This is a genomic window from Streptomyces sp. SGAir0957 (assembly GCF_043523415.1).
Window position 1 is genome coordinate 1 of sequence record NZ_CP027290.1, and the last position, 54,160, is coordinate 54,160.

Annotated in this window: 56 protein-coding genes, 7 pseudogenes and 1 other annotated feature (1 of these 64 cut by a window edge); of the genes and pseudogenes, 33 read left to right on the forward strand and 30 right to left on the reverse strand. The window is 69.1% G+C overall.

What is annotated here, in order from left to right; translation table 11 throughout:
- Positions 1–622: 622 nt before the first annotated feature.
- The 3 genes and pseudogenes from C1N81_RS00470 (at position 623) to C1N81_RS00480 (ending at position 4,918) form a co-directional block, all read left to right on the forward strand.
- A pseudogene (locus C1N81_RS00470) lies at positions 623–1,136 on the forward strand (HD domain-containing protein).
- Between the two features lie 435 nt (positions 1,137–1,571).
- A complete protein-coding gene (locus C1N81_RS00475; protein WP_394425569.1) occupies positions 1,572–2,297 on the forward strand; it encodes a hypothetical protein in 726 nt (241 codons plus the stop codon).
- Entirely contained in the window at positions 2,294–4,918 is a 2,625-nt protein-coding gene (locus tag C1N81_RS00480; protein ID WP_394425571.1) for a DEAD/DEAH box helicase, read from the forward strand. Before C1N81_RS00475 ends, C1N81_RS00480 begins: the two co-directional genes overlap by 4 nt.
- A 254-nt stretch (positions 4,919–5,172) precedes the next feature.
- Here the strand turns inward: C1N81_RS00480 and C1N81_RS00485 are convergent, their stop codons facing one another.
- On the reverse strand, positions 5,173–5,565 hold the full coding sequence (locus C1N81_RS00485) for a winged helix-turn-helix transcriptional regulator (protein WP_394425573.1): 393 nt from the start codon (positions 5,563–5,565) through the stop codon (positions 5,173–5,175).
- Positions 5,566–5,664: 99 nt separating this feature from the next.
- Between C1N81_RS00485 and C1N81_RS00490 the strand changes: the two genes are divergently transcribed.
- Both C1N81_RS00490 and C1N81_RS00495 read left to right on the forward strand, forming a co-directional pair.
- Positions 5,665–6,594 (forward strand): NADP-dependent oxidoreductase, encoded by a 930-nt coding sequence (locus C1N81_RS00490; RefSeq protein WP_394425574.1) that lies wholly within the window; start codon positions 5,665–5,667, stop codon positions 6,592–6,594.
- A 365-nt stretch (positions 6,595–6,959) separates the two neighbouring features.
- Positions 6,960–7,301, forward strand: coding sequence for a transposase family protein (locus C1N81_RS00495; RefSeq protein WP_394425577.1), 342 nt, complete (start codon positions 6,960–6,962; stop codon positions 7,299–7,301).
- 128 nt (positions 7,302–7,429) lie between these two features.
- Here the strand turns inward: C1N81_RS00495 and C1N81_RS00500 are convergent, their stop codons facing one another.
- A complete protein-coding gene (locus tag C1N81_RS00500; RefSeq protein WP_394425579.1) occupies positions 7,430–7,657 on the reverse strand; it encodes a hypothetical protein in 228 nt (75 codons plus the stop codon).
- Positions 7,654–8,109: a colicin E3/pyocin S6 family cytotoxin gene (locus C1N81_RS00505; RefSeq protein ID WP_394425580.1), complete on the reverse strand. Its 456-nt coding sequence runs from the start codon at positions 8,107–8,109 to the stop codon at positions 7,654–7,656. The genes C1N81_RS00500 and C1N81_RS00505 overlap by 4 nt, the downstream gene beginning before the upstream one ends.
- Before the next feature lie 172 nt (positions 8,110–8,281).
- Here C1N81_RS00505 and C1N81_RS00510 point away from each other — a divergent pair, with 172 nt between their 5' ends.
- The 3 genes and pseudogenes from C1N81_RS00510 to C1N81_RS00520 form a co-directional block, all read left to right on the forward strand.
- The gene (locus tag C1N81_RS00510) at positions 8,282–9,319 is read left to right on the forward strand and encodes an RNA-guided endonuclease InsQ/TnpB family protein (protein WP_394425582.1); all 1,038 of its coding nucleotides are present in this window, start codon (positions 8,282–8,284) and stop codon (positions 9,317–9,319) included.
- Between the two features lie 734 nt (positions 9,320–10,053).
- Positions 10,054–10,464 (forward strand): hypothetical protein, encoded by a 411-nt coding sequence (locus C1N81_RS00515; RefSeq protein ID WP_394425584.1) that lies wholly within the window; start codon positions 10,054–10,056, stop codon positions 10,462–10,464.
- A 309-nt stretch (positions 10,465–10,773) separates the two neighbouring features.
- A pseudogene (locus C1N81_RS00520) lies at positions 10,774–10,947 on the forward strand (sulfite exporter TauE/SafE family protein); the annotation flags it as partial.
- Between the two features lie 1,721 nt (positions 10,948–12,668).
- Here C1N81_RS00520 and C1N81_RS00525 read toward each other — a convergent pair.
- The 6 genes from C1N81_RS00525 to C1N81_RS00550 all read right to left on the reverse strand — a co-directional run bounded on the left by C1N81_RS00525 (position 12,669) and on the right by C1N81_RS00550 (position 17,310).
- Complete coding sequence (locus tag C1N81_RS00525; RefSeq protein ID WP_394425586.1) at positions 12,669–12,833, reverse strand: hypothetical protein; 165 nt, start codon at positions 12,831–12,833, stop codon at positions 12,669–12,671.
- 349 nt (positions 12,834–13,182) lie between these two features.
- Positions 13,183–13,548, reverse strand: a complete 366-nt coding sequence (locus C1N81_RS00530) for an STAS domain-containing protein (RefSeq protein WP_394425588.1) — start codon at positions 13,546–13,548, stop codon at positions 13,183–13,185.
- Between the two features lie 46 nt (positions 13,549–13,594).
- A complete protein-coding gene (locus C1N81_RS00535) occupies positions 13,595–13,942 on the reverse strand; it encodes an ANTAR domain-containing protein (protein WP_394425590.1) in 348 nt (115 codons plus the stop codon).
- 957 nt (positions 13,943–14,899) lie between these two features.
- Positions 14,900–15,763, reverse strand: coding sequence for a SigB/SigF/SigG family RNA polymerase sigma factor (locus C1N81_RS00540; RefSeq protein WP_394425591.1), 864 nt, complete (start codon positions 15,761–15,763; stop codon positions 14,900–14,902).
- 382 nt (positions 15,764–16,145) lie between these two features.
- Complete coding sequence (locus C1N81_RS00545; protein WP_394425593.1) at positions 16,146–16,628, reverse strand: ANTAR domain-containing protein; 483 nt, start codon at positions 16,626–16,628, stop codon at positions 16,146–16,148.
- A gap of 304 nt (positions 16,629–16,932) precedes the next feature.
- A complete protein-coding gene (locus tag C1N81_RS00550; RefSeq protein WP_394425596.1) occupies positions 16,933–17,310 on the reverse strand; it encodes an STAS domain-containing protein in 378 nt (125 codons plus the stop codon).
- 158 nt (positions 17,311–17,468) lie between these two features.
- Between C1N81_RS00550 and C1N81_RS00555 the strand changes: the two genes are divergently transcribed.
- Complete coding sequence (locus C1N81_RS00555) at positions 17,469–17,930, forward strand: ATP-binding protein (protein ID WP_394425598.1); 462 nt, start codon at positions 17,469–17,471, stop codon at positions 17,928–17,930.
- 300 nt (positions 17,931–18,230) lie between these two features.
- On the forward strand, positions 18,231–19,442 hold the full coding sequence (locus C1N81_RS00560) for a PP2C family protein-serine/threonine phosphatase (RefSeq protein ID WP_394425600.1): 1,212 nt from the start codon (positions 18,231–18,233) through the stop codon (positions 19,440–19,442).
- A gap of 406 nt (positions 19,443–19,848) precedes the next feature.
- Positions 19,849–19,977 (reverse strand) — a sequence feature (AL1L pseudoknot).
- On the opposite strand, the gene C1N81_RS00565 is transcribed toward C1N81_RS00560, so the two are convergent.
- The 4 genes from C1N81_RS00565 to C1N81_RS00580 all read right to left on the reverse strand — a co-directional run bounded on the left by C1N81_RS00565 (position 19,938) and on the right by C1N81_RS00580 (position 22,951).
- Entirely contained in the window at positions 19,938–20,255 is a 318-nt protein-coding gene (locus tag C1N81_RS00565) for a transposase (RefSeq protein WP_394425602.1), read from the reverse strand. (Overlaps the previous feature by 40 nt.)
- Positions 20,256–20,489: 234 nt before the next feature.
- Positions 20,490–20,948, reverse strand: coding sequence for a MarR family winged helix-turn-helix transcriptional regulator (locus C1N81_RS00570; RefSeq protein ID WP_394425604.1), 459 nt, complete (start codon positions 20,946–20,948; stop codon positions 20,490–20,492).
- A gap of 177 nt (positions 20,949–21,125) precedes the next feature.
- Positions 21,126–21,668, reverse strand: a complete 543-nt coding sequence (locus C1N81_RS00575; protein WP_394425606.1) for a nuclear transport factor 2 family protein — start codon at positions 21,666–21,668, stop codon at positions 21,126–21,128.
- A gap of 83 nt (positions 21,669–21,751) precedes the next feature.
- Positions 21,752–22,951, reverse strand: coding sequence for a GDSL-type esterase/lipase family protein (locus tag C1N81_RS00580; RefSeq protein ID WP_394425607.1), 1,200 nt, complete (start codon positions 22,949–22,951; stop codon positions 21,752–21,754).
- Between the two features lie 136 nt (positions 22,952–23,087).
- Between C1N81_RS00580 and C1N81_RS00585 the strand changes: the two are divergent.
- The 5 genes and pseudogenes from C1N81_RS00585 to C1N81_RS00605 all read left to right on the forward strand — a co-directional run.
- Positions 23,088–23,204, forward strand: a pseudogene (locus tag C1N81_RS00585) (SAM-dependent methyltransferase); the annotation flags it as partial.
- Between the two features lie 97 nt (positions 23,205–23,301).
- The gene (locus tag C1N81_RS00590; protein ID WP_394425608.1) at positions 23,302–23,562 is read left to right on the forward strand and encodes a hypothetical protein; all 261 of its coding nucleotides are present in this window, start codon (positions 23,302–23,304) and stop codon (positions 23,560–23,562) included.
- On the forward strand, positions 23,559–23,981 hold the full coding sequence (locus C1N81_RS00595) for a hypothetical protein (protein WP_394425610.1): 423 nt from the start codon (positions 23,559–23,561) through the stop codon (positions 23,979–23,981). Before C1N81_RS00590 ends, C1N81_RS00595 begins: the two co-directional genes overlap by 4 nt.
- Entirely contained in the window at positions 23,978–24,358 is a 381-nt protein-coding gene (locus tag C1N81_RS00600) for a MarR family transcriptional regulator (RefSeq protein WP_394425612.1), read from the forward strand. The genes C1N81_RS00595 and C1N81_RS00600 overlap by 4 nt, the downstream gene beginning before the upstream one ends.
- A 554-nt stretch (positions 24,359–24,912) precedes the next feature.
- On the forward strand, positions 24,913–25,431 hold the full coding sequence (locus C1N81_RS00605) for a hypothetical protein (protein WP_394425614.1): 519 nt from the start codon (positions 24,913–24,915) through the stop codon (positions 25,429–25,431).
- A 346-nt stretch (positions 25,432–25,777) separates the two neighbouring features.
- Here C1N81_RS00605 and C1N81_RS00610 read toward each other — a convergent pair whose 3' ends face one another.
- From C1N81_RS00610 to C1N81_RS00625, 4 genes are all read right to left on the reverse strand, one after another.
- On the reverse strand, positions 25,778–26,341 hold the full coding sequence (locus tag C1N81_RS00610; protein ID WP_394425616.1) for a hypothetical protein: 564 nt from the start codon (positions 26,339–26,341) through the stop codon (positions 25,778–25,780).
- Positions 26,342–26,743: 402 nt separating this feature from the next.
- The gene (locus tag C1N81_RS00615) at positions 26,744–26,962 is read right to left on the reverse strand and encodes a cold-shock protein (protein WP_394425617.1); all 219 of its coding nucleotides are present in this window, start codon (positions 26,960–26,962) and stop codon (positions 26,744–26,746) included.
- Between the two features lie 165 nt (positions 26,963–27,127).
- Complete coding sequence (locus C1N81_RS00620; protein WP_394425619.1) at positions 27,128–28,069, reverse strand: hypothetical protein; 942 nt, start codon at positions 28,067–28,069, stop codon at positions 27,128–27,130.
- Positions 28,062–28,319, reverse strand: coding sequence for a hypothetical protein (locus C1N81_RS00625; protein ID WP_394425621.1), 258 nt, complete (start codon positions 28,317–28,319; stop codon positions 28,062–28,064). Before C1N81_RS00625 ends, C1N81_RS00620 begins: the two co-directional genes overlap by 8 nt.
- Before the next feature lie 373 nt (positions 28,320–28,692).
- On the opposite strand from C1N81_RS00625, the gene C1N81_RS00630 reads away from it, so the two are divergent.
- From C1N81_RS00630 to C1N81_RS00640, 3 genes are all read left to right on the forward strand, one after another.
- A complete protein-coding gene (locus C1N81_RS00630; RefSeq protein ID WP_394425623.1) occupies positions 28,693–29,856 on the forward strand; it encodes a ThiF family adenylyltransferase in 1,164 nt (387 codons plus the stop codon).
- Positions 29,853–30,458, forward strand: a complete 606-nt coding sequence (locus C1N81_RS00635; RefSeq protein WP_394425625.1) for a GNAT family N-acetyltransferase — start codon at positions 29,853–29,855, stop codon at positions 30,456–30,458. Before C1N81_RS00630 ends, C1N81_RS00635 begins: the two co-directional genes overlap by 4 nt.
- 306 nt (positions 30,459–30,764) lie before the next feature.
- Complete coding sequence (locus C1N81_RS00640) at positions 30,765–31,442, forward strand: GAF and ANTAR domain-containing protein (protein ID WP_394425627.1); 678 nt, start codon at positions 30,765–30,767, stop codon at positions 31,440–31,442.
- Here C1N81_RS00640 and C1N81_RS00645 read toward each other — a convergent pair.
- From C1N81_RS00645 to C1N81_RS00670, 6 genes and pseudogenes are all read right to left on the reverse strand, one after another.
- Positions 31,346–33,031 (reverse strand): annotated as a pseudogene (locus C1N81_RS00645) (SpoIIE family protein phosphatase); the annotation flags it as partial. The gene C1N81_RS00640 and the pseudogene C1N81_RS00645 sit on opposite strands and share 97 nt — an antisense overlap.
- 232 nt (positions 33,032–33,263) lie before the next feature.
- On the reverse strand, positions 33,264–34,031 hold the full coding sequence (locus C1N81_RS00650; protein ID WP_394425628.1) for a response regulator: 768 nt from the start codon (positions 34,029–34,031) through the stop codon (positions 33,264–33,266).
- 267 nt (positions 34,032–34,298) lie between these two features.
- Positions 34,299–34,508, reverse strand: coding sequence for an SbtR family transcriptional regulator (locus C1N81_RS00655; protein ID WP_394425630.1), 210 nt, complete (start codon positions 34,506–34,508; stop codon positions 34,299–34,301).
- A gap of 61 nt (positions 34,509–34,569) precedes the next feature.
- Complete coding sequence (locus tag C1N81_RS00660) at positions 34,570–35,103, reverse strand: hypothetical protein (protein WP_394425632.1); 534 nt, start codon at positions 35,101–35,103, stop codon at positions 34,570–34,572.
- Between the two features lie 733 nt (positions 35,104–35,836).
- On the reverse strand, positions 35,837–36,055 hold the full coding sequence (locus C1N81_RS00665) for a cold-shock protein (protein WP_394425634.1): 219 nt from the start codon (positions 36,053–36,055) through the stop codon (positions 35,837–35,839).
- An 11-nt stretch (positions 36,056–36,066) separates the two neighbouring features.
- On the reverse strand, positions 36,067–36,963 hold the full coding sequence (locus tag C1N81_RS00670) for a DUF2637 domain-containing protein (protein ID WP_394425636.1): 897 nt from the start codon (positions 36,961–36,963) through the stop codon (positions 36,067–36,069).
- 567 nt (positions 36,964–37,530) lie between these two features.
- Here C1N81_RS00670 and C1N81_RS00675 point away from each other — a divergent pair.
- Positions 37,531–37,767, forward strand: coding sequence for a hypothetical protein (locus C1N81_RS00675; protein WP_394425638.1), 237 nt, complete (start codon positions 37,531–37,533; stop codon positions 37,765–37,767).
- A complete protein-coding gene (locus C1N81_RS00680; protein ID WP_394425639.1) occupies positions 37,731–38,039 on the forward strand; it encodes a hypothetical protein in 309 nt (102 codons plus the stop codon). Before C1N81_RS00675 ends, C1N81_RS00680 begins: the two co-directional genes overlap by 37 nt.
- 115 nt (positions 38,040–38,154) lie before the next feature.
- On the opposite strand, the gene C1N81_RS00685 is transcribed toward C1N81_RS00680, so the two are convergent.
- The gene (locus tag C1N81_RS00685) at positions 38,155–38,379 is read right to left on the reverse strand and encodes a hypothetical protein (RefSeq protein ID WP_394425641.1); all 225 of its coding nucleotides are present in this window, start codon (positions 38,377–38,379) and stop codon (positions 38,155–38,157) included.
- Positions 38,380–38,465: 86 nt separating this feature from the next.
- A pseudogene (locus tag C1N81_RS00690) lies at positions 38,466–38,618 on the reverse strand (ANTAR domain-containing protein); the annotation flags it as partial.
- 75 nt (positions 38,619–38,693) lie between these two features.
- On the opposite strand from C1N81_RS00690, the pseudogene C1N81_RS00695 reads away from it, so the two are divergent.
- From C1N81_RS00695 to C1N81_RS00705, 3 genes and pseudogenes are all read left to right on the forward strand, one after another.
- Positions 38,694–38,798 (forward strand): annotated as a pseudogene (locus C1N81_RS00695) (IS5/IS1182 family transposase); the annotation flags it as partial.
- A 227-nt stretch (positions 38,799–39,025) separates the two neighbouring features.
- Positions 39,026–39,322, forward strand: a complete 297-nt coding sequence (locus C1N81_RS00700) for a type II toxin -antitoxin system TacA 1-like antitoxin (RefSeq protein ID WP_394425643.1) — start codon at positions 39,026–39,028, stop codon at positions 39,320–39,322.
- Entirely contained in the window at positions 39,319–39,702 is a 384-nt protein-coding gene (locus C1N81_RS00705) for a fic family toxin-antitoxin system, toxin component (RefSeq protein ID WP_394425644.1), read from the forward strand. Before C1N81_RS00700 ends, C1N81_RS00705 begins: the two co-directional genes overlap by 4 nt.
- A gap of 305 nt (positions 39,703–40,007) precedes the next feature.
- Here the strand turns inward: C1N81_RS00705 and C1N81_RS00710 are convergent, their stop codons facing one another.
- Positions 40,008–40,691 (reverse strand): hypothetical protein, encoded by a 684-nt coding sequence (locus C1N81_RS00710; RefSeq protein WP_394425646.1) that lies wholly within the window; start codon positions 40,689–40,691, stop codon positions 40,008–40,010.
- 34 nt (positions 40,692–40,725) lie between these two features.
- Between C1N81_RS00710 and C1N81_RS00715 the strand changes: the two genes are divergently transcribed.
- The 6 genes and pseudogenes from C1N81_RS00715 to C1N81_RS00740 all read left to right on the forward strand — a co-directional run bounded on the left by C1N81_RS00715 (position 40,726) and on the right by C1N81_RS00740 (position 45,873).
- Positions 40,726–41,037, forward strand: coding sequence for a hypothetical protein (locus C1N81_RS00715; protein WP_394425648.1), 312 nt, complete (start codon positions 40,726–40,728; stop codon positions 41,035–41,037).
- Positions 41,038–41,302: 265 nt separating this feature from the next.
- Positions 41,303–42,487 carry a sensor histidine kinase gene (locus tag C1N81_RS00720; protein WP_394426211.1) on the forward strand — a complete coding sequence of 395 codons (1,185 nt, stop codon included), beginning with the start codon at positions 41,303–41,305 and terminating at the stop codon, positions 42,485–42,487.
- Complete coding sequence (locus C1N81_RS00725) at positions 42,480–43,145, forward strand: response regulator (protein ID WP_394425650.1); 666 nt, start codon at positions 42,480–42,482, stop codon at positions 43,143–43,145. The genes C1N81_RS00720 and C1N81_RS00725 overlap by 8 nt, the downstream gene beginning before the upstream one ends.
- Before the next feature lie 304 nt (positions 43,146–43,449).
- Positions 43,450–44,691 carry a serine hydrolase domain-containing protein gene (locus tag C1N81_RS00730; protein ID WP_394425651.1) on the forward strand — a complete coding sequence of 414 codons (1,242 nt, stop codon included), beginning with the start codon at positions 43,450–43,452 and terminating at the stop codon, positions 44,689–44,691.
- A 273-nt stretch (positions 44,692–44,964) separates the two neighbouring features.
- Positions 44,965–45,405, forward strand: a pseudogene (locus C1N81_RS00735) (MMPL family transporter); the annotation flags it as partial.
- Positions 45,406–45,525: 120 nt separating this feature from the next.
- Positions 45,526–45,873 carry a hypothetical protein gene (locus tag C1N81_RS00740; RefSeq protein ID WP_394425652.1) on the forward strand — a complete coding sequence of 116 codons (348 nt, stop codon included), beginning with the start codon at positions 45,526–45,528 and terminating at the stop codon, positions 45,871–45,873.
- A 337-nt stretch (positions 45,874–46,210) separates the two neighbouring features.
- Here the strand turns inward: C1N81_RS00740 and C1N81_RS00745 are convergent, their stop codons facing one another.
- Together C1N81_RS00745 and C1N81_RS00750 are read right to left on the reverse strand one after the other, a co-directional pair.
- Positions 46,211–46,591, reverse strand: coding sequence for a hypothetical protein (locus tag C1N81_RS00745; protein WP_394425653.1), 381 nt, complete (start codon positions 46,589–46,591; stop codon positions 46,211–46,213).
- 385 nt (positions 46,592–46,976) lie between these two features.
- Complete coding sequence (locus C1N81_RS00750) at positions 46,977–48,173, reverse strand: phage baseplate protein (RefSeq protein ID WP_394425654.1); 1,197 nt, start codon at positions 48,171–48,173, stop codon at positions 46,977–46,979.
- Positions 48,174–48,248: 75 nt separating this feature from the next.
- Here C1N81_RS00750 and C1N81_RS00755 point away from each other — a divergent pair, with 75 nt between their 5' ends.
- Entirely contained in the window at positions 48,249–49,274 is a 1,026-nt protein-coding gene (locus C1N81_RS00755) for a hypothetical protein (RefSeq protein ID WP_394425656.1), read from the forward strand.
- Between the two features lie 193 nt (positions 49,275–49,467).
- Positions 49,468–49,851, forward strand: coding sequence for a VOC family protein (locus C1N81_RS00760; RefSeq protein ID WP_394425657.1), 384 nt, complete (start codon positions 49,468–49,470; stop codon positions 49,849–49,851).
- Positions 49,852–50,292: 441 nt separating this feature from the next.
- Here the strand turns inward: C1N81_RS00760 and C1N81_RS00765 are convergent, their stop codons facing one another.
- Positions 50,293–51,111 (reverse strand): GntR family transcriptional regulator, encoded by an 819-nt coding sequence (locus C1N81_RS00765; RefSeq protein ID WP_394425659.1) that lies wholly within the window; start codon positions 51,109–51,111, stop codon positions 50,293–50,295.
- Between the two features lie 153 nt (positions 51,112–51,264).
- Positions 51,265–52,005 (reverse strand): Type 1 glutamine amidotransferase-like domain-containing protein, encoded by a 741-nt coding sequence (locus C1N81_RS00770; RefSeq protein ID WP_394425661.1) that lies wholly within the window; start codon positions 52,003–52,005, stop codon positions 51,265–51,267.
- Between the two features lie 157 nt (positions 52,006–52,162).
- On the opposite strand from C1N81_RS00770, the gene C1N81_RS00775 reads away from it, so the two are divergent.
- Complete coding sequence (locus tag C1N81_RS00775; RefSeq protein WP_394425663.1) at positions 52,163–52,777, forward strand: helix-turn-helix domain-containing protein; 615 nt, start codon at positions 52,163–52,165, stop codon at positions 52,775–52,777.
- Between the two features lie 4 nt (positions 52,778–52,781).
- A protein-coding gene (locus tag C1N81_RS00780) for an MFS transporter (RefSeq protein WP_394425664.1) crosses the window boundary here: on the forward strand, positions 52,782–54,160 show its 5' portion. It continues 31 nt past the right edge of the window; the window shows 1,379 of its 1,410 coding nt (coding positions 1–1,379); it begins with the start codon at positions 52,782–52,784; the stop codon falls past the right edge of the window.

Sequence of the window (54,160 nt, forward strand, 5' to 3'; positions counted from 1 at the left end):
GACGCGCCGCCGCTACGCGGCGGTTCCGGCTTCGCCGGAAAAGAGACTCCCGACTTCGTCGGGAGTGGCATCACTCCGTGATGCCTGCCGGACCCGCTCCGCGGTTCCGGCGGCGCGGGGCGCTAACGCGCCCCGGCCTGGCAGGTCCACGCTCCGCGCGGCCCTACAAAAGCGGCTGGCTGGGTGGGGTGACTCGTTCGGCTGGGCGTCGTTACGGGTGTGGGCTGGCGTGCGGGCATGGTGTCGCAGGAGAACTGCGGACGGTGCTGGGGGTGCATCTGTGAAACACCCGTTCGCCAGTGCCATCGTGGGCTCCATGCTCGACGAGGGGCCTCCCGTCGCGTTCCTCCGGTCGAGTATCGTCGACTTCCAGCCCCGAAGGTCCCTGACCGTGCGGGTTCGAGACAATTAATCTCAACCCAGTGTGTCATGAAGGGTGGCCCGCTAGGTTCTGCACTCAGGATGTCTGTCCGATCGAGCCTGCACTTTTGGCTATGACACGCGAGTGAAGGGCGGAAGATGGTGTGTCATTTCCGACCCCAGCTGAATCCTGAACTCAGCCTCTACCCTAGGAGAGAGAATGCAGAAAGCTGCTGAGGAAGCCAGTTCAGAAAACCGCACGATGATTTCTGTCGCTGAGGTGGATGCTTTGGCCGCTGCCGCGCATGCGGGCCAGGTCGACAAGATCGGCGTGCCCTATATCGAGCATGTGCGTGCGGTCGCGGCCGGCCTCGTCCCCTTCGGTGACGAGTTGGTGATGGCGGGGCTACTGCACGACGTCCTGGAGGACACCGACGTGACCGGTGATGACCTGCTTGAGCGCGGGGTGCCTGCCCGGGTCGTGGGCATAGTGAGGGCGGTGACGAACCAGGCGGACGTCACGTATGACGAGAAGATCCGCCGGATCACCGGCGACCCGCAGGCGACGCTGGTGAAGATCGCCGACAACGCGCACAACAGTCACCCCGACCGTTACGTCCGGTTGCCCGCTGACGAGAAGGAACGGCTGGCGGCGAAGTACTGGGGCTGCGCGGGCTGATTTGTGGCCGGCGGCCGGACGGGCGGATATCGAGGCGGTCGTGTCCATCGTCAACCCGGCCCTGCTCGCCGAGCTCGAGCTGCCGGCCCAGCGGTGACCGGGCAGGTTGCTGAGCGGGTTCTGCGGCTCCAGCGAGTCGATGGCGTCAGGACTGTTGCTCGCGGGTGCTTCAGCGGCCCGCACAAGTGGCCCTGCTGAGGGAGGGGGTGGGCCGGGTGTGGCTGCGGTTCTCCGGTCCACCCGGCTCACAGCTTTTCCCCGAGAGGTATGGGCGCCTGCGCGGGGTTCTGACCTGTCCCCCGGCACCGTGCAATCTCCGGATTCGCATGGGGCCGACTCGGTTGTTCGCCTACTCAAGGAGTCTGATGTGACCGCTTTTTTCGGACCAGGTGCGTGCCGCTGCTGAGGAGCGGGTGCGTGGGTATCTGGCGATCGGGACGGATGCCCGCGTGCGGATTCTTGCTGTCCTGGCCGCTGCGGGGTTATCGCCGAGCATGCCGACGAGCTCTTCGCTGCGGTGGAGGTGGGCGCGATGGCGGACATGCACACGGTCGTGGCCACCGAGCTCTACAACGCGCCGAGGGAACGCGGAGAGCAGTACGGGTGGGCGTGGGATGACGGTGTGACTGCGTCTTTGGAGGCTGTGGTGCGGGCAGGCGACCACCATTACTTCCGTCAGCGTGGACTACCGGTGGACAGCGACGTGGTGGGGAGCTTCAGCGCCGCGCTCGCCTGCGGGCGTGACAGGCGAGCGGAGCGGTGGAAAGGCAGCGAGGCCGGGCTGCCTGCGCCTGCGCCCGGTCCAGCGTCCGCAGGTCCTGCTGCGGGTTCGGTGGCGGCTGCTGGCAGTGAGGTTGCGCAGCAGGGCGCGGACGATGGTGTCCGGTTGCTGGCGGTGGCTGAGGCGGTATTCGGCAGGTTCACCGATCACGTTGGCGACCGGAGTGTTTCCGAGGAGGTCGTGGAGGTTTTGGCGCCGGTGGTCGGTGACGTCGACAGTTTTGGTGTGCGGCTGAACGCGTTCGCCGAGCAGTACCACCAGCGGCTGGCCCAGAACTATGCCGACTATGGGCCGGGCAGTGCCCATCATGTGAGGCAAGGCAGGTATGTGCTGGTCAGACAGCCTGAGAGCCTGATCGTGTGGAAGCTGTTGTCGACATTCCACGGCCGGTTCCGGCTGCGCAATGCCTGGGAGCACAGTGACCTGCCGGAGACGATGCTGACGGATCTGGCAGCTGTCTGGGGTGTCGCCCTGTGACCCGCCCTCGTGGTGCGGTGCTGCGGCCCCACCAGGTCGAGGCGGTCGACGCCGTTGTCCGGGCACTGCAGGCGCCCGCGGACGGGCGGGGGCCAAAGGAGGGACTGCGGTGCCAGTGCATCGCCGCGACCGGCTCCGGCAAAACCCTCATCGCCGCCGCCACCGCCCAGCGCCTGGGCGCGGGGCGGGTGCTCGTCCTGGTGCCGACACTGGATCTGCTGGTGCAGACGGCGACCGCGTGGCGGTGTGAAGGTGGCCGGTCGGGAGCGATGGCCGGGGTGTGTTCGCTGCCGGTGAAGGATTCCGGTGGTCTGCCGTGTACGACGGATGCCTACAAGCTGGTCTCCTGGGTGCGAGGCCTGGAGCGGGTGACGCTGTTTGGTACGTATGCGTCCGTGGATGTACTGCGTACCGCTCACTTGCTCGGTCTGGACGCGTTCGACCTGGTGGTGGTCGACGAAGCCCACCGCACCAGCGGGGACGGGCTGAAGCCGTGGGCGGCCGTGCACGACCAGGACAAGGTGCGGGCGGTGCGGCGGCTGTATATGACGGCGACCCCGCGCGTGTGGGCCCCTCCTGGTGATGGTGGCCAGGGTGGGGAGGCGCGGTTGGTGGCGAGCATGAGTGAGGACTCCCCGATCTTCGGGCCCGTCGCCTACAAGCTCACCCTCTCCGAAGCGATCGAGCGCGGGCTCATCGCTCCCTACCAGGTCGTCTGTGTCGACATCCGTGATCCCGAGTACGGGCACCGGGCGCAGCTGGGGTCGGGGACGGAGCGGGTGCGGGGTGCGCGGCTGGCCGCCTTGCAGGCCGGGGTGCTCACGGCGGCCGCGCGGGAGAACCTGCGCAAGCTGCTCACCTTCCACTCCCGCGTCGCCGAAGCCGAAGCCATGGCCGCCGGGATCGGCGACGTCGCCGCCCGGTTGTGGGAGGAAGACCCGCGCACGTATCCGGACCCGAAGCGGGTGTGGGCGTCATGGCTGCACGGCGAGCATCCGCCGGCCCACCGGCGTTCCGTGCTCGCGCAGTTCGCCTCCGATGTCATCGAGCACCGCCCCGAGCAGCAGGAGTTGAAGGCGGGTGCGGTGCCCCGTCGGGGCGGGCCAGGCAGGCGGGACGGCGGTGGTGGGGCGGTATTGCTGCCTGCTGCTTTGCGGGTGCTTTCCTCGGTGAAAGTTTTGGGTGAAGGCGTCGATACCGCGCATTGTGATTCCGTCGCTTTTTGCGATGTGCGCGGCTCCATGGTGGACATCGTGCAAATGGTCGGACGGGCTCTGCGCATGCAGCCAGGACAGGGAAAAATTGCTTCGTTGGTGGTCCCTGTATTCCTCGGACCGGATGAAGATGCGGACAATCTGCTTACCTCTCCAGCTTATGGAGCCCTCACGAAGGTCCTCGAAGCGCTCCGGGCGCACGACACCGAGACCATCGAAGCACTTGCTGACTCCCGTGCTCGCAGCGGGAGTTGGGAGGAGGAAGGGGCTGAAGGGGCTGAGGATGAGAGTTCTCTGGATGACGCCGACGCCTTACAGGGGGGCGAAGCAGCCGATGCGGTGAGTCCCCGGGCGCAGGAGTTGCTGAAGTTCTCCACCCCGCGCGATGCGGCGGAGCTCGCGCGGTTTCTGCGGCTGCGGGTTCTGGAGCCGGAGGGCGCGTACTGGCTGCGCGGCATCGAGGCCGCGGCCCGGTACGCGAAGGAGTTCGGGGGCGGGCCGCTGAACGTGCCGTACGCCTTTGTGACGCCCGAGGACTGGGCGCCCGCGGGATTCCCGCTCGGGGTGTGGCTGACGCACCAGCGGCGCTCCTACAAGGCCGGGCGGCTCGATGCTGAGCGGGTCGCGGAGCTGGACGGGCTGGGGATGGTGTGGGCGCCGCGCGAGGACGCGTTCGCCGACGGCCTGGTCGCCGCGAAGGCGTGGGCGCAGGCACACGGGCACTTCCTGCCACCCGCCACCGCCACGTGGAACGACTACCCGGTCGGGAAGTGGGCGAAGAACATGCGCGACGCCGCCAAGCTCGCCGACCAGATCGCCGCGCGGCGCGAGGCCGGGGAACCAGTCGGGTCGGTGGCCGGGGCGCTCGCCGAGGAGCGCCGCCAGCAGCTGGACGACATTGACCCCGGCTGGTGCCCCGCCTGGGACGCGGGCTGGCAGCGCTGCCTGCGCCTGGTCCAGGCCCACCTCGCCGACGGCGGGAACCTCCCCACAAAAACGGGGGACGTCGTGGTCCAGGGCGAAGACCTCGGACGCTGGATCACCGCCCAGCACTACGCCTTCGACCAGCTGACGCCGGCGCAGCAGTGGCTACTGGATGTCCTCGGCATCGAGCCGGCCGACGCTGAGGAGCGGCCGGTGAAACGGACCCAGGACGACAAGTGGCGCCTCAACCTCACCGCCGCGCGCCAGTTCCACGCCCGCGAAGGCCACCTTCACGTCCCCCGCAAGCATGTCGAGGAGCTGCCCCTGGAACTGGCCGGGCCCGCCGCTACCGGGCGTGAGAGCACGCCGGAGGGCACCGTCGTGGTCGATCTGGGGATGTGGACGGCGAACGTACGGCGCAGGGCCGACAAACTCAGCGAGCAGCGGCGGTCGGCGCTGGATGAACTCGGCATGCGCTGGTGACGACAGTCGGGAGCTTGGGTGCTTCGCCTGCGTAAGATCGCAGAAGAGTGACCTTGCTGGGCAGGGACCGTTGCTGTCCGTGTGGAACAACACGCTACGGTCATGCCCCGCTTAGCGGTGCGATGGCCGCCTTCACGCGCTGGTACTGGCCGCGGCAGCCCTTGACGGCGATCCTGGTGCAGCACCGCGGTTGTGGCGTGCTCGCCCTTCTCCCACCGCTGGCGAAGGGCACTGAGTAGCCTCTCGGCCACTCCTCAGCCTCGGCCCGGTGCGCTCTGGGCGATCGCCTCGGGACCGACGTCCAGCGCGTCGAGCACTGCGTCGCCGTTCGTTCTCGCCCACTCGGTCAGCATGTGGATCGGATCGATCAGCGTCGCCCCGAGCGGGGTGAGTTCGTATTCGACGCGGGGTGGCATCTCGGCGTAGGCGTGGCGGCGGACGAGGCCGTGCGCCTCGAGCCGTCGAAGCGTCTGCGTGAGCATCTTCCGCGAGATGTCGCCGATCAGCTTGAGCAGCTCGCCGTGGCGCACCGGACCCTGGCTGAGACCGTAGAGCACGGCCACCGTCCACTTGTCGGCGATCAGCTCGACCGCCAGCCGCGCCGGACAGTCGGCGAGGAACTGATCACCAGGCGAGAAAGTGCTCATGTTCTAAACCGTAGTCGGGCCCATGGGTACCTGGTGGTTCCTGTCGAAAACCTAGCCTGGGATCTTCCCCGCCTTCCCTCTTCCCCAGCTAGGAGAGTCATGCGCGTCATCACCCAGCAGACGCTCGGCGGTCCTGATGTGCTCACCATCGAGGACGCGCCCAAACCCCCGCCCTTCCCGGCCGAGGTGCTCGTGCGCGTCAAGGCGATCGGGTTGAATCCGTTGGAGGCACGCCTTCGCGCGGGCGAGTTCCCGCTGCTCGGCCGGCCGCCGTTTGTCCTTGGCTGGGACATCAGCGGCGTGGTCGAGGAGTCACCGCAAACGTGGCGGTTCAGGCCCGGCGACGAGGTGTTCGGCATGCCACTGTTCCCGCGGCCGGCGCGTGCGTACGCCGAATTCGTCTCGGCGCCGGCGCTGCACCTGGTGCGCAAGCCGGTCTCCCTCTCCCACGTGGAAGCCTCCGCGCTCCCGGTCGTCGGGCTGACGGCGTGGCAGGGGCTCGTCGAGCTCGCCGGTGTCAGCGAGGGTGATCGCGTCCTGGTCCACGGAGGGGGCGGTGGGGTCGGCCACGTCGCGATCCAGATCGCGAAAGCCCTTGGCGCGCATGTGATCACGACGGCCAGTGGAGGCAAGCGGGAGTTCGTCGAGGGGTTCGGCCCCGATGCGGTGATCGACTACACAGCGGTCGACTTCACCGACGCGGTCCGGGACATCGACGTCGTGCTCGACACGATCGGCGGCGACACCGTGGAGCGGTCCCTCGCGGTGCTCCGCCCCGGCGGTCACCTGGTGACGGCAACCTCCGAGGACGACCCTCAGCTCATCGCCACGTACGAGGCGGCGGGCATGCGCTTCAGCGGGATCGCGGTCGACCCTGACCCGGTCGCTCTGCGAGGCCTCGTCGACCTCGTCGAACAGGGAAAGCTCCGGGTCCACGTGCAGGAGACGTTCCCTTTCGAGCACGTCGCCGACGCGCACCGGCTCCTCGACGGCGGTCACCTCCAAGGCAAACTTGTCCTCACCCTCTGACACCGGCTGTTCGCGTCAGGACGGGTTCACGGCTGCACTCGTGGTCGCGCGGCTTGTCACACCAAGCACGCCGGGCAAAAGGCGTGGGGGGCGTGACAACCTGCCGTGGCAAGACACCAGTGAGCTGTGTCGTCAGCCTCCACCTGCGCGCCTAAGCGGCTCGGGACCGTCCCTGCGCGCGTGGAGCGCACAGCGGTGACATCGTCGTGCCACATCCAAGGACAGGCCCGTACGGCCGCAAGGTCCTGTGCGGCCGTAGCCATCAGCGACTTGCCCTACACACGGGGCCCGGAGGCATCGTGTCCGGGCCCCGCGCGTGTTCCGTGGCCGCCGCCGCTCGGCTGCCGGGAACGCTACGGCGCGCGGTGACCGACCGGCCGTGGGGGACGTCAACGGACGACCACGCGCGCCTGCTTGCCTCCGTCCTGACCCGCGCACTCAACCTACGTCAGGGCGTACCAGTCCTTGCCGACCGCGCCTACCAAGGAGCCGGCCCATGGGTGACCACCGGACTCAAACGCGCACCCGGCGGCGAACTCACCACGACACAGCGGACCGTCAACCGGACTCTCGCCATCGCCCGCGCACCCGTCGAGCGTGGAATGGCCCGCTTGAAGTCCTGGCGCATCTTCCGCCGATCCCGCTGCAGCCCGAATCGAATGACGTCAATCGCCAAGGCCGTCCTCACACTCGAGCGGCAACGCTGAAAGAGCTCAGTTGATATCGCCGGGTTCGGCGAGCGGCACGGAGAAACGGACCGGTGGAAACACAGACACCGCACTCCGTGCCGACTCAGCAGGCACCCCTGGGGAAGCGCCTCCTGCCCGCAATAAGATTAATCTGGAAGGGCTTGCAGGTAATACTCGAGATCTTCTGAGAAGTCTTCTCCTAGAGCCGTCAAGATTTCGATAGCTCCCGCCTTCGGCAGGATGTATACATCGGCCATCTGGTCAAATGTAGTATTCACGACCCTTTCAACCATGGAGACATCGAGAGATGGCGCGTCGATTTCCCTTGCCGGGAAATCTTCATCCGCTTTGTATGCACGAATAACAAAGGTCACTTCTCTACCTTTCGCGAAGAGTCACCAGGCTTTGTCTGCGATCCCGTTTTCGGGTCGAACTCGCCGAGATGTTTCTTGCCAGTCTTGCTGTATACCTCTACCCTCCCGTGTTGGGAGTCCCATTCGTAAATCTTGCCCTTGGAGTCTTTCCAGCGTGCCCGGAAGCCGCCTCCACCTTGCACGGGAGTCTTGGGCTTGGCGGGCTTGGCCTCCGGAAAGGCATCCAGCTGCTTTGGTGCCTTGATAGGCCCGGAGGCGGGTGGTCGCGACGCCGCCGCTTGCTTGTCCCTGGCGTTGCGCAGGGCAACGTTGAGGCCGTCGTTGAACTGTCCCACTCCGTGGGAGACGATGCCTACTCCGGCTCCTCCAACGGCGATGCCGCCGGTTATGGCAACGGCTCCGCCGAAGCAGCCGACGCCGGTTGCGCACACTGCTGCTCCGCCGATGATCATTTCGCCACCGACGTTGATTATTGCCGAGCCCGACAGCGCCTGTCCGAGGCCGGACCAGATGTCGCCGTTGCTATGATGGCCTGGCCGTAGATGCCGACGGTGTCGGCCGTGCTGCGGAGCCAGTCGGGGATCCAGCTGTCGTCGCCGTCCTCCTCGCCCGGACCGTCGCGGAGTGCAGGTCGGCTACCCGCAGCCGAAGCGGCGGGGACAGTGCCGGGAGTCCTTCCGCATGTCCAGCGTGCGGCTGGAGCCCGGTGGTCTGCGGCATGTACGGATCGGCGGGGAGAAGGTGCCGGGCGGGCAGAAGTCGTTCGTGGTGCGGCTGCACCGTCCCGCGCGGCCGCTGGCCCGGCTGCTCAAGGCGGGCGGGGTGGTCAAGATGGTGACCATCGCACGGGAGGGACATCGCTGGTTCGCGGCGTTCAACGTACGCATCCCGGCGCCGGCCCCTGCCCGGCCCACGCGCCGGCAGCGGGCGGGCGGGACGGTCGGCGTGGACCTGGGCGTGAGCGTGTTCGCTGCGACCTCCGACCCGGTCATCGAGGGTGAGGAGAAGATCCAGAAGTTCGCCAACCCCCGGCACCTGGACCGCGCACAAGCCTCGCTGCGCCGCTGGCAGCGGCGGATGGCGCGGCGCCACGTGAAAGGGGTGCCCTCGTGGCAGCAGTCGGCAGGATGGCGGGAAGCCCATGATCACGTCGTCCGCCTGCAGGCACTGGTCGCTGCCCGGCGGGCCAGCGCGCAGCATCTGCTCACCAAGCGTCTGGTGACGCAGTTCGAGCACGTCGCCATCGAGGATCTGCGGGTGAAGAACATGACCCGCAGCGCGAAAGGCAGCCTGGAGGCGCCGGGCCGCAACGTGCGGGCCAAGGCAGGGCTGAACCGGGCGATCCTAGACGTCGGGTTCGGGGAGATCCGCCGTCAGCTGGAGTACAAGGCCGCCTGGCACGGCACCCGGATCACCGCGGTCAACCCGGCCTACACCTCACAGACCTGCAACCAGTGCGGCCACGTCGACGCCAAGAGCCGCCGCACCCGCGATCTGTTCACCTGCACCCACTGCGGACACCGCACCCACGCCGACATCGGCGCCGCCGTCAACATCAAACACCGCGCCCTGGCCACCGACGAGACAGCCACCGCCACCGCCACCGAACACACAGGACCCGTACAGCGCGGAGATAAGGGATCTGGTCACGGAGCGGTGTGAAGTTCACTAAACGGGCAACACGTGTCCCAAGGCTCACCGGTTCCTTCGGACAAGCAGGGGACTTTCAGCCCCGGGCCGGGACGGCTGCTTGGCCGAACCGGGCGGCGGATTCCTGCCTGACCGGCACCTCTACGGACAGGCAGGAATCCGCCGCCCATCCACCGCGGCTTGCGATCAGCCCGCACCCGGTCACACCCGGCACCCGACGGGCCATCGAATCCCGACGGACGCAGACCGCGACACGAAAAATACGGGGCCCCATCCCAGTTCAGCTCCGGACGGCGGCAACAGTCGAGTCCGGATCTTTGGCCTGGTGTCTTGCGAGGTGTCGGCGTGGGGTGCCGCTGCTCCTCATCCTCGTCGACCAAAGGGCGCGGGCTGGCGCTATGGGGCGCGGGACCACCGAGGGGCGGGGTCCGGGTCCCTCGGCGGCACATGGCCTCGTGCCGCGCGGCACGAGGCCATGTGCCGCGCGCTGGCCACCGCGCAGGAACTGCACGGCCCTGCGAGTCTGCGCCCCCGGGCTGGCATACGTCAGGGATCCGGCCGACAACGGCCGGAAGTCGACCGTGCGGATGAGTCACGGGCCTCGTATACGCAGGCGGATACCTAGCGGAGAATGTACAACTAGCCGAGAAATAGCAGGTATTCACAGCTTTCGCGAATGTCTGCCGCGGTCTCGCCTCATCACGCCGGACCGGCCCGGTTCGGCGGATCGCGAGAGGGGACGCGTCATGCCGGAATCGCCGCTCAGCCGGGCCCAGGACGCCAAGCACCGCCGCGACCTTGCGGGGGAGGTCGCCGCTCTGACGGGTGGGCACCGTCGGCTGATCCGGGCGCCGTGGTATCCCCCGGAGGCCGGTGACCAGCTGGCCATCACGATGGAGGCGACCGAGACGCTGCCGCAGTGGACCGAGGTCTACGAGGTCACCGAGGACGGACGCGCGCTGCGGCTGCTCAGCGAGGACGCGCCCGAAGGGGTTGGGGGTGGCTGGTACGCGGGAGCGCCCGAGTTCCTCGACTCTCGCACTGACTTCCCCGGCCCCGTCAAGCGTCAGGGCGTGCCCGGCGAAGGCGCGCGACCGCCCGCCCGAGCTCCTGGAAAGCCCGTTCCTCGTCCCGCTCGGTGCTTCGCGAGGCATTGAACACGTGATTACGCGCTGAACGGATACGTGCGTAGGCGTCGAAACACGTCACAACGTCAGCGACCGCATCGTCCGGCGGTCCGGACCCGGCATGAGACATACATGAATCCTCCCGCACCCGGTCCACGGCCAGCGCCGAGGGGGGTACGCCAGAGCAGGCCGGCAAAACACGTAGACCACAGCTGCCGCAGCGACCAAGCCGGTGACAGCGGCGCAGCCGTGACTGCCGGGCATCCCTGGCGCCCAGCCCGCCGAGGCTGGCGTGGTCGGGCTGTCCTTGGCCTGGTCATCGGAGTTCACTGTCCTGGCCTCTCTCTGCTGGTATCCCTGCCCACCATGCTGGTCGCCTTCGCCCGCTACAGCCGCGACGGCAGCGCGGTCCTTGGCGCCAACCGCCGCTTCGCCCTGATCATGGTCGTCGGCCCGATCGCAGGGGCGGTCCTCGGCGGACTGCTGCTCGGGGTACTTCCGGACGTGGTCTGAGGCGGCGCGCCTTCGCGAGAATCATGGCGGCATGCAGCAGCGTTGGAGGCGTCGGCGTCACGGCCATCCTTCACCTCTCCCGCCGCGACGCCCGCGGGGCCGGGTCTGTATGACACGCCAGACCCGGCCCGCCCTATCCTCGGGCGGTGTGGGGGCCCCACCGGATACGCGACCACAGCCCCGAGACGGCCCGGACCTGGGCCTACCGGGAGATCCGCCACACTTCGGTAGCCCGACGCCCTGCACGCCGCCATCCATGCGGAAGTGAACACGCCCAACGCCGAGTTCGCGAAGCCGTTGCCTGCATCGGAGGCGGCTGCCGGGTGCCTGGGCGAGGCCGGTGCGCCTGGTCCGCGTTCGCACAGAGGTCGGCCCACCGAGGAACCGGGCCTGCAGGGGGGCGGGGCCCGGGCCCCTCGGTTGCACGAGGTCCCAAGAACCCGCGTGCTGGCCACCGCGCGGGGGTCACGGCGCGGCAAGAACGAGTCTGCTCGCCCTGGTCGGCATATGCCAGAGCGGAGGTCAGGCGAGGTTGGGAAGTCCCTCCGTGTGGGTGAACCGCGGGCCGCGTGTAAGCGGGCGGGCGCCTAGCGCAGAATCCGGGGCATGCGGTGGTGAATGAGCCGGGGGTGCCTGCTTTTGGGTGCGGCACCTCGGCGCGGCGGCGTGCCTGTCCGGGCGAGCAGCATGTTTGCAGGAACTTGGATGTGTCGTGGCAGCTGACTCACCCTCATACCGTCACGGCAAGCGGTGGTGGTCTGTCCTGTCCCAGTCGTGGCAGGCCGGACCACCACCGACCATCAGGCGTCTGACTGGGCACCGGGACACCGGAGCTTCTGGCGCCGCGCCAGGACCTCCCCCTGCACGAGGGGCGGGCGTGCCCCGCGGCTTCCCCGTCCCTGCTCACGGTCGCGGAGGTCCCGCCGACGCGGCCGGGAACGGCACCGCTCCCTGACCCCGGGCGCGCGCCGCCGTCCCTGCCTGCTGCCTGCTTCCTTCTCTTCTTCCAGGTGCTTAGGGCGGTCGGGGGTGCGTATACGGGGTTGTCAGGGTCGCACCAGTCCCGAGAAGGGTGTCTGAACTGCGGTAATGCCCGCTTCGCGGGAACTGGGCACTGACAGATAGTGGTACAGATCTTTGTACTGATCTCTGTACAGATAGCAGTACAGATAGCGTGACGGATCTTGTGCAGGGACGGAGGCGCTGGAGCGCGTCCAGACGCCGTCACGGCCGCGCGCGCCGGGCCTTCTCCCGCCTGGCCCTGCCCGGCCCGCTCTGCCGGGCCGCGTCGGGCGCGGAGGCGGCGCCGACGCGCAACCAGAGACCGCCCCCGCGGCCCGCATCGAACCCCGAGCGCGTGCCCGCCGGCCACCCGCCCAGTCCTGCCCTGCCCTCCCCTCCTCCTTTGACTGCTCGCCTGGTGGCCGGTGGGGGCGCGAGAGGGGTTGTCGACGTCACTGGTGCGCCCTCGCCCGTGGCCTGAGCTGCAGTTTTGTGCTGAAGTTGCTTCGGGTGGGGGTAGTGCCGTTGGCCCCGTGGGTGACCCTGGTGCTGGTCGTCGACGGGAGTGGGGAAGCAGCGGCTGGGGTGCCTTCATCCGACCCGCTTGCCGGGCCGCGAACGCGGAAGCCGCGGCCGACGCGCCAGCAGACCGGCTCCCATCAGCGGCCAGACGCGGGACGTTGCCATCCGCGGCCTGAGCACGACGCCAGGCGCGGTTGTCAGGTGCGGCGTACCGCCTCCGACCAGGCCGTCAGCAACTGGGCGTACTCCTTGCGCTGTTCATCGCTGAGGAAACCACCACTGCGGATCATCAGCAGGCGGATCCGCGCGTTCAGTTCGGCGGCGGACCGCTCCCCCGTCGGCCGCTTGCGGGTAACCGACATGACGCGCAACGTAACCGGTTCACCAAGCCTTGGGCAAAGCTTTCGCGCATATGCCATCGCATCCCGGCCAGACCCCGGCCCGCCGCTTCCTCCACTTGCGCGCCCCCGGAGCCTGTACGCAACTGCTCGAAAAGAGGCCGACGCGCCAACACCACCACGCACGCCACCACACGGCAACGCAACAAGAATGGCCGAAGGCACACACCGCGCGCCTGGGGCTGCTTCCTGTAGTGCCCGTGCATCCAAGGGCACGTGAGGAGCGGAAAAGCGCGGGGGGTTCACTTTAGGTGGGCGGGGATGCGTGAAGGGGCGTAGTGCGCGCTCGGCGTATGCCGGGTAGTGCCCGTACTCAGGCGAGGGCGGCCGCCGTTGTGGGATAGACGCCGATGACGGTGTCGACACCGACGATGCTGAGCAGGCGCTGAACCGGGGCGCTCGGAGCGGCCAGGCGCAGCCAGCCGCCGGCTTCGGTGGCGTGACGGCGGGCGATCAGGAACAGGTTGAGGCTGGTGGAGTCCAGGAAGGTCACGGCGCTCAGGTCGAGGACGATGTTCGGTACGGGAGCCGTACCGGCCTCATCGAGTGCCTGGCGCAGGGGGCGGTTGGTTTCGTAGTCGACCTCCCCCCGGACGGAGATCACCGACACCCCGCCCTCGCTACGTGTGCCGACGGTGGCCAGTTGGGCTCCGGGCGGCGGTTCGTTGGTGTCGGTCACGGCCCTGTTGTACCAGCCTGGCCCGTGCGGGGGTGTGCGGTTGTGGTCAGCTCCGGGGCGATGCCGGGTGATCGTCTGGGGGAGGGATCAGACCGAGGTGGTGGGTGAGCTCGCGGTGGAGGGGGCCGGGCAGGATGCCGGTGTGTCCCCAGCGGACGATGAGGGTGGCTACCTGCCTCAGTTTGGTGTTGGTGCGCTGCGAGATCTCCACCAGCACCTTCCATGCCTGCTCGGGCGGGAGGTGGGCGCGGGCGACGATGACACCGATCGCCTGGTCGACGTCCGCGTGGGAGACGACCGCCTCTCTCAGCTGGGCGATCTCCCTCTCGAGCGCCGCACGCGTGGGCGGCGCCTCCTGCTCCCGGCCGGCGGCCGGTTCTGCTGTAGCCGTCATGGTGTGCCTCCGGGGTCACGGGAGGGGCAGCGGTGTTCATTCTCCCACCGGCCTCCTGCTCCCTGGCGCCTACCCCCGGCCAGCATTCAGACAAACCACCTGCGATCCCATGCCCGGCCAGCGGTCATTTTGGCAGACGGGGAGGGTGGGGTGAGGAGCGGGGTCCGGGCCCCTCGCCGGGCGCAGATTCGCCGATGAACCTGTACGCGGCACCGGTATTGCCTCCGGCTCCGACAGTCTTCACTGCGCACCGGCGCATATGCCAGTGCTGCAACCGACCACATTAACTACGCCCGCAAAGAGCAGGAGATCTCCGCCGTCTGTACCAGCCCGCATTCTCGGGGCTATGGCCAACATCGTTAGCAGCGAGCGTAGTTGTTGCAGCTACCACTGATGCGTCCGGTAGCACCCAGCACGTGGCCCGCCCTTGCCGTGCACGATGCGCGCTCATCCCGCATCCCGGGGCTACCGTGGCAGAGGACCGGAACGGAACGAACTCTTCGTGGAGCCGGTGCAGCCGACCGACTCAAAGGCGTGGCCGCCCGCCCGCGAGTACTTCGGCAAGGGAGCGGGCGGTCACGGTACGCGCGGCGAGCAGCTCCCCTTCCCGCTCACCGCGCGGGGTGTCCCCTTCCCGGCGGCCTGCGGGCGTGATCGCCGGGAAGGGGACGGGAGCCGGGGCCGCAGGAGGTCGGCGCGCAGCCCCGGCAGGCATCAGCCACAGACAGGAGTGTCAGGGGTGGTGTCCTCGAGGGCCGGGAGGGCAGACAACGGGCGCGTCACAGGGGGCGGGCCCCGCTTGAGAGTAGAACCGCCCGCCGGGCGATGGAAGACCCACCGGTGGCCATCGCCAGCGGGCCCGGCCAGGGCTGGGTGTGGTGAAGCTGCTGGGATCACGTGTGCCTTGCTTGCTGGCCGATGCAGGGCAGGAGATGGTGGGCCGCTTGGGGGCCTCGGTCAACGCGAGGTCATGAGGCCGGTGCGCAGCCGGGTGAGGACGCGGGTGATGAGGCGGGAGACGTGCATCTGGGAGCAGCCCAGGTGGTCGGCGATCTGCTGCTGGGTCTGTTCCTCGACGAAGCGGAGGTGGATCAGGGTGCGGTCGCGTTCGTCGAGGCCGGCGATGAGGGGGGCCAGGGAGTGGAAGTTGTCGACGAGGTCGAAGCGTTCCTCGTCCATGCCGATGAAGTCGGCGAGCAGGGTGTCGGATTCGTCGTCGTGGCCGGAGACGGCGGCGTCCAGGGAGACGCTGTTGTAGCCGTTGGAGGCTTTCTGGGCTTCGGCGACCTCGGCGGCATCGAGCTGCATGAGTTCGGCGAGTTCGGCGGTGGAGGGTGAGCGGCCCAGGCGGCTGCGGAGTTCCTCGGTCGCCCGGGACAGCTCCAGGCGGGCTTCCTGCAGGCGGCGCGGGACATGGACGGCCCAGGAGGTGTCGCGGAAGAAGCGCTTGATCTCGCCGGTGATGTACGGGATGGCGAAGGAGGTGAACTCTATGCCGCGGGTGAGCTCGAACCGGTCGATGGCCTTGATCAGTCCGATCATGCCGACCTGGACGATGTCCTCCATTTCCTGCTGACCCCGGTGCTTGAACCGGGAGGCTGCGTACTGCACCAAGGAGAGGTTCATCTCGATCAGCACATTGCGCACATAGGCGTGTTCGGCAGTCCCCTCTTCGAGCTCGGTGAGCCGGTCGAAGAAGTGCCGGCCGACCTCCCGCGCATCCCTCGGCGCGATCGACGCCGGGTCCGCGTAAGCGCGGTCGATCAGATGCGGGGCAGGGCCGGTCGTGCACGTGGTGGTGGATGCTGTCACGGTGGTCATGCGTCCGCCTCTACTGGTTTGCCTGATCGAGCCTGGCTGCAGCCCCCTGCATCCTGCCCGGCTTCCCCGGTGTGCGCTGATCAGTCACGCGGCCGCTCTTCCGCCGCCGGAACGTGGCGCCTATGAGTACAACGCCGTTCAGTGGGGCGGAAGTTACGGCCAGGGATGGCACAGAGAAGATCCAAGATCACGGAACGCTGGCCTCGTCCGCTAATTCTGGGGCCGGGCCCCGCATCGCGGCGGGTAAGGCAGCCAGCGGACGCAGGGGGCAGGGGTCGTCCGGGCTACGTTCACAGGCGATGCGGTGTGTACGAGGCGGGCGCATCCGCCCAGAGCAGCCAGCGGCGTGCGGCCGTCAGGTGACGCGCCCTGCCCGCGCTGTTCACTGTTCCGGGCTGTTCAGGAGGTCGCTGCACACCTGTGGCAACGGGCGTCCGGTGGCGAACGCCCGGGCACGCAGCAGGGCCAGGGCGTCGGGGACGGGGATGTCGTGGCGGGCGGCCAGCAGGCCGGCGGCCCGCTGGGCACTGCACCAGTGCGCGTCGACCAGGTCGGCCGGCTGCCACGGGAGAGGCTGTAGACCGCCGAAGTGGTGCAGGGCGCGCCACAGCAGAATGTCCGCGATCGCTCGGGCAGCGGCGGTAGCGCCAGCAAGCGGTTCCTCGCCGTGCTCCCAGGGAGTGTGGCGCACCAGATCGATGGCGCCGATCGGCTGTCCGGCCCCCGCAGGAGTAAGGGGCAGAGCCAGCAGGAGCGCGACGCGCGGCAGTTCTTCGCGTAGGCGGGAGCCGAAAATGGGCCACAAGGTCAGGTACTCGGCAGGGTCCAGGCACACCACCGGACTTCCCGATGCGGAGGCCGCCATGCACGGCCCTGGCCGGTCTCGAACTGCAGTTCCTCCAGCCGCAGCGCCTCCCTTCCGCTGGCGCCCAGCACCTGGCGGGCCTCCGTGTGCGTCAGCAGAGACATCGATGCCCCGGCCACGTCCAGGCCCTCACACAGGGCACGGCACAGCCTGCTGGGCAGACCTGCTTCGTCCCCCTGCGCGGCACGCTCCACCGCCCGTACCACCCGTGCAACGCTCATCCGCCACGGGTGCCCACGCAGAACCTCCCGTCACCTTCCCTGATGTCAGGAGGTTCTTCCCTGCACCCACGGCGGCGCTTTTCTCAGGGATTCAAAGCCTGTGCCACGCTCGGGTGGCAGGACAGCACATGGTTGACGCCGATCAGTTCCACCACGCGCTGGACCGGCCCGTTCAGGGCGGCCAGCCGCAGCCAGCCGCCTGCCTCGGCTGCGGCCCGGTGCGCGGTAAGCAGCGCGTTGATGCCGGTGGAGTCCATGAAAGTGACCGCGCCGAGGTCCAGGACCGTGCGCGGCTTTTCCGCTGCACCATCATTGGCGGCGCTCAGGGCCGCGCTCAGGGCGGGGATGGAAGAGGCATCGATCTCCCCGGCCGCGGTGAGGACCTCTATGCCGGCAGTGGTGTCGCGGGTGATGGAGAGCCGCGCGGGCGCCCCGGCCGGTGTTTCGTGAAGCTCTGACACTGTGTTCCTCAACCCTTGCCTGTCATTCCCGCGGAAAGGGAACCGAGTGGCATGCATCCTATGCAGTCCGGGGCGTGGGCGTGCAGGGTGCGGGGTACTGTGACCGGACCACCGGTATGACTGTCCGGGATCCAGAGTGCATAACTGCGGGAGCGTGAATGCCGGAAGACTTCGAGCCGGATTCATCCCCCGATGGCGGCCCCCGCCTCTTCGAGATATCCGTCGACCTTGACGGCGACGCCGGCTGTATCGCCCGGGCGCGCGCCAGCGCAGCCGGCTTCCTGCGCCGGGCTCGCGAGCAGTACCGGCTCCCTGTTGCGGACCGGATTGTGGAAAACGTCCAGCTGGTCGTCAGCGAGCTGGTGACCAACGCGATCAAGTACGCGCCTGGCCCGGCGCGGCTGCAGATGCGGATCCAGGACGCGACCGTGTGGATCGAGGTGTGGGACAGCGCCCCGCACCGTCTCGCCGTCCACGACACCAACCCCCAGCGCATCGGCCAGCACGGGCTCGAAATCGTGACCCTGCTCACCCGCACCCTGACCGTTTACCCGGACTCCGTCGGCAAGCGGGTCACCGCCTCCCTCGACCTGCACCCACCACACGGCCTGACCGCTTAATGGCTGCTTGATGCCGGAAGGCACCGAGGAGCCACCCAGTCGACCAGAGATGGGAACGCCCCGGCGACGAGCCTGCGCGGCGCCCGCGCACAGCACCTCTGCACCCAAAGCGACGAAATCGTTCCAGTGGGCGTCTGCGTGCGCATCTGGTGTCTACGGCGCCGGCCCTCGGCGCTGTAGCGGCCCTGGCAAGGGCCTTCACGATCCGAGTCCGCTCACGCACCGTGCGTGCGGTAGCAGAGTGCTGTGTGATGCCAGAGGGGCTTGCGGGAAGGAGTGCTGGAACCGGAGGAGGACAACGTGACGAAGGGCGAAGACCCGTTCGGGCTGGTGCAGGTGCTGGCCGCGGCGGAGGACGCCTCGCCGGTGGCCTCCGTCGATGTCGTGGCCCGCCACCTGCGCAAGCGTTTCGGCGCACAGTACGTGTCCTTCCTGTTCACGGACGTGGCCGGGCGGAAACTGGTACGGGTCAGCGAGGAGGCCGACAGCCAGCGGGGCCTGGCCCCCAGCGCTGAACAGATCCCGCTGGCCGGCAGCATCTACGACGAGGTCCTGCGCAGCCAGAAGCTGCTCCAGGCGGCTGACGGCCGCCCCGGGCGGCGCGTGCTAACCCCGGTCACCAACCGGGGCGATGCCATCGGTGTGCTGGAGCTGTTCCTGCCTGAGGCCAGCCCGGACATCCTCGAGCAGGTGGAGCAGGCCGCGCACGCGCTGGCCTACATCGTGGTCACCGACCGCCGCTTCACCGACCTCTACCACTGGGGCCAGCGCACCGCCCCGCTGTCTTTGGCCGCCGAGATTCAGCACGGGCTCCTGCCCACCGCCTCCGCCTTCGAGGCAGCCGAGTTCACCCTCGCCTGCGCACTCGTCCCGGCCCGGACCGTGGCCGGGGACACCTACGACTACGCGCTCAGCCACGACACCCTGCACCTGTCACTGACCGACGCGGTCGGCCACGACATGAACTCCGCCCTGCTGGCCACCATCGCCGTCAACGCCTCCCGCGGCGCCCGCCGCTCCGGCGCGAGCCTGGCCGAGCAGGCCGACAGGACCGGACAGGCCCTCCTGGACCACGGCACACAGACCTTCGCCACCGGGCAGCTGGTCCGCATCGCCCTGGACGGGAGCGGCGCCCAGCTCGTCAACGCCGGCCACCCCTGGCCCTGGCGCCTGCGCGCCGGCGCCGCCACCCAAGTCAATCTCGCCGTGAACCTGCCCTTCGGCGTCTACCCGCCCAGGCCCTACCGGGTTCAGGACATCGACTGCCGCCCCGGCGACCGGCTCCTGTTCTACACCGACGGAATGCGAGAGCGGGACGCCGAAACCGTCGACCTGCCCGGCCTGCTCCGTGCCACCGCCAGCGAACACCCCCGCGAAGTCGTCCGCATCCTCACCGCCGCCGTCACCGACGCCAGCCAAGGACACCTCAAAGACGACGCCGCCGTCATCTGCCTGGACTGGCACGGCCCGCACACCCAGCGCCACACCTCCGCCGGAGCCGACACCACCTGACCCAACCATGGGGTAAGGAAATCCCCTGGCAGGCGCCGCACCCGGACACCACACGCACACGGCCCCGCGTGACCCCTACGGCCGCCCGCGGGCAAGCATCCTGCTGCAGCGGCGCGCCTGAACGCAACAGCGCCCCTCGTACAGCAGCTTTGGATGCGCTGTGCCAGCTGGATCACCCCTGCGCCTGGCACGGCAACCGGTGCTGGCCCGGCCTGTTCCAGTCACGGCAGTCCGGTCCAGAGCCCAACGGGGAGCATGTCACCGGCGATCAGGAGCGCGTCTCACCCGCACACCACAACCAGGCGCAATGTGGGGGATCTGGTCCCAGCCCTGGCTGGCGTACCGGCTGTCACCATGACAGTGCTGTCCGGGTCGGCGGGCGGGAATGGGCGGCGTAGTAGGTGCTCGGCGCGATCGGCGCGTCCGTCTCGGCGAGGACGTCGCAGATCGGCTGGACGCCGAACGTCTCCTTGTACTGGTCGATGTAGGCAACCTTCAGCGCAGTGGACGGTCCAGCTCCGCGGCGAAGAAAGCCGAGGCGGACTTCAGTATGGCGTTCGCCCGCCGCAGTTCCTTCACCTCCCGCTCCAGCTCCGCGATCCGGGCGGCCTCCGCACTGGTGGTCCCGGCGACGGTGCCCTCGTCGATCTCGGCCCGCTTCACCCACCCCCGCAGGGCCTCGGGGTGCACGTCCAACTGGTCAGCGATGCGCTTGATCGCTCCGGCCCGACCGGCCGGGTCCTTGCGGGCCTCGACGGCTAAACGCGTCGCGCGTTCGCGCAGTTCGTCGTGGTACTTACGGGAAGCAGCCATAATCGGCATCCTTCCGGGTCTTGATGATCTCCATCAAACCCGGGGCGATTCACTTTCCGGTAGCCGACCACCAGGGCACACTCGGGCTGCCATTGCTTTCTGCCCAGATGGCAGAGGGAACTCCGCCTGATCGGCACCACGGCGGAGCCGCTGGCGAAGGAACGAACTTGCAGTCGTACTTGCCCTGCACCACGTCGGTGACGTTGATCGGCGCCCACTGGTTGAACAGGTGCCTCAGGCCGTTCCCGGTGGCTGGGGAGACTGCGGCAGCCGGTCGTTGATCTTGTTGAGCAATGCTTCGAGGGTGCCTTTTTCGGCGTCGGTCAGCGGGGAGAAGATCGTCTCGTCGACTTCGGCCAGCGCCGCGTTGAGTCCGGTGATCAGCTCGATGCCCGCAGGTGTGGCGTATACGCGTTTTTGACGCTCGTTGCCGTCCTCAACCCTGCGCTCGATAAACCCACGACGTTCCAGCCCTTTCAGCATCAGCGAGATGTTGGCTGGAGTCGTGCGGCTCATCTCGGCGATGTCGCGCTGGATCGCCCCCGGCCGCTGTTCGAGATATCCGATCACCATGGCCTGTTCGTGGGTGAGGCCCCGGGCCCGGACCCACGTCTCCGCCGCTTTGCGGTGGGTCCACAGAATCGAATGGAACAGCTCGAAGCTTCGGTTCCGGGCGCCCCTCTGTTCATCCATGCCTGCCATCCTACGGCTTAACAGTGCAGCACTTAACTGTTTGTCCGCGGGTGCCGCCGGGACCCAGCGGTACGTGCACAAGCCGACCCCTTGGGGTGCCGGCCCCGATCGCGTCGGTGTCGCACCGTCGCCGGACCAGCCGAGCCAGTATCCGATGCCCGGCCGGGCGGGCGTCGGTCAGCCGGTCGACATGGTTCCTTCCTTGCGCAGCGCGATCAGCGGGTTGTCGGTCCGCCAATACTTCTCGACGAGCTGCTCCTTGAGGAGGGCTTCACGCTCCAGGGCGATCTGGCGCAGGTATTCGGGGTCCTGGAAGAACACACGCTTGCGGATGACCTTCCCGTCCTCCACGTCGACGAGCTCGATCGTGGTCATCGACCACGGGTTCCCGGCCACGTCCTTGCCGTGGTTGACCCCGATGCACACCACACGGCCCTGGCCGTCGGCGAGGTTCTCGTCCTGCGCGTGGTCGCGGTGGGTGAACCCGCACAGCTCGTGCATCCGGTGACGGCCGAGGGCGATGTCGTCGGGCCCCCGGAAGACACCTCCGACGGGGGCACCGATGTTGATCTCGATCTCCTGCTCGTTCTCGAAGAAGTCGACGACCGTGGCGAGATCCCCGGGGGTGAACCCACCCTGCTGGTCGGCGCGGGTCATCGCGGCGTAGAAACCTGCCACCACGGCACGGTCACGGTCTGCCTGCTGGCAGTCGGTCGGCATGATGTCGTGCTCCTTGATGTTGCGTGGGGTTGGTGCTGTCAGACGGGTCGTGGTCGGGACCCAGGGGTGTGACGGTCAGAGGTTCAGAGCGCCGCCGGCCCCTGTGGCGAGGTTGCGGCCGACAGCGCGGCGACGGCCGTGCGGGCCAGCTGCTCCTGCCCGGCGTCACTGGGATGGAGGTGGTCGCCGCTGTCGTAACGCTGGTCGAGCTGCAGCGGCGACGCCTGGGAGCGGAGCGCCTCGTCGAAGTCGATGGCGATGCCGGGGCCGAGAGCGCGGATCCATTCGTTGACGGCGCTACGGATCTGCTCGCGCCTGTCGTCGTAGTTGTCCGATCCGGCCCTGGCGGTGATGGTGGCGATGCGGACCCTGATACCTGCGGCACGGGCCTGGTCCAGGAGGGTTTCGTAGCCTGTGATCAGCTCCGCCGCGGTGGGCAGCTCCTCAATGGGCTCAAACTCGCCAGGCAGGCCCAGGTCGTTGGTCCCCAGGGCCACGATGACCTGGGCGGCTCCGGCGGTACCAAGCACGTCGTCGTTGAACCGGCTCAGGCCGGAGCGGCCGTTGGACAGATTCGCGGGCCCCGCGTCGAGGCGGAGCCTGTTGCCGGGGATGCCGCGGTTGACGACCGAGAGACCGGAACCTTCGGGCAGCAGACCCGCAGAGATCTCGGGCCAGCCCATCGCGGTGATCGAGTCGCCCACACACACGACGACCTCATGCGGAGCACGGCACGCGACCTCGACGGTGCGCAGAAACGGTCCGCTTTCGTGTACGGCGATATTGACGTCGTCGGGCATGGGAAACGGTGGGGCGGTGACGGCCGGGAACTGGGCGACGCCGACATGATCACCCGGCTCGGACACCTGGCAGGTGAAGTCACTGGCGCTGGCGAACAGCGGTGGGAAGAGCGTCCGCTCGGGCAGGTAGAAGTCGACGTTCACCGCTGCGTGAGACCCGACCGGCAGCTCGACCGGGTCCGTCGTCACCGTTGCGCCGACCGGAATCGTCACATCATTGCGTCCGCCGAACGTGGCGGCGACCGTACGGCCGCCGGCGGAGACGGCACTGCGGCCGATGCACACCGAGTGGTCCCCGAACTGGTTGCTGAACTGCAGACGGACCTGTTCGCCACCGATACCGACGCGCAGATGCGACCGGAGAGTGACATCGGCGAACCATTCGCCGTCGGCGCAGACGTCCGGCAGCGCCTGGCCCCAGGTGGCGTGCCATGTGAGGGGGCGCTCGGAACCGCAGGTGTGAGAGGTGGGGGTCTTGGACATGCCCACCACTGTGACACTGAAGTATTAAACAGTCAAGTAACTAATCAATAGCGTCAGGATCGGGGCGGCAGGCCGGCTAGAGCATGGCGCCTCCCGTGATCCTGCCTGCCAGGCCAAGACTCAGGCTGCGGAGGTGGACCGGTTCGCCGAGTTGCCGACCGGAGCCGGGCTCGTCACGTTCACCCGGCTGCTCCACGACCCGGCCTCCGAGCGGGGCTTCCTCGACGCCCACTTGTTGGCCCGCCGCCCCTAGATGATCGATTCCAAGGGGTCAGTGGTCATTGAAGCTTCCCCTTGATCGTGGACACCTGGAGACTGGGATCTTGAGGTTCCAGAGGAAGTAGCAGCAGGTGGCAAGCAGATACACGAAGCGGTACACCGAGGAGTTCAAGCGGGACGCGATCGCGCTCGTCGATTCCTTCGACACTCCCGAGCGCCCCAAGGCCTTCTCCTTCGACTCGCTGGAGTTCTTCTTCGTGATCGCGCAGTACTTCCGGGAGGCCCGCGGGCGACGCCGCCGAGCCGCGTCAACTCCGTTGAGCGCCAGATCGGGCGCGCCCTGGACGACGTACAGGAGCGCCGTGCCGTATCCGGCCTGCCTCTGCGGTTGATCTTGCTGCTGATCGCCTGTCAGAAGGCGGGCGGAGTGGTCCGCCTGACGCAGGAGGAGATAGCCACGGTGCTGATCGTGCCCCGGGCGAAGATCAACGAGGCACTGCAGGAGATCATGAAGCACGGCATCGTGTTCAAGGTGCGCCGCGGTGTCTATCAGTTCAATCCGCCCTACTCCTACCGGGTCGCCGAGTTCATCCCCGGCACGGAGGACGCGGATCACGAGTGGGTACAGGTGAACCAGGACCAGCGGATCGCCGAGATCCGCAAGGACGAATCGCTGCCGGAACTCGTGCGCTTCCCCTCACTGGACCGCATGCGCACCGAGATCGAGAAGGTCCGCAAGGAACGCGCTGGACAACGCGCTGCGCGTAGGCTCGCCAGGACGCAGCGTCTTGAGGAAGGGGATGCCCAGTGAGCACTCTGAAATGGACGGCGACCAACGCCGACAGTCTGCTTGCCGACCTGGACCTCCCCCCGGCCTCCTACCGTGCACTTCTGAAACTTCGTGCTCTCAGCGAGCCCGGGGGACAGATCGCGATGGACCAGGCGACCCTGGGGACACTTCTGGGCCTGAGCCGGCCGAGCATCAACGCCGCGCTGCGCAGCCTCGAGCTCGCGCGGCTGGTACGGAAGATCCGCAACGGCGTCTACCAGATCAACCCTATGCTCGCCGGTCACGCCTCGCCCGCGGACGCCCAGGCGGCCTTGAACGCCATGCCGAAAGCCGACCGGCTGGACAACCGCAACTACCTGTCGAACTACCACCAGGCCGTTGCCGACTACCAGGACTAGCTCGCCAAGCAGCGGGAGAAGCGCGCAGTCGCCGCTGCCGCGAAGAAAAAGGCGGCCGCCAAGCGTCGCGGGTCCCTCCACGCGGTGGGCTGACCTCCGCACGGCTCGCGTCCTGCACATAGCCGGTCTCGACACGATCATCGGCGTGTACCCGAGCGTGCAAGCCGCTCTCGCCTGCCCCCCGGGGGGAACCAGTCCTGCTGCGGGCTGTCCGGCCTGGCTCACCGCTGCCGGGCGGGCGTAGACGGCCGCCCGGATACGCACGGCCACATACCAGGCGCCCTCGCCATCCCTGAAAAACTGCTGAGCCGCGTCGAACATGGCCACCGCCCGCAGCGAGGCCTGCTCAGCGAATCACTGAGGCGTTGTCACCGATCACCCGGTCCGGAGATGATGGTGCTGCCGCTTCGCGCGGCCGGGCCGGCTCCGCCTGCAACGTATCCCCGTGAAGGCGGAGCCGGGCCCCCGTCGATTCCCAGCCATAAACGCGCAGTTGACCCGTGATCGGACCCGTTCGCATGACGCGTGTAGAGCGGCGCGGTTACCGTCGGTTCATGGACGGGCAGCAGTGGCTGGCCGCCTGCCACCCCGACCCACGGCAGGCCCAGCAGGAGTGGGAACAGCCGCCGTATCTGGCGGTGTTTCCGTGCGGGGCGCATTTCGATGTCGTCTGCCTGCCACAGCCGCTTGCCCTGAATCTGCTGTGGGAGCTGGGTGACGAGGCGTTGTCGGTGCCGGTGCTGGAGTACCACCTGGCGCGGCGCCCCGTCTTCTACCTGCTGGCCGAGGTCGGTATCACCGCATACCTGCAGCCGCTGGACGAGGAAGCCGCCGTGCTCACGGCCGGAGACGTCCTTCCCGCGCCTTCACCCCAGGCACAGACCAGCGGCGTGCGGCATCACTCCCGGATGTGGCGCACCGCCCCCGACGGCAGCGGCCACCTCGCCACCGCCGACAACCTGCAGAGCGCCTACCGGCGTGCGTGCGACAAGGAACGGCAAGCGGCACGCGTCCGCTCCGCCCGCACCGTCTTCTGGGGCGCCCGCCACACCCGACCCGGACGCGGCGGCTGACCCCACACCGGGCCCTCACGGGCGAGGACGCTCCAGGCTGCACGGGGCCCCCGTGCGGGCGGGGTCACCTGGGCTCAACGGCGACGGGGCGCCTCCCGCAGCCTTCGCGTGCATGGTGCAGGCCCTGCTTTTGGGTGGGGCGCCTTCGACGCGTCGGCGTGCCTGCCCGGGCGGACGCCGCGTGTGCAGCAGCCTTGGATGCGTCGTGGCAGCCGACTCACCCTCGCACCGTCACGGCTAATCGGTCGTGGTCCGGCCTCCTCCAGTCACGGCCGGACCACGACCGGCCACCAGAGGGCCGGCTCAACTACCCGCCCTGCTCGCACCATCGTGGGCGTTCGAAGGGTCATCGGCGGGTGACGGCGTAACCCGCATCGTTGACGGCGCGGGTCCACACGTCGCGGTCGAACCACTTGGTGATGTCCGGCTGCAGCTCGGTGACGGTGCGCATCCTGGCTTGCCAGTCGTGACCGGCCGGGCCGCGGCTGCCCTCGCATCCGGTGCAGCCGTCCTCGCCGTGGATGTGGCCGGCCATCCAGGCGTTGACGGCGACGTTGATGATGACCGCGTACAGGTCGCCGCCGGTCTGCGCGAGGGAGTCCGGCACGCCGGCAAGGACCAGGGCGAGCTCGGGGTTGTCAATCGGCGGCATCGGGGCCTGCCCCACGTCCATCTCGCTGCTGCTCTCCTCGAAGGAAGACCGGCTGCGGGCGAGGCCTTCGGCCATGGCGGCCGCGTCGAAGTAGCGCCAGGCCGAGCGCACCTGGATACCGAGCCGCTCTGCCACCATGGTCATGTTCTTCACGATGGTGTCCTCCACGGTCGCCGGCGCAAGGGTCACCCCCAGGCGCGCCAGCTCAGCCAGGGTCTGGGCAACGGCTTCTTTGAAGGCCTTCGTGTTCCGCACCATCGCATCGTAGGGGGGCGGGAGCAGCCGCCAGGCGGCTTCACCCGTACTCAAATGCCGACAGAAGCCAGCCGTTGGGCGATGGGGCAGCGGGCCGGGGGGCGAGGCGGGAACTGCGGGATCCGGATGCTCGGCCCTGAGTTAAAGGTGCGCCGGTGCAAGAGGACGGTTTTGTGATGCTGATGGCCCCACCCTGTTGCGCGAGGCGGTGACGGGCCCGAAGACAGTGCCGTCCGGCCGGCTCCCGGGGTTCGAGGGCCAGGGGCCGGCCGGAGGCGGAGTGCACCCGCCGTTCATTACATCAACGGCACATAGACGGTCCGCTCACGCCCCACCTGGCACGCTTGGCAGCGCACCGGGCCTCGCTGGCCGGATAAATGGGAGGGACGCGGGGTGCTTACTCGGTCAGTAACCGGCTTGCCCAGCGCGGACGATGTTGTCGGCCTGGGGGCCCTTCTGCCCCTGGGTGATGTCGAAGGTGACCTTCTCACCGTCGAGGAGCTCGCGGTAACCGTTGCCGGAGATGGCGGAGTAGTGAGCGAAGACGTCCGGGCCTCCGCCGTCCTGCTCGATGAAACCGAAGCCCTTGTCGCTGTTGAACCACTTCACGGTGCCGCTGGCCATACCTTGCATCCTTCACCTCAGCCGAGACCGCCCACATCCGGGCAGCGGGAACCCAGCATCCAAAAAGGGCTCCGGGCGGAGCACTTCGCCGCTATCGTGCCCCACCCTCCGAGCCTTCGCTGAGTAAGCCGCCGGCCTCGTCGACGGCACCTTGCTCCGCGTTGTCTAGCGCCAAGACCCGCTCGGTGGGCGGGTCTTGGCAGTCGGGCGGCGGATGCGGTGGCGTGGGTGGGCCCGGCGGGGCGGGCGGCCCAGCGTGATCTGCCGCATCAGCTGCTGGAAACAGACCAGCGCCGCCAGCCCCGGCAGCGCCGCAGCCCCCGCATCAAGCGGGTGGGGGGCAGCCTGGGCGATACACAGCACCATCGCCACCAGCGAGAACAACCCCACCACGGCCCAGGCATGAGCCGCCCGGCGCCGGTGCAGCCCCGCGCGCAGAACCGAGAGGGAGGCGACCGCCCAGGGTCCGTAGATCAACAACGGCCAGGCCCCCACCGTGTAGGCGGGGGCACGACCCACGGCGACCTGGCGCAGCGGGTGATAGCTGACCAGGCCGCTGAGGACACAGACTGCGCAGACGGTGACCGCAGCCATCACGGCGATCGCCAGGCTCGCCAGGCGCAGCACACCGCCGGGGAATCGTTTGTGCCCTCGCGCGCGGGAGCGGCGGCGTGCCCGCCGTCGGCGGGCCACGGGGGCCCTGGGGGCTGGCTGCAGACCGTTCAGCTCGGCGGCGGCCATGAGCGCGGGTGCGGCCATATCGGTGGGAACGAGATCGGGTGCAGGTTCGAAGAGGGGTGTATGGGCGGCGTCGACGAGGGTGTCGGCGTCGTCGTTGACGGCGTCGACGAGAGTGTCGGCGTCGTCGTTGACGTCGTAGCCGGGATCAGGGGCGGGGTTGCTGCCTCTTTCCTGGTCGATGGCCTCGCTCAGCAGGTAGGCGAGTTCCTCGGCCGGGTCCCATGGCGGTGCCGCGAAGTCCAGGAGCCTGTGGGGTTCGTGCCAGGACGGGGAGAAGGCGGAGCCGAGTGGTTCCGGGCTGGCCGTAGCGGGGCTGGGGATGAACGGCTGGCGGCGATGACGGCCCGATGCTGGTGTGTCAGACACGGCTGTGATCTTGCAGGTAGGCGTCGACGAGCGGGCGGGAGGCGCGTTGGAGACCGGCGGCGGCCGCGTAGGCGGCCTCGATACGCGCCAGCTGGGCGAGGTGGTCGTGCACCAGGCCCGCGGTGCGCCGCAGCGCGACCAGCTGGCCGGCCTGAGCGCGCAGGGCGGCGGGCGCCGCGCCCGTGCCGGGCGGCGAGTAGACCCAGCCACCCATCCGGATGACACCCGCTTCACCGGCCGGTGCATCCATCCGTGACGCCTGCGCGGAAGCGTTTGGCCCTGCTGTCGTCATATCGCGAACAACTCGCCGGAAGCAGGGAAGGGTGTGCGGCATACGGGTGGCCGCCAAGTCATCTCATGGGCGCTTTCGGATGAATGATCATCGCCTTGTGCCGCTCCGCTATCCGGCCGCGGACGCGGGCCATTGCCTGTGTGAGCCGGGCGGCTCTTCGGCCGGCCCGGTGGCGGCGCCCCACACTCCAGCGCCCCGAGTAGCGCCCCGAGTTCCGAGCTGTCTGGGATTGCGCGTGACGCACACTGCTCAAGGCGCTCAGGGCGGAGAGAACGGCTGCGGAACCGCTCATTGATTCGACACCCGATGGTGAGCCAGGCAGAACCTTTTCATGATCACTGCGCTGCTACTTTCCCGCTTCGTGATCAGCACTGAGACTGCAGCGCAGCAGGACGTGTTCCAGCCCCTCCTGCTGCGTCTGGCCGAGGCCGAGGACCGAGTGCGCTTGGACGCGCTCGTCGCCTCGGGCGCCGTACGAGAAACCCACGACCGTATCGATGACCAGCTCGCCGAGCTCGCGCGCTGCCTGCACCCCGCGCAAGCACTGAGCGGGGACAGGCTTCGGGCGACTGTCGAGGAGTTGTGTGCGCGCGCCGACCGGCACCGCTACGGCACTTGGGCGTGGTACCCGTGGTCCGGGCGGCTGGTGCACGTGCTGCCCCAGGCGGAGTTCCGGCGGGTGCGCACCGACCGCAACCGCGACAAGATCACCACTGGGCAGCAGCAGCGTCTGCTGGGCTGCCGGATCGGTGTGATCGGCCTGTCGGTGGGCAACAGTGCTGCACTCACCTGCGCCATGGAGGGCGTAGGAGGAGCGTTCCGTCTGGCGGACTTCGACCACCTGGGGCTGAGCAACCTCAACCGGCTGCGGACCGGTGTCCACGACCTGGGCCTGCCCAAGACCGTCTTGTGTGCCCGCCAGATGTACGAAACCGACCCCTACCTCGACATCGAGCTGTGGCCGGGTGGCATCACCAAGGACAACGTGGAAACCTTCTTCGGCGCCGCCGGTCAGGAGCTGGATCTGCTGATCGAAGAGTGCGACACGGTCTGGGTGAAGGTTGCCGCCCGTGAGCTCGCCCGCGCCCGCCGCGTCCCGGTGCTGATGGACATGAACGACCGCGGGATGCTGGACGTCGAACGCTTCGATGAAGAGCCCGGCCGCCCGCTCTTTCACGGCCGGGCCGGGGACATCACCGCCGGCGACGTGCGCGCCCTGGATGCGGCCGGCCTCCTCGCCCTGCTGCTGCAGCTCTGCGACGCAGACCGGCTGAGCCCCGCGATGACCGACGCGCTCGGACGTATCGGATCGACCCTGTCCAGCTGGCCGCAGCTGGCCAGCGGCGTCCAACTCGGCGGCGCTCTCGTCACCGACACCGCCCGGCGCATCCTGCTCGGCGAACCGGTCGCCTCTGGCCGCTACTACATCGACCTCGAATCCCTGATCAGCCCCCGCACCCATGTGGTCCGCGACATGGTCGGAGCCGCACCGTGACCCACCTGCCCGAACTGCACGGCGAACACCTGTGGCTGCGCGAGCTGCGCGCCACCGACCTCGCCGCCTTCGAACGCATCCACACCCACCCACTGCTCACCCGCTACCTCGGCACCGACCGCATGGACGCCCGCCATGCCCAGGACGCCTTCGCCCATCACCTGGCCCAGCCCTTCAGCCACCCGCGCCGCAAGCACACCCTCGCCGTGTGCGCACCGGGTGAGGAGGCGATGGTCGGCACCATGGGCCTGCTCCTGGAGGACTACGGCCGCAACGCTATGCTCACCAGCCTGGTCCTGCTGCCCGACGCCCCGGTGCGCGGATACGGCCACGAGGCGGGCCGGCTGCTGATGGCCCACGCCTTCGGCCCCTTGGGCCTACACCGCATCTGGGCCGGCCACCGCGCCGACCACCCCCGGATGCGCGACGTGATGCTCGCCGCGGGACTACACCCGGAAGCCACCCTGCGCCAGCTGTTCCACACCCAAAATGCCTGGCACGACGTCACCACCTACGCCGCTCTCGCCCCCGAATGGATCCCCACCGCCACCCCCACCGAACAAGCCATCCTGCGCAGCGGCAACGCTCTGCTCCCTGCCTGACCCCGTTCTTGTGCCTTGGCCGGGCGCCCCGGAGCAGAGCAGGCGGGAGTCGGCCTACTGGCCGACTCGTAGGCACCCGGCACCCGGCACCCGGCACCCGGCACCCGGCACCCGGCACGAACGTCTGAGAAGGCCGAACCGTACTTCAGCGGCCAGTTATCGGCGCTGAGTCCGGACGGGATGGTGTTGCCCGGAGGGCATGGGGCGGCGTCCGTCCGAGCGCGGCGTTAACCGCAGTCTTCGGCTACCTCACCCCGGCCGAGACCCGGCAACGGCACCGACACACCCTCGCGGCATAACCATCGAGTGTCCACGATCACGGGGAAGCTTCAGATCACCGAGTCCGCCCACGACCTGGTCGGGGGCTGCGATGCGGCCGGGATCCTCCTTCTGGAGAACAACCAAGCCCGCACCCTGGCCCCGACCGAGCACCGGGTGGTGGAGTACGACCGGCTTCAGGCCCAACTGGGCGAGGGCCCCTGCTTCGACGCCGCCCGGCGAACCGACGACGAGCGGGTCTACCGCATCCGCGACCTCGGCGACGAGCCACGCTGGCCCCACTTCGTCCCTCCGGCCCACCGTCTCGGAATCGGCAGCATGATGGGCTTTCCGCTCTTCACCGACGACGAGGACTACGGCGCCCTCAACTTCTACTCCCGCCGGCCCGGCGCCTTCACCGACGTCGGCGAGGCCGCCGCCTGGCTGCTGGCCTCCCACGCCGCGGTCGCCCTCGCCAGCGCCCGCACCCACGCCCAGATGGAACAGGCCATCACCACCCGCCACCACATCGGCGAAGCCATGGGCATCCTCATGGCACGCCCCTACGTCACCGAGGACCAGGCCTTCGACTGGTTTGCATGCCCTGGCGCCGTAACCGAATGCGGCAGGGGGATACGGACGGCGAGGAGGGCGACGTCGTCGTCATTGTCACGGGGCCGGGCGCGCTCCAGGAGCGTGTCGGTGAAGGACTCCAGCGGCCGGTGAGCGAGGGAAGCGGCATGCTGGCGCAGCTGCTTGAGTCCCGCATCGAAACTGTGGCGGCGTGATTCGATCAGTCCGTCGGTGTAGAAGACGAGGGTGGATCCCTGTGGCAGCGTGATCCGGGCGTCGGGGCGTGGCCGGGTGGAGGCTGTCCCCAGCAGGATGCCGCTGCCCTCCTGGAGGTAGCGGGTCTGGCCGTCGTGGTCTACGAGCAGAGGTGGCGGGTGGCCTGCGTTGGTCCAGCGCAGGCTCCACTGTCCGTCTGCTTCGTGCTTGAGCTGGGCGAGGATGAGGGTGGCCATCCGCACGTCGGTGACGTGGCCCATGGCCTGGTCCACGAGCTGCACGGTGTGGTGGGGCGGCTGGTTGTGGGACCAGGCGTAGGCGCGGAGCAGGTTGCGCAGCTGGGCCATGCCGGCGGCGGCCTTCAGGTCGTGTCCGGCCACGTCGCCGATGGCCAGGAGGGTGTCCTGGTTGGGCAGGGTGAGCGCGTCGTACCAGTCGCCGCCCACGTGTGAGGCGTCGGAGGCGGGAAGGTAGCGCGTGGTCATCTGTGCGCCCGTCAACGCGGGCAGTTGTGGCAGCAGATAACGCTGCATGGTTTCGGTGACCTGAGCTTGGCGCTGGTAGCGGCGCTCGTTTTCCAGGGCGATACCGATGCGCCGGGCGATGTCTTCCACCATCGCCAGGTCGCAGGGCGTGAAAGGCTCTTCGCGGCTGGTACGGCCCAGAGTCAGGGCGCCGAGGATCTCGTGGGGCCCACGGATGGGGGCGATGGCCGCGGTCTGGATGCCGGCCGCCTTGAAGTGCTTCGCCTGTTCAGCAGCGAGCCCGGTGCCGGGCGGGTTCGCATACGTCTCCGGTCCGGTCAGCGCGGCGGCCACGCCGCGCAAGGCCCTCGCCAACGGCATGGGCGAGGTGGCGGGGATCGGCGGCATCGGGCCTTGCAGGTCCTCATGGGTGCGCAAGACACCGTCCTTGGCGGAGACCACCACAGAGCGGACGACTTCGCCGTCTTCGGAGATCAGATCGATGACGGCCCAGTCCGCGACGCGCGGCAGCAGGAGAGCCACGACCCGCCGCAAAGACCCGTGGACATCGAGGTTGTAGATCAGCTGAGCGGTGGTGTCGGCAAGCAACTCCAAGCGCTCCCCCTCGGAGATGTCTCGGGCCGTGGAAGCAGGTCGTTCATCACCATGCCGCGAAGTCTGGGCCCGCTGGAACACGATCAGGGCGGCTACGGCCGGCGCTTGCGGCGGGCACGGCAGCGCGAACCACTGGACGGCCATCAGCGTGCCGTCCGCATGAGGAAACCAGGCATGTCGGGAGATCAGGGCATCCGGCCCGGACAGTTTCCGGCTGCGCTCACACAGCTCACGGGGAATGGGCTGCCCGCCGACATCACAGTGCAGCAGGTCGTGGGCGCTATGGCCGACCATCTGCTCTGTCGTGCGGCCCAACAACTCCAACGCCCGGTCACTGACCCACGCGATGTGCCCGCGCTCGTCAACTGCGTAGATGCCGACATCGGCGCGCTCCAGCATCTCCTCCACGCCGGCCGCACTGACAGGCGGTATCTCCGGACGGTCCATGATCGGGCTCCTCAGTCGGCAGGAACGTCACCCGCGCCAAAAGCCCGGACGGCGGTGAGCACCATGCGGCGCTCGATATATGGCTGCCCTGCAAGCTCGAGGCAGGGCCGGCGGCCAGATCGGCAGTCAGGGATTCCGGCCCGGCGACCCCAGCCAGGCTGGCGAGCGCCGCCAGGGTGGCCGGGCGGCGCTGGGTGACCGCACAGCGCGCCGTCGACGCCGGGACGGTGGTTCAGGGACGCGGGCGGGAGGCAGTTTCCAGGTAGAAGGTGTCGATGCTCTGCACAGCCTGCTCGAATTCGCCCAGGTTGACGGGCTTGGTCACATAAGCGTTGGCGTGGCTGTTGTAGGCGCCGTTGACGTCGTCGGGGGCGTTGGAGGTGGTGAGGACGACCACCGGAATGGTCTGCAGTTCGTCGTCGGTCTTGAGAATCTTCAACAGCTCGCGGCCGTTCATGCGCGGCATGTTGAGGTCCAGCACGATCAGGTCAGGCCTCGGAGTGCCTGGGGTGCGCAGGTGTTCCAGTGCGGCGAGCCCGTCGGTGACCTGGACGAGGTTGCGGGCACCGCGCGCGGTGAGGGCCTCCTCGATCAGCATCGCGTCTGCCACATCGTCTTCGACCAGGAGGACGTCGAAGGGGCGGGTGGGGGTGGTCATCACTGGGTTCTCCGTGGGTCTTTCAGCTGAGTGGTTGAAGAGTCCGGGCCAGCGGCGGCGGGCGCCCTGGCGGGTCATGTCGCAGGCTGCACCGAGCTGCGGGTATCCGGCACCCGCCCGGGCCGCCTCGGCGGCCGCCTCCTGCTGCAGCCTTTCGGCGGCCAGCTGGATCCGGTGCAGCAAGCGGAGCCTGTTCAGCGGCCGTCCGGCTGCGCTGCCGTCCGCCGGCGAGGGGACGTGTGGATCTTCGTGCGTCAGCCGCAGGGCCAGCCGGGCCACCGCCTCTTCAATGACGGAATCCGTCTCCTGATCCGCAGCCTGCAACCCTCGCCCGTCCAACATGCCCAGACTGTAGATCCCAAGAGGCCAATTCGACAACACTTGTTGTCACAGGTGCTCTCCGAGACGGACCACGCCTCCGCCCACCCTCTGCCCGAAAGCCGGAGTGCTGGTACGAACGCCGTCGCCCAGGCGCTGGTCCTGATGGAACGCTTCGGTTCACCAGCCCAGATCCGCGAGCCGCAAAGCGGCGAGAGTTGGCCCCTGTCAAATGTCGCCGGGCCTCGGTGACAGGGGTCGCAGTCCGTCGAGAGTGAGATCGATGAGGCGTCAGGCCGGATCGCGCTGTTCGGGTTCGGCCGAGGTGCGGGCGAGGCCGGTGAGTGCGGCGACCATGTCGGCCGGGCTGACGTCGGAACGGATCGCGCCGGTCGCCGTACCGGCCTGCATGAGGGAGGCAAGAGCGGCCTGGATCATGTGGTGGCTCTCGTTGTACGGGTTGGTGCCGGAAGCGACGACGGCTTGCAGGGCGCCGGCCATGCCGGACTTTGGGAGCCTCGTAAGCGGGCGCGAGCAGAGCGGGAGCCTGAGCGGCCGTCGTCTAGTCGAGCAGGGTGCGGGCGAGGTTGTGGGCGTGCTGGAGCATGGGGATGTCCTGCTTGTCCCAGGTGTTGGCCACGTAGTTGAGCAGGTCCGCTGCCGCACGCTCCTGGGCGCTGGCCGTGCCGTGCAGGAGGCGGCCGGCGGCGAGGGCGATCTCCTCGCGCGGCTCGGAGTGGAAGTCCTCGGCATCGGCGTCCGGTGCGGGCTCGATCTCCAGCCGGTAGATGGCGCCGCCCGTCGCCTGCACGGTGAGGGCGCACGCGGCCGTGTCAGGGGTGGCGGCCCGGAAGCCGGCGTGGTTGAGGATCGCGGCGGCAAGAGTCTCCGGCAGCGTCGGCCTGTCGGGCCCTTCCTCAAGGACGGGGGCCCGCAGGGTCAGGGCGAAGCCGCTCCCGGCCGGGGTGGTGAACAGGACCGCGGGATCCAGGTTCGCGGCATCGTGGCGGACATCGGCAATGTGCGGGCTGTGACGCAGCGCGTCCGCGATGGAGAGGGTGTGCCCGTGCGCGTCGTAATCAATTCCGGCAGTCATGCATCCATACCTGTTTCCGGGTAGAAGAGCTTCCTCATGCGATGGGCTGAACGCCCGCCGAGACAATCCCGCACGGTGTTCAACATGACAGAAAAATGGGTTGCATCTAATTCTTTGGCGAGTATGCGGCACTTTACGCAGACGGTGAGATGGACGTTGGGACGGGTGCGGAGCCCGCCCGGCGCCTTCGAGTGCCCGCTGCCGCAGCACCGCTACCTGGCGGCGCAGATCAGGACCGGCCTGCCGGTGTCGCACGCCGGCGGCGGCCGTCAATCGCCCATCACCTTGGGGGCTGTGGGATGCCGGCCACCGCTCCAGGAGGAGCGGGACGGAGTCCGTCAGGACCACCAGCCTGGCGCCTGGGCCGTACGGCGTACCGCAGCGGCGCGTCTGCTCGCCGTCAAAGGGGGTCCTGCCGGAATGTTGGAGCCGTCGCGGCAGCCTTTCCACGCTCGGGCTCGTCGCTTCCACCCGGCGGGCCGGGCCGGAGACGTACCATGCCCGGCCCGCCCTCCGCACGCGAGCTGGCCTGGGGCCTGTTGCCCGGCCGGCCCCGGGGTTCGAGGACCGGGGCCGGCCGGAGCCGGCGTGCACCCGCCGTTCATCACATCAACGACGCATACGCTGCCCGGTCACGATGCAAGCAGCACGCGGTTGGCGTTTCGGGAACGCTCTTTGCCAGGGCCGGATGGGGTCTGCTTCCTGGCCTGCGTGCCCCGGGTGCGTGCCCCGGTCAGTGGGCGGCTTGCCCGGCGCGGACGATGTTGTCGGCCTGGGGGCCCTTCTGGCCCTGCGTGATGTCGAAGGTGACCTTCTCGCCCTCGAGGAGCTCGCGGTAGCCGTTGCCGGAGATGGCGGAGTAGTGGGCGAAGACGTCCGGGCCTCCCCCGTCCTGCTCGATGAAGCCGAAGCCCTTCTCACTGTTGAACCACTTCACGGTGCCGCTGGCCATACCTGCGTCCTTCACATCAGCCGGAGCTGCCCACATCCGGGCAGCGGGAACTCGGCGTCCAGGAGCGCTCCGGACGGAGCACTTCGCCGCCATCCTGCCCCGACCGGCCCGCCACTGCTTCGTCCGAGGGCCCGGTTCGACAGCTTGGTCATGTCACGGAGGCTTGGGAGCTCGTCGTTGCCGGGGTACGGAGCGGGTGCGGTGACGCGAGCGGGTCTGGCGGGGGGGCGGCTCAGGGTGATCTGGCGCATGAGCTGGTGGAAACAGGCCAGGGCCGCAACGGCGGGCAGGGCGGCGGTGGCGGCGTCCAGCGGATGGGGTGCGGCCTGGGTGATGCACAGCGCCATCGCGACGAGTGAGGATAGCAGCACCACTGCCCAGGAGTGGGCTGCGCGGCGCCGGTGCAGGCCGGCTCTCAGCACGGACAGGGAGGCGACGGTCCAGGGCCCGTAGACCAGCAGCGGCCAGGCGTCGGTCGAGAACGGGTCCGTGTGGCGCACGGCCACTTCGCGCAGGGGCTGGTAGCTGACGACGCCGCTGAGGATGCATACACCGCAGACAAGAGCGGCTGCGGCTGCGGCGATCAGCAAGCTGGTCAGCCGCAGCAGCCCTCCCGGCAGGCGGTAGCGCGGGCGACGGCGCCGCGGACGAGTCCGGCGAGGTAACCCAACCTGCCGCACGGGGCTGAGGTCAGCGGCGTTGACGCCTCCGGCCGCGGCTTCTTCGCCGTCGGCGCCACTGCCAGCATGGTCCGCGAGTTCGGGGGATGTGTTTGCGGCATCCGGAATGGGCTCGACCTGCTCTGGCGGGTCCAAGAGCGCGTGGGTCTCCTCGATGGCCTCGCCCAGCAGGTGGGCCAGTTCCTCGGTCGGATCCCAGTACACGGCCGGCGGTTCCAGAGCGGACACCGCCTGGCCCCATGGCGTGGACGGCCGGGCCGGTTCCGCCTTGGCACTGGCGGGGCTGGGGATGAAGGACCGGCGGTGGCGGCCAGGCAGGTCATGCACGCCGTGCCCACGCCGCCGGCACAGCAGCAGGGCGCTCGTACCGTTCGCCGTAGGCACTCTCCAAGTCAGTGAGCCGGGCCAGGAGTTCGAGCAGCGGGCCGGCAGAGTGCCGCACGTCAACAACGCGTCCGCCAGGTTGCGACATCACCGGCGCGGCATCGGGGCTTGGCGGTGTAAAAAACCAGACACCCATGCGAATCGGAGCAGTCCGACTGAAGAATGCATCCACGGCGACACCTTCCGCAGAATCACTCTTTTGCGCAGTTTTCATGCTGCACCCAACCGGACCCCGGGGCAGAAAGGTGCGCGGCATTCGAGTGGCTGTCAATACATACAGGCAGCCCTTCACTTCAATGGCGTGGGGCTGCAGGCGGGCTCCGCGTCGATTCCCGGCCATATACAGCAAGTTGAGGGGTGGCTTGTCACGTTCGTATGACGCGTGTAGAGCGGCGGGGTTAGCGTCGGTCCATGGACGGGCAGCAATGGCTGGCCGCCTGCCACCCCAGCCCCCGGCAGGCGCAGGAACAGTGGGAACATCCGCCGTATCTAACGGTGTTCCCGTGCGGGGCGCGCTTCGATGTCGTGTGCCTGACCCAGCCGCTCGCGCTGAACCTGCTGTGGGAGCTGGGCGATGAAGCCCGGGCAGTGCCGGTTGTGGAGTTCACCTGGTGCCACGCCCGGTCTTCTACCTGCTGGCCGAGGTAGGGATCACCGCGTATCTGCAGCCCCTGGAGGAAGCCGCTGTGCTCACGGCGGGAGACGTCTTCCCCGCGCCCTCCCCCGCGGCAGGATCCAGCGGCCTGCACCATCATTCCCGGATCTGGCGCACCACCCCCGACGGCAGCGGTCGCCTGGCCACGGCGGACAGTCTGCAGGCCGCCTACCAGCACGCCTGTGACAAGGAACGCCAGGAAGCACGCGTCCGCTCCGCCCGCACCGTGTTCTGGGGCACCCGCCAGGCGCGTCCCAAGCGCTGACCGCCTGACCCGCTGAGACCTGCGTGAAGGACCCACAGCCCGTCACGAGAGTCGCTCTTGATGCCAAGGCGCCCCTTGGGAATGACCGACACCCTCTGCAACACCCACGGGGACGTCACATGACGCCGAATTCATGAGGGGGCCGGCCACGCCACTGCACCCACTCCGGATCATCCAGAACAGCCTCGGGATCCGCGACGCCTGCACCCTCGAGAAAGACGACCAGGTCGTGATCGCTGTAGGCGGTGCCAAGGACCTGGTCCCACCCGTCGCTGCGCACCGTGACCCGCCGGCCGCCCGAGGAGGACGGCCAGTGCACGACGAACAGCGATTCCCTCACATCCCCAGCTTCACCCGGTCTGCTGCGGCACGCGAGCCGCAGCAGACCGGGGCGAGGGCCGCGGCACCGCTGCCTGGCGGCGAAGATCAGGGCTGGCCCAGACTGCCGGTGTCGCACACCAGGCGGGCGACCTCTCGGAGTTTGATGTTCCTCTCCTGCGAGTAACGGCGCAGGACGTCGAAGGCCTGGTCCTCGGTGACGTGGTGGCGCGCCATGAGGATCCCCACGGCTTCGCCGAGCCGGCAGTCGACCCTAAATACCCCACGTGATCGGTCAGCTCGTCGGACCCGCCCCCGCCCCGGTCCGCCTTCGCGATGAGGAATGGCAAGATCCTCCGCGACCGCCGTCAGCACGGCGACGGACTCCACGACGCTGTCCAGGCCGTCGCCCAGATGCACAACCTCGCCCTCGCATCATGACCAGAGAATCGTCCCCACCGGCCCCGACCTGCCCGATCACGGCCTTGCACAAGTCCCTTCGTGCCATCTCGCCGGCAAACGACCAGAGAAGCGGAACTCATCAGGGGTCCGCAGTGAATGCGGCAGGCCACGTCTCCGCCTTTTGGCGCGCGAGCACCATACGTTCGGCCGGGTAATCCGACTGGATGCTCTGGCCGTCAAGTAGGGCCAGCGGTACCATTGGTACCATGGCCAGTAACTCCAAAGCTCTCAACCTCCGATTTCCCGACCCCGGTCAGCGAGCGGCGATCGAGGCCGCGGCGCGGCAGGAGGGGGTGAGCATGCAGGAGTACATCCTGCGGGCCGCCGTCGATCGGGCCACCGCCGTCGAGAAGACGTTCCTGGCCGCGTTCCAGGCCTCCCAGGCCCGCAGCGGCGAGGCCTTCCGGGACCTCACCGACCTGGACCCGAGCGCGGAACAGCGGGCGGCGGAGCGTACCGCGCGCGCAGACGTGGACGCGTCCGCGCGGGGCCACGCCGCGTGAGCGAGCCCGACCAGCATCCGCTGGATGTGTCCTTCCTGCTGCACGCCGCCGAACTGCTCGACGGGGATCCGCAGGTCGACGATCTCGGGCCGCTGTATGCGGCGGTCGCCCGGGTCAACGCCCGCGCCCTGGAGCACGACGTCTACGGGACGCTGAACCTGAAAGCCGCGGCGCTCCTGCACACCCTGGTACGCCTGCCGTGCCTGGAGCACTCCAACGCCGCCTTCGCCTGGCACGCCACCGAGGCCTACCTGATCCTCCATGAACGACGCCTGGACTACCCCATCAAGGCCGCCGCCGAGTTGGTGCACGACGCCGCCACCGGCACCCAAGGGGTTGCCTCGATCGCGCGCCAACTGCGCGACTGGACCAGCAGCTGAGGGGTGGTTGGACTATGCGGATCGCCCCCGTGTGGCGCAGGGGCGAGGCTGCCTGGACCTCGGAGCCCGGCCCTGCCAAGCCGAGCCGGCCGCCGACTTCACCGACCGCCGAACATGGTGTGCCGCAGTTCACCCGCAAGAACGCTCCCAGGCGGAACATTGCGCAGAGGCGAGGCGTTGGGAGGGGTGTGGCTGCGGAGGGGACAGTGTCCCCGGGCCTCACCTCCCGCCCATGGGGACGATCGTTCGGCTGAAGCCCCATGGAGCCTTTCGCCGCGAGGCGACCGCCCTCCGCGTGCCACACCTCATACGGCCCTGGCTGGTCTCCCCCGTCCAGCCAGGGCCTTTTTGTGCCCGGCGGCGGGCGCTGGTCGCCCCTGCGAGCGAACCGCGCACCGGCCACGCACACGGACAGGACGGGTGTGCGGGCCGCCCAGGGCACCCGCCTGGGAGTGGACGTCCTGCCAGGCGGAAACCGGCGTGCCGCGTTCAGGCCGGGCCTGCGGCGGGCGGAAGTCCGTGATCAGCGTGCCGGCGTCGGATCCGCTGGAGGCGGGCAGGCCGCGGCTGATCTGACGCCCGGCGGCGTCGTACGTGGCCTTCTCGGTGATGGCCAGGCCGCCCGGGTCCTGAAGGGTGCTGGTGGCCCCGCCCACCACCCAGTCACAGACCGTCTGAGTGACCCTGGCATCGGCCATGAGCGTCGGCCAGTTCCTTGGCTGGCCGCCTTCGGTGCGCTTGGTGACCTTGTCAGAGACCGACGCTGTGCCGTCGGTCGGACGGGCCGCGTCATACTCGCTCACTACGCGGTGACGCACGATCGCCTGGTCGCCCACGGCCAGCACGGTCGTGGTGCCGTCCTTCAACTCGGCGTCCAGGACGACCCGGTGCAGCGGGCCGAGGGTCTCCACTTCCAGGACGCGGCATCCCCGGGTCGCCGGGTCTGCCTCACAAGTTCCCAGCGTTACCGCGCTGGTGGCGGCGATCACGCGCTCGGGACGGGCGAGGACCTTGCCGTCGACGGTGACCGCCTCGGAGATGACCTCGGTCGTCGAGTGGGCCTGGCCGTCGACCAGGGACCGGGAAACGGTCCAGGCGGTGGCGGCGGAGTTGACCCGGCTGAAGGTGGTGACGCTGCCCTCGGTGTTGGAGAGGGTGAAGTCACCGCTGGTGAAGGTGCCCTTCAGCGTCAGGTCTTCCGCACCCGGTTCAGGGATCCAGCCGGTCGTGGCCGAGTTGGCGGAGAAGGCGATCGTCTCCCCGTCGGCGGTGACGATGTCCGTCCTGCGAGCGCCGGGCGCGTATTGCCGCTCAGTCCATTCGCTTGCAGTGTAGGTCGCTGACGGATGTGCCGAACGCGCGTTGCCGGAACCTACCGAGGCACGCCGTCGAGGCGGCAGTCGAACCGTCAGCCTTCAGAGATGGGGCAACCGTGCGAACGGCCACCGCCGAGGTGCTCACTTCGCCGGCTACTGCCCGGAGCGCGCTCACCCCCGGTCCTCGGTGAGGCGCGGGTCGGGCCCTGGCGGTGGTGTGTGAGTGGCTCTTTGGAGTGATGAAGGCCGGTGTGCGAGGTCTTAGGGTCGGTGGGATGAGAGTGATGGACGGCAGGTGCCCCGCGTGGGGCGTCGACGCCGGACTGGTCGTGCTGACGTTTCTGCCGGCGCTGCTGTCGCAGCCGTATGTGGACACCGCCGGAGCGGCGTGGGTGTCGCTCACGGTGTACGAGGCGGTCGGCGTGGTGGTCCTGCTGCTCAGGCGGCGGCTGCCGGCCACTGCCTTCGTCGTGGGGTTCGGGGCCCTGCTGGCGGCGCTGGTGGGCGGTGCGGGCGCGGGGGCCAAGTTGTCGCCGCTGGTCTTCCTGCCGCTGGCGGTGCTGCTCTACAACCTGGGCAACCACTGTGCGAGCTGGCGGCGGACCGTGTCGGCGGTCCTCGTCGTCACCGGACTGAGCGTGCCCGCTCTGTGGCTGAACCGGATGACGACCGACTCCGGCGACTTCCAGGGCGGCCTGGACGTCCTCGCCGCGCTGGCCCCGATGCCGCTGGCATGGACGATGGGGTTCGCCGCGCGGACCCGGCAGGAGCTGCTGGCCGCGGCCGAGCGGCGGGCCGCCGACGCGCGACGGGCACAGGCCCTGGAGGCGGCGCAGGCCACGCAACGCGAGCGGACCCGGATCGCCGGCGAGATGCACGACGTGGTCGCCCACTCGCTGACCCTGCTCGTCGTGCACGCGGAGATCCTGCGGGCCCGTGGTGGCGAGCTGCCCGACTGGGCCCGTGCCCAGGTCGACGGTCTCGCGGCGGCGGGCCGACAGAGCAGCGGCGAGCTGCGCGACCTGCTGCGGATGCTGCGCGACCCCGCGGACGCCGTCCCGCTCCAGCCCGTACCGGATTTGGGTGAGCTGGACACGTTGCTGGACAGTCACCGTGCCGCGGGAGGGACGGTCGAACTGACCATGGACGTCACGCCGGAGTCCGTGCCGGGGCCGGTGCAACTGGCGGCGTACCGCGTCGTACAGGAAGCGCTGGTCAACGCACGCCGGCACGCGCCCGGGGCGCCGGTCCGGGTGAGTGTCGACGGCGTCGATGGTGGGAAGCTACGGTGCGAGGTCGTGAACGGCCGCGGGGCGCGGCGCGGCACGGCCGGCGCGGGCATCGGGCTCGGCCTGGTCAGCATGGAGGAACGGGTGGGCGCATTGGGCGGTGAACTGGCCGCGGGCCCGACCGGTGACGGCGGCTTCCGCGTCGTGGCCACGCTGCCGGGGGAGCGTGTGGATGTCTGAGCAGATCAGCGTGCTCGTCGTGGACGACGAGCCGATCATCCGCGCCGGGCTGAGCGCGATTCTGGACAGCCAGGCGGGCATCACCGTGACGGGCACCGCGGACGACGGTGAGGAAGCCGTCGAGGCGTGCGCGCGGCTGCGGCCGGACGTGCTGCTCATGGACATCCGGATGCCGCGCCGCGACGGCCTGTGCGCGCTGACCGAGCTGGCTCGCCGGGGACTGCTCGGCCCTGGACGCAGCCGGGTGCTCATGCTGACCACGTTCGACCTGGACGCGTACGTCGATGACGCGCTGGCGGCCGGGGCGTCCGGCTTCCTGCTGAAGAACAGTTCGTACGAAGAGCTGACCGGGGCCGTGCGTGCCGCGGCGGCCGGGCACAGCGCGCTGAGCCCCGCGGTGACCCGGCGGATCATCGAGGGCCATCTCAGCGGCCGGCGCCGCCCCAGCGATCAGGAGCTGGCCCGGCTGCGGGACCTCACCGAGCGGGAGATCGACGTTCTGCGTCTGATCCGGGACGGCCTGAGCAACGCCGAGATCGCCGAACGGCTCGTCGTCAGCCTGCACACGGTGAAGACGCACGTCAGCCGCGTCCTCACGAAGACCGGCTGTCAGAGCAGGGCGCAGGCGGCGGTACTGGCCAGGAACACCCTGACCTGACGCGCCCCCGGCGGGCGGTCAGGGCGGCCAGGCGGCGAGACGCCGGGGGCTGCGGGGTCATTGCTTGGTCAATCCGGGGTCATTCCTTGGAATGACCCCGCGTCGCCGGGAAGCCCGCCATCGAGCGATGTACCGAAGGCGCGCCGCTGACTGAATGGTCGGTGTGCGCGGGACCCTCAGCACAGCAAGGCCGCTCGATGAATGCCTGTCAGGTCCCTCCGCGCACGCAGCAACTGTCCTGCGTGAAGGGAACTTGAAGATGTCCGCACCTACGCCGTCCCGCCGTCACCGGATCCGTCGGGGGATGCTGACCACAGCATTGGCGACCTGCCTGGGCGCCGCGCTCGTGAGCTGCTCGGATACAGGGGCGGGCGGGACCGGCCCCGCGGCCGGGCAAAGCACGGCGAACACAGCGGCCGTCGAGCGCCTGGCCGGCCTCGCGCAGAAGGCGGCGGACACCGGCTCCCTGGGCGTCATCGTCCGCGTCGACTCCGGCGACGGGAAGCCCGTCGAGATCGCCCGGCAGGCCGCCTGGACGAAGGAGGACGACCACCGCCTCGCCGTCGGCGACCGGTTCCGGGTCGGGTCCAACACCAAGACGCTCACCGCGACGCTCGTCCTGCAACAGGTCGCCGAGAAGAGGATCGGTCTCGGCGACACAGTCGAGAAGTGGCTGCCCGGACTGGTCGAGGGCGGCGAGCACATCACCGTACGGATGCTGCTCAACCACACCAGCGGTCTCGGAGACTTCCTGCTGACGCCGCAATTCCTGCCCTCCCTCACCGGTCAGGTCAAACGCACATGGACACCGGAGCAGCTGCTCGCCATCACGCCCGCACAGGACCCGCCGGCCGAACCCGGCAGAACGTACTCGTACAGCAACGCCAACTACGAGGCGCTGGGACTGATTCTCGAGAAGGCCACCGGGAGCGGTCTGGCCCAGCTGATCAAGAAGAAGATCACCGGGCCGCTCGGCATGAAGGACTCCTACCTCGCCACGAAGGCCGACTGGGACACCCGGCAGCACGTGACCGGTTACGAGCCGGACGCCGAGCGGCTGAAGGCGATCCTCTCCGGAACCGTCGACCTGCCCGAAGGCGTCGGATTCGCCGGTCCCGAACGTCCCGACAACAACGTCGACACCTCCGCCGTCGACCCGAGCTGGTCCTGGGCGGCCGGCGGCATGGTCTCCACCGCACAGGACTGGCAGCACTTCCTGACCGCGTTGATCTCCGGCGAGTTGCTGCCCGAGGCGCAGATGGAGCAGATGCGCACCACGGTCGCCGCTCCTGAGGAGGGCGGTGGCTACGGACTGGGTCTGATGCGGGTGGACACCACCTGCGGCACCGTCTGGGGGCACACCGGCGGCCTGCCCGGCTACTCCAGCGAGATCTACGCCGACGCGGGCGGCCGGCGCAGCGTCGCCGTCCTGACGAGCACGAACTTCGGCATCAAGGAAGAGCGGGCCGCCACCGCGAACAAGGCCCTCGTCGAAGCGGCCACCTGCCAGATGCTCGGCAAGCCCAAGCCCAAGCCCAAGCGCTAGCCCAAGCCCAAGCGCTTGCCCTGGGCCGCGGCCAGCCCGGCCGGATGACCCCTGCCCGGCACGGGGTCCCAGCGCCCCGTCGACCTGCTGGACGAAAAGTTCCCCGCGGTCCACGCGGACGGCACGGACGGCACGGACGGCACGGACGGCACGGACGGCACGGACGGCGCCTCGGCCACCGTCGTCCTGCGGGTCCAGGACGGGCAGGACATCGGTGACGCCGGTCCGAAGAAGGCCGTGGCAGCCACCCTGAAGGCGGTACGGGACTGCGCCGGCCCCCGTACCGCGATCGAGTCCGGCTTCCGGTCGAGCGCCACGGTCGTCACCGCCACCGCCCTCATCATGATCACCGTGTTCCCGGGCTTCATCGGCTCCCACGACCTCGCCATCAGGTCGATCGGATTCGGCCTCGCGGTCGCGGTCGCCTGCGACGCCTTCGTGGTCCGGATGACTCTCGTCCCCGCCGTCCTGGCCCTGCTCGGCGACCGCGCCTGGTGGCTGCCGCGCCGGCTCGCCCGCCTCATCCCTGACGTCGACTTCGAGGGCGAGAAGCCGACCAGCGGCGCGGGCGGAGGCGGCGGCCGGTCATGCGGTCGACCGACGCGGAGAACGTCACCATCCGCGAGTGCGCACGCGCTCAGGCCCAGCGCGAACCAGGTCACCCACACGGGCGGCGGGGAGCCGCGCCAGGACGATAGGGCGGTAGGACGATAGGGCGGTAGGGCGGTAGGGCGGTAGGGCGGTAGGACAGCTTCTCAGCTTGTCCGTGGTGTACTGGTCGGCCGTCTGGCTTGGTTCATGAGGCGGCGTGCGACGAAGCGCTATGGAGCGAGCATGTGGGACGGCCCCTTTTACCGAGTCAGGCGTGATGGGTACGAGATCTGCTTCGTGCCCGGTGCGGGAGAGGACCTCGACGAGGTCTGCAATGTGGACATGTGGGTCATCCGCGATGACGGCGATCGCTGGTCCGGAACCGTGTTCACGCTCGACGAGGTGCGCCGGATCATGGACTACCAGAGACAGGCAGGCGAACCAGGAGGCGGCGACTACTGGTGGTACTGGGACGGCCTCATCGTCCGCGACGCGGGTCTGCCGTCGATGGTCAAGGTCATCGACGGGCTCGTCGCCGCAGGCGAGCATGAGACCGTCCTTCGCCACGTCGGACCCGAAGAGGACGACTGAATCTTGCCGAGTCTGGCTCACCGCTACGGGCGCCGACGCCGCTGCCCGACCAAGCCGCACGCGGACAAGGGCCTACGACTTCGACCACCTGCGAGGCTGGCTGCGCGGCCGACAGATCGTTGCGCGGGTTGTCCGCCGCGGCGGGGAGAACTCCAGCCGCCTGGGCCGGCACCGCTGGGTCGGAGAGCGGGCCAGCGGTCACCCGTACCCCGCTAGAGATCAGCGCCACCCCGACGGAATGCTGGACAACTGCCGTCACGTATCCGCTGAGTGACCGTCACTCCGAACTTCCCAGGCGGTGCTGAGTTCGGGCGAGTGCCGCCGCGCCCACGCCTTCTCAGCAGTTGGGCAGCGGGTTGGTCTCGCTGGAGATCGCTGTGTCCTTCATCCAGCCCCACTGACCGTTGTCCGCCTTCGTGAACTCCCAGCGCCTCGGGTGGGGTCCGCCCACCCAGGCCTGGTCGTCCATCTTGCAGTCGAACCAACTGGGGTTGGAGTACATGTAGCCGACGATCACGTCGGGGTCGGGGTACTGCGTGCTCGCTCCCATCGTGCCGTAGACGGGCGCCCCCGACACGTTGTTGCACCACCAGCGCCCACCGCTCTGCCAGCACCCGCCGGCCGCCTCGGCGGACGGTGTGCCCACTCCCACCACGGCGACGGCGATTACGGCGGTGGTCAGCACCGCACCCGCCCTGTTCCTCTTGCGCATGTGCATCCCCCGTAGATCCTTTGCTCGGCGCTCCCGCTCACGGAGCACCGTGGCCCCCCATCGCAACACGAGAGAACGCTGGTGGCCATGGGTTGCCCCAGACACCACGGAACAGCCACAAACAACGCATAGGGCTCCGCAACGACATGGCCCGCCTCCGTCGGTTTGGCCTTGTTCATGGGTAGCAGTTCTGCGTCGCCGGGCGGCGCGCCGACGTGCTGTTCGCGATGCTCCGCGACGGGGCCTCTACGAACCGCAGCCGTCGGCGGCGTCGCCGCCGCCGTGGAAGCGGGAGCGGGAGCTGGAGCTGGAGCTGGAGATATGACGTTGTGCCGGGACCCGGTATCCCGCGGACGTAGCTCGCACTCGGGTCGGCTCCCCCCGCCGGGCCTCAGGCAGGCTGGACGAGGCCGGCCTTGCCGTAGATGCTTGCCCTGCGCTTTCCGTCGTCGCCGTCCGAGGCGAAGCCCATGCCGAGCTCGAAGACGTCCGGCCTGGCCAGGTCCGGGATGTGCACGCCGAGGCCTTCGGGCTCGCGGAACGACAGGCTGTAGGCGGCCGTGGTGTGCAGGGGATTGACGTCCTTGTCGAACGGGGCGGGCGGAGCGGGATCGAAGGCACCGGTGGCGAGGTTCACCGCGGACAGGAACGTATTGCCCACACCCGGCTCCGAGATGACCACTTCCCGGCCGCTTCCGTCGATGTCCTGGGTGGAGCCGTAGCTGTTGCCGTGCAGCATGTAGAGGTAGCGGCCGACGGCGGCGTAGCCCTGCAGATAGGGCTTGCCGTAGGTGGTGAGGGGCCAGCCCGGCAGAGCGGTCAGAGACGGCTCGCTGATCGTCGCCAGCGGCTCGCTGAAGATCCGCAGGCGGGCCAGGTCCAGGTCATGGATCTGGAACTTGAAGACCTTGTCCGTGTCCAGGTAGCGGATGACGAGACGGCCGTAGACCGGGTCGATGGTGGCGCTGTTGCGCGTGGAGCCGGGCACCGGGGTGTACTTGGCCAGCGTGGGCGAGGTGGTGTCGAGGACCTGGCCGTCGACGAACGGGAAGCGGGCCAGGCGCGTGCCCCGGCTGGACCACTTGCCCGCGACGTCCTCGATCTCGACGCCGTCGGCCTCCATCCACAAGTGGGCGCCGCCGCCCACCGGTTCGACGCCGATGTTGCCGCCGTGCCCGAACCCGCGCAGGTACATGTGGCCCAGGGTGTTGCCGTCCATGTCCCATTTGGTGAGCGTCAGATCACCGCGCCGGTTGCGGTCCGCGCTGCTCACCGGGGCGCTCTCGCCCGCCAGTTTCAGGCCGCCCTGGGTCACCTGCGCCAGGTAGATGTGGCGGTTGACGTTGTCGTAGCCGAGCGCCTGGATGATGGTGGCATCCTGGGTGGGCTTCTCCCGTATCCATCTCTCGGCGGGGCTGTTGAGGTTGATCCGGGCGGACGGCACCAGGAGGGCCGAGCCCGGCGCGGGGTAGGTGGCCGCCGAAGCGGGGGCGGCGCCCAGGGACACGGTGGCGGCGGTCAGCGCGGTGGTGCCGGTCCACGCGAGCAGGGAACGACGGCTGGGACGTGAAGGCGTTTCGTTGGTCATAGCCGCCCATCTAAGCAACTCTTCGTGGGGCGGCCACGAGGGCCGTTGTCAGAGGCGTTGGGCAGGATTGCGGCCATGCATGTCACTCCTGTCACTCCGCCACGGCCGATCGACGTCGCCGCGGTCTTTCCCCAACTGGTCCCGCTGGCCCGCACGGCGACCCGTCTGCACCCCCGCCCCGGGGCGCCGACGAGCCACGACAGCTCGGTCGGCGGGCCGCTGCTGTGGCCCGCCGAGGAGCCGTGGCCGTACTGCGAGGAACCGCATGTGGTGGACGGCATCAACCCAGCCCTGTCCCCGGCGGATCTGCGGCTGGAGCGACGGATCTTCGCCGCCTCGCACGGCCGGGACCTGACTCCGGAGGAGCGGGAGACTCTCGAGCGGATCCGGCCCCCTCGAACGTATCCGGTCAGGCCGGCGGTCCAGTCGTACGACGGTCCCGTAGCGATGCTGCCCGTCGCGCAGCTGTACGCGCGGGATGTGCCCGACCTGAGCCCGCCGGAGGGCAAGGACCTGCTGCAGGTTCTGTGGTGCCCCTTCGATCATCCGATCATGCCCAGGACCCTGCTCTTCTGGCGTTCGGCGGCCGCCGTCACCGACATTCTCGACACGCCCCCCGAGCCGCCCGCAGTGCAGTTCGACGGCTATCTGCCGGATCCGTGTGTGCTCGAACCGGAGCAGATCACCGAGTACCCGGACCATCTGGAGCTGAGCGAAGAACTGCGGGAGCAGCTCAAGCAGTGGAACCTGCCGCAGGCAGCGCAGGAGGACATGGACCCGGACACGTACTACGACTGCGTGCTGTCCAACGCACCCGGCTGGAAGGTCGGCGGCTGGCCCGCCTGGAACTCCACCGATCCCAGCCCGCAGCCCTGCTCCGAGTGCGGCACCGGCATGGAGGTCCTGATGACCGTCGCCACGTTCGAGGGAGGGGACGACGCCGGGGACAGCTGGTCCCCGGTCCCCCACCCGGGCGCCGGGCCGTACCCCGGTCACCGCGGCTACAACGCGACCGGAGTCCAGATAGGCAGCGGCTACCGGCAGCACCTGTTCGTCTGCCCGGCGGAGCCAGGGCATCCGCACGTCGAGTTGATGACGTAGTCGCTCCGCGGTGTGCGGGCGGGGCGTCACGATGCGGGCATGTCGTGACGCCGGGTGGCCACGAGGCTCAGGATGCCGGCACGTGGCCCGGCGGCCGACCATGCGCGAGGCTGTCAGGGCCTGTATCGAGTGGGCTGACGCACGTGGTCGCGGAGCTTGAACGGTGTAGCGGCGCTCGGGCAGGATCACGTACATGGTCTCGGTGTTGCAGAACGTGGCGATCGACTGTGCGGATGCCTATGCGCTGGCCCGGTTCTGGAGCGAGGTGACCGGTTGTCCGCTGCACATCGACGACGAACCGGGCGACCCGGAGATAGACGTCATGCTGCCGGAGGGGCCGCTGCTGCACTTCAACCAGGTCTCAGAACCGAAGACGGTCAAGAATCGGGTCCACCTGTGCCTGCGTCCGGAGACCTCGCGCGAGGAGGAAGTAGATCGGCTGCTGCGCCTCGGCGCCACGTTGGTCGCCGATCGTCGGGAACCCGGTGGCGCGGGATGGGCCGTCCTCACGGACCCTGAAGGCAACGAATTCTGTGTTCTCCGCAGTCAGTCCGATCACGCCGCGATGCCTTCCTGACGACTCACACTCGGAGCTCCCCCGATGCCGATCGCGGGTCGCCGGTGACCGGTCGCCGAGCAAAGCCACTCGTTGATGGCCGCGACGAGGACGGTCCCCCATGCGGGCGGCAGACGCGACCGAATTCTTCAGGCTTCGCCCCAACCCCGGCATTGTCATCCGCACCCGGTTCGTGCACCCGCTGGATCAGCCGGTCAGCCCCATCGGTCGTCATCCACTCGGGACCGCAGTCCAGAGCGGCTTCGCCCTGGACTGCGGTCCAGAACTCAACAGCCTGGCTTCTGGACAACAGCACCCAGCGGAGGCCGACGCGAGCCGTCGGCCGACCGCCGCCCGAACGGACCAGTCCGGGGAGTCGGCGTCCGTATCCGCATCCGCATCCGCTGATGGTGCCGGGCCCCGCACCGGGCCAGCCAGTGCGGACGCTGGGCGCAACGCTGCCTACCAGCACTTCTCCGCCAACGGACGCTGATCGCCCGCCGAGGCGCTCGTCGCGCCGGGCCTCGACCACAAGCTCATGTGTCGAGCGGCCCCGCTGTATACGAGGGTGGTCTCCGACCGTGTCGGCGGGAGCGTCAGGTCGGTCATGCACAGCAGCCGTTCCTGCTGATCGTGGTACCAGCGGCGGACCGCGAGCCGCGGCGCTCTCGTACGCAGATGTGGCGGGGCGGGACTGATCGTGACGGTCTCGCTCAACGAGCCTTCCAGGCCGGCCTGTCGGCACCAGGCGGGAAACGCGGCCAGGTCCGGGTCGGTGGCCGGAAGGTGCGTCAGGTACCGGGCCAGCTGGGGGACGTCGAGGACGGCTTCCTGAGTGAAGTAGGTGACGGCGCGCCGGCGCCACCGGGTGAGCAGGTCGTACGTGTGGTGCCGGTAGTGGAGCGTGGGCCGGCCGGGAGGCAGGCGGAGATGCGCCGCGAGTGCGGGCGGCACCGTCGCGAGGAACAGATCGCCGCTCAGCGGCTCGCGCCCCACCGGTTCCAGGAACGGGCTCGGCAACGGCGCGGCGGCGGTTCCCGCGGCGCCGCCCGGCCGGACGTCGTTGACGAAGGTCCCTCGCTTGCCGGTGACGATGAGCCCTTGCTGCCTGAGCAGTTCGAGGGCGGAGCGCACGGTCGTCCGCGCCGCTCCGAACCGCTGTGTCAGCAGGCGTTCCGACGGCAGGCGGTGTCCCGGTTCCACCCGTCCCTCCTGGATGTCGTCCGCGAGAGCGGACGCGATCCGCTGGTACGCGGGCAGCACTCCCTGAGATGACTCCACCAAGCTCTCCCTCACCATCAGCGACACGCGATGCGGTTTCTGTAACCAGCAAAGGTCTACACCAATTGTGGAGCCGGGCCAAGAGCGTGCCGGAGTCCTCCACTTGTGGTGAGGTTTGCGATGCCGGGGGCGGAACGGCGTGACAGAGCCTGGTCAGCGCCCGGGGGCGGCCAACTTTCGTGGTTCGATGCGGTCCTCCACCGCCTCGGATCCGTCGCGGCTGACTATGTAGGCGCCCTTGCCGCTGATCTCCGTCACCGCCTCCACCAGTTCCGTTCCCCGGTACACCAGGCCGACTCCGTCGTCTGTGCAGTGAGCGGTGGGGATGCTGCCGTCCTTCACGAGCTGGTGGACCAGCGGGCGTCGCCCCTCGTCCGAGTCGTAGTGCACGCCGTTGCCGTACGGCAGGAAACCGAGCGCGTTCGTGACCGGGCGCAGTTGCGGTCCGAACGAGTCGGTCGCGCCTCCCTGGAACCAGCAGATCGAGCCTGCGCTGACTCCGCTGAGCACGACGCCGGCCTGCCAGGCTCGGCGCAGGATGCTGTCCAGACCGTGCGCTCTCCACACCGCCAGCAGATTGACCACCGAGCCCCCCATCACCCAGACGACATCCTGGTCGAGTACCGCCCCCTCGACATCCTCGACGTTGGGCATGGGGAACAGGTGCAGAGGCGTCAGGTCGAACCCCGCCACCCGCGCGGCCTCGTTCATACGGGCCGTGAAGTGCTCGGCGTCCCCGATGGCGGTGCCTACGTACATGACGCGGGGCCGCCGACCGTGCACCCCGGACAGGTCGACCGCGTGATGCACCAGAGCGTCGAACACCACCCTGGTTCGCCCTCCGACTCGATGTCCGCCGGACGTTGCGAGAATGGTCGGTTCCGTTGCGTTCATGACCATGAGCGTATCGGTGCCGTGTGTACGGAGTTGAACCGCGGCGCGTTGCGGAACACCCGCTGACAGCAGGGCCGTTGCGTCAGGCAATCCTGTGCACAGACTTCTTTGCACGCACTTCTATGCACAGACTTCTGTGTGGTCTATCTTGAAGCGCATGGAACAGCCGCAGCAGCCCTCGCAAGTGCATCTGACCCCCCGTAACCTCCGCGGCATCGCGCACCCGCTCAGGGTGCAGATCCTCACCAGCCTGCGGACGGAGGGGCCGGCCACGGCCACCACGGTGGCTCGCCGGCTCAACCTGAACACCGGGGCGACCAGCTACCACCTGCGGCAGCTCGCGGAGTACGGCTTCATCACGGAGGAGCCGTCCCGGGGCGGACGCCGGGAGCGGTGGTGGCGGGCGGCGCACGCCAACACCGTCGTGCCCGACGACGAGGTGCTCGACGGCAGCGAGGGGCTCGGCAGCGCCTATCTCCAGGCTCTGGGCCAGGTCTGGTCCGGCGCCCTGATGGCCGCGATCGAGGCGACCCCGTCGCTCACGCCCGAGTGGCGCGACGCGCAGGACTTCGGCGACTACGCGCTCACCCTCACCCCGGCCGAGGCCAAGGAGCTGGCGGCGGAGATCCACACCCTGCTCCGGCGGCGTACGTCCGCCGCCGCGGCCTCCGCAGCGCAGCCGCCGGACGGCGCGGCGCGGGTCTCCTTCCAGTTCCAGTTGTTCCCGACCAGCGAGGACCGGCACGCCACCCAGCCCACCGACATGGAGTAGACCGATGCCCACTCAGCACACAGTCGCCAAGAAGGCGGCGGACGACGGCGCACGGTCAGCGGCGCCGGACACGCAACCCCGGGTCCTGCGCGGTCTGGTCGGCATGCTGGCGGCCTACGCGGCCGCCCTGTCGGCCAACCGGGTGTTGTCCATCGCCCTGCCCTGGTTCGTCCTGACGACCACGGGCAGCGTTGGCAAGACGGGCCTGGTGGCCTTCTGCCAGATCGTCCCGTACGTGATCTCGCAGGCGCTGGCAGGCCCGATCATCGACCGCGTCGGACCCAAGCGGATCAGCGTCGCGGGTGACCTCCTGTCCACCGCCGCGATGGCCACCGCCCCCTTGCTGTACCTGACCGGCGGTCTGCCCTTCGGTGTCCTGCTGGCGCTGCTCGCGGTCGTCGGGGCGGCCGACGGGCCGGCCAACGGCGCCAAGGGGCTCTTCGTGCCGTCGGCCACCCGCGCCGCCCGCGTACCCATCGAGCGGGGCACGGGTCTTTCCGCCGCCGTCGAGCGGACGGCCACGACGGTCGGGCCGGCCATGGCGGGCGTCGTCGTCACCGCGTTCGGCAGCCTGTACGCGCTGTGGGTCACGGCCGCGCTGTTCGCGGTGTCGGCGCTGATCGTCTCGTCCACCCTGACCGACCCGGTGCCCGAGCCGCACGAGATCCCGGTCGAGGACGGCGGCGGCTACTTCTCCCAGCTCCGCCAGGGCGCGGCTTTCCTGCGGGACGCGAAGCTGCTCCGGTCCATCGTGGGCATGCTCGCGGTGACCAACCTCCTGGACCAGGCGTTCATGTCCGTACTGCTGCCGGTGTGGGCGAAGGAGTCGGGGAACGGCGCGGAGGCCATCGGCCTGGTGGTGAGCGTCTTCGCCGCGACGTCGATCATCGCCGCCCTGGTGGCCGCCGGGGTCGCCGAGCGGCTGCCGCGGCGCACCGTCTACCTGATCGGCTTCTCCCTGGGCGGCCTGCCCCGGTTCGCGGCGATGGCGACGGGGGCGCCGCTGTGGCTGGTGCTTACCGTGCTCGCGGTGGGCGGTCTGGGCTCCGGCTTCGTCAACCCGATCGTGGGCGCGGTGACGTACGAGCTGATCCCGACACCGCTGCTGGGCCGGGTCAAGACACTTGCGCAGGCGGTCACTTGGGCGGGCATCCCGTTCGGCGGGCTGCTGGGGGCCGGCCTTGTGTCCCTGACCGGCACGTCGACGGCGCTGTGGATCGTGGGCGGCCTTTACCTGGTGGCCATCGTCGTGCCGGGCATGAGCCGGGAGTGGTCCGGAATGCGCAAGCGGACGGTGCCCGAAGCCGTCACCGCGGACTCCACGGGCTCCACGGACTCCACGGGCTCCGCGGCCCAGAGCAGCCTGCCGCAGCAGAAGCCGCG

What these genes read in the sequence shown, in the direction of transcription:
- C1N81_RS00475 (WP_394425569.1), top strand. Translation starts at nt 1,572, where the DNA reads ATGGCGGACATGCACACGGTCGTGGCCACCGAGCTCTACAACGCGCCG.
- C1N81_RS00485 (WP_394425573.1), bottom strand. Translation starts at nt 5,565, where the DNA reads ATGAGCACTTTCTCGCCTGGTGATCAGTTCCTCGCCGACTGTCCGGCG.
- C1N81_RS00490 (WP_394425574.1), top strand. Translation starts at nt 5,665, where the DNA reads ATGCGCGTCATCACCCAGCAGACGCTCGGCGGTCCTGATGTGCTCACC.
- C1N81_RS00505 (WP_394425580.1), bottom strand. Translation starts at nt 8,109, where the DNA reads ATGATCATCGGCGGAGCAGCAGTGTGCGCAACCGGCGTCGGCTGCTTC.
- C1N81_RS00515 (WP_394425584.1), top strand. Translation starts at nt 10,054, where the DNA reads ATGCCGGAATCGCCGCTCAGCCGGGCCCAGGACGCCAAGCACCGCCGC.
- C1N81_RS00525 (WP_394425586.1), bottom strand. Translation starts at nt 12,833, where the DNA reads ATGTCGGTTACCCGCAAGCGGCCGACGGGGGAGCGGTCCGCCGCCGAA.
- C1N81_RS00535 (WP_394425590.1), bottom strand. Translation starts at nt 13,942, where the DNA reads ATGACGGCTACAGCAGAACCGGCCGCCGGCCGGGAGCAGGAGGCGCCG.
- C1N81_RS00540 (WP_394425591.1), bottom strand. Translation starts at nt 15,763, where the DNA reads ATGACCACCGTGACAGCATCCACCACCACGTGCACGACCGGCCCTGCC.
- C1N81_RS00545 (WP_394425593.1), bottom strand. Translation starts at nt 16,628, where the DNA reads ATGGCGGCCTCCGCATCGGGAAGTCCGGTGGTGTGCCTGGACCCTGCC.
- C1N81_RS00555 (WP_394425598.1), top strand. Translation starts at nt 17,469, where the DNA reads ATGCCGGAAGACTTCGAGCCGGATTCATCCCCCGATGGCGGCCCCCGC.
- C1N81_RS00565 (WP_394425602.1), bottom strand. Translation starts at nt 20,255, where the DNA reads ATGGCTGCTTCCCGTAAGTACCACGACGAACTGCGCGAACGCGCGACG.
- C1N81_RS00570 (WP_394425604.1), bottom strand. Translation starts at nt 20,948, where the DNA reads ATGGATGAACAGAGGGGCGCCCGGAACCGAAGCTTCGAGCTGTTCCAT.
- C1N81_RS00575 (WP_394425606.1), bottom strand. Translation starts at nt 21,668, where the DNA reads ATGCCGACCGACTGCCAGCAGGCAGACCGTGACCGTGCCGTGGTGGCA.
- C1N81_RS00580 (WP_394425607.1), bottom strand. Translation starts at nt 22,951, where the DNA reads ATGTCCAAGACCCCCACCTCTCACACCTGCGGTTCCGAGCGCCCCCTC.
- C1N81_RS00605 (WP_394425614.1), top strand. Translation starts at nt 24,913, where the DNA reads ATGGACGGGCAGCAGTGGCTGGCCGCCTGCCACCCCGACCCACGGCAG.
- C1N81_RS00610 (WP_394425616.1), bottom strand. Translation starts at nt 26,341, where the DNA reads ATGGTGCGGAACACGAAGGCCTTCAAAGAAGCCGTTGCCCAGACCCTG.
- C1N81_RS00615 (WP_394425617.1), bottom strand. Translation starts at nt 26,962, where the DNA reads ATGGCCAGCGGCACCGTGAAGTGGTTCAACAGCGACAAGGGCTTCGGT.
- C1N81_RS00625 (WP_394425621.1), bottom strand. Translation starts at nt 28,319, where the DNA reads ATGGATGCACCGGCCGGTGAAGCGGGTGTCATCCGGATGGGTGGCTGG.
- C1N81_RS00630 (WP_394425623.1), top strand. Translation starts at nt 28,693, where the DNA reads ATGATCACTGCGCTGCTACTTTCCCGCTTCGTGATCAGCACTGAGACT.
- C1N81_RS00650 (WP_394425628.1), bottom strand. Translation starts at nt 34,031, where the DNA reads ATGTTGGACGGGCGAGGGTTGCAGGCTGCGGATCAGGAGACGGATTCC.
- C1N81_RS00655 (WP_394425630.1), bottom strand. Translation starts at nt 34,508, where the DNA reads ATGGCCGGCGCCCTGCAAGCCGTCGTCGCTTCCGGCACCAACCCGTAC.
- C1N81_RS00660 (WP_394425632.1), bottom strand. Translation starts at nt 35,103, where the DNA reads ATGACTGCCGGAATTGATTACGACGCGCACGGGCACACCCTCTCCATC.
- C1N81_RS00665 (WP_394425634.1), bottom strand. Translation starts at nt 36,055, where the DNA reads ATGGCCAGCGGCACCGTGAAGTGGTTCAACAGTGAGAAGGGCTTCGGC.
- C1N81_RS00675 (WP_394425638.1), top strand. Translation starts at nt 37,531, where the DNA reads ATGGACGGGCAGCAATGGCTGGCCGCCTGCCACCCCAGCCCCCGGCAG.
- C1N81_RS00700 (WP_394425643.1), top strand. Translation starts at nt 39,026, where the DNA reads ATGGCCAGTAACTCCAAAGCTCTCAACCTCCGATTTCCCGACCCCGGT.
- C1N81_RS00720 (WP_394426211.1), top strand. Translation starts at nt 41,303, where the DNA reads ATGGACGGCAGGTGCCCCGCGTGGGGCGTCGACGCCGGACTGGTCGTG.
- C1N81_RS00725 (WP_394425650.1), top strand. Translation starts at nt 42,480, where the DNA reads ATGTCTGAGCAGATCAGCGTGCTCGTCGTGGACGACGAGCCGATCATC.
- C1N81_RS00730 (WP_394425651.1), top strand. Translation starts at nt 43,450, where the DNA reads ATGCTGACCACAGCATTGGCGACCTGCCTGGGCGCCGCGCTCGTGAGC.
- C1N81_RS00740 (WP_394425652.1), top strand. Translation starts at nt 45,526, where the DNA reads ATGTGGGACGGCCCCTTTTACCGAGTCAGGCGTGATGGGTACGAGATC.
- C1N81_RS00745 (WP_394425653.1), bottom strand. Translation starts at nt 46,591, where the DNA reads ATGCACATGCGCAAGAGGAACAGGGCGGGTGCGGTGCTGACCACCGCC.
- C1N81_RS00750 (WP_394425654.1), bottom strand. Translation starts at nt 48,173, where the DNA reads ATGACCAACGAAACGCCTTCACGTCCCAGCCGTCGTTCCCTGCTCGCG.
- C1N81_RS00755 (WP_394425656.1), top strand. Translation starts at nt 48,249, where the DNA reads ATGCATGTCACTCCTGTCACTCCGCCACGGCCGATCGACGTCGCCGCG.
- C1N81_RS00760 (WP_394425657.1), top strand. Translation starts at nt 49,468, where the DNA reads ATGGTCTCGGTGTTGCAGAACGTGGCGATCGACTGTGCGGATGCCTAT.
- C1N81_RS00770 (WP_394425661.1), bottom strand. Translation starts at nt 52,005, where the DNA reads ATGAACGCAACGGAACCGACCATTCTCGCAACGTCCGGCGGACATCGA.
- C1N81_RS00775 (WP_394425663.1), top strand. Translation starts at nt 52,163, where the DNA reads ATGGAACAGCCGCAGCAGCCCTCGCAAGTGCATCTGACCCCCCGTAAC.